General features: G+C 71.1%; 55 protein-coding genes and 1 tRNA gene (2 of these 56 only partly in view). 19 read left to right on the top strand and 37 right to left on the bottom strand.

The genetic code is table 11. The annotated features are described in order from the left end of the window. A protein-coding gene (locus BM342_RS02780) for a DUF6596 domain-containing protein (RefSeq protein WP_143109736.1) crosses the window boundary here: on the bottom strand, window positions 1-1234 show its 5' portion. It extends 101 nt beyond the left edge of the window; 1234 of the gene's 1335 nt are visible here — the first part of the coding sequence; it begins with the start codon at window positions 1232-1234; its stop codon lies off the left edge, out of view. Window positions 1235-1244: 10 nt separating this feature from the next. Then, a complete protein-coding gene (locus BM342_RS02775) occupies window positions 1245-1631 on the bottom strand; it encodes a YciI family protein (RefSeq protein WP_092963989.1) in 387 nt (128 codons plus the stop codon). Between the two features lie 302 nt (window positions 1632-1933). On the opposite strand from BM342_RS02775, the gene BM342_RS19760 reads away from it, so the two are divergent. The 8 genes from BM342_RS19760 (at window position 1934) to BM342_RS02740 (ending at window position 10836) form a co-directional block, all read left to right on the top strand. Next, window positions 1934-2074: a hypothetical protein gene (locus tag BM342_RS19760; RefSeq protein WP_177232034.1), complete on the top strand. Its 141-nt coding sequence runs from the start codon at window positions 1934-1936 to the stop codon at window positions 2072-2074. Next, entirely contained in the window at window positions 2071-2160 is a 90-nt protein-coding gene (locus BM342_RS02770) for a potassium-transporting ATPase subunit F (protein WP_092963988.1), read from the top strand. Before BM342_RS19760 ends, BM342_RS02770 begins: the two co-directional genes overlap by 4 nt. Further along, complete coding sequence (gene kdpA / locus BM342_RS02765; protein WP_092963987.1) at window positions 2160-3833, top strand: potassium-transporting ATPase subunit KdpA; 1674 nt, start codon at window positions 2160-2162, stop codon at window positions 3831-3833. Before BM342_RS02770 ends, kdpA begins: the two co-directional genes overlap by 1 nt. A gap of 2 nt (window positions 3834-3835) precedes the next feature. After that, window positions 3836-6019 (top strand): potassium-transporting ATPase subunit KdpB, encoded by a 2184-nt coding sequence (kdpB, locus tag BM342_RS02760; RefSeq protein WP_177232033.1) that lies wholly within the window; start codon window positions 3836-3838, stop codon window positions 6017-6019. Window positions 6020-6044: 25 nt separating this feature from the next. Further along, window positions 6045-6656, top strand: a complete 612-nt coding sequence (gene kdpC / locus BM342_RS02755; RefSeq protein WP_092963985.1) for a potassium-transporting ATPase subunit KdpC — start codon at window positions 6045-6047, stop codon at window positions 6654-6656. A 4-nt stretch (window positions 6657-6660) separates the two neighbouring features. Beyond that, window positions 6661-9216, top strand: coding sequence for a DUF4118 domain-containing protein (locus tag BM342_RS02750; RefSeq protein WP_092963984.1), 2556 nt, complete (start codon window positions 6661-6663; stop codon window positions 9214-9216). Further along, window positions 9213-9896, top strand: a complete 684-nt coding sequence (locus BM342_RS02745) for a response regulator (protein ID WP_092963983.1) — start codon at window positions 9213-9215, stop codon at window positions 9894-9896. The genes BM342_RS02750 and BM342_RS02745 overlap by 4 nt, the downstream gene beginning before the upstream one ends. A gap of 130 nt (window positions 9897-10026) precedes the next feature. Beyond that, a complete protein-coding gene (locus tag BM342_RS02740) occupies window positions 10027-10836 on the top strand; it encodes an LLM class flavin-dependent oxidoreductase (protein ID WP_092963982.1) in 810 nt (269 codons plus the stop codon). Here BM342_RS02740 and BM342_RS02735 read toward each other — a convergent pair. The 11 genes from BM342_RS02735 to proC all read right to left on the bottom strand — a co-directional run bounded on the left by BM342_RS02735 (window position 10823) and on the right by proC (window position 23466). Further along, entirely contained in the window at window positions 10823-12490 is a 1668-nt protein-coding gene (locus tag BM342_RS02735; RefSeq protein WP_218154887.1) for a DHA2 family efflux MFS transporter permease subunit, read from the bottom strand. The two genes, BM342_RS02740 and BM342_RS02735, sit on opposite strands and share 14 nt — an antisense overlap. Before the next feature lie 128 nt (window positions 12491-12618). Continuing rightward, a complete protein-coding gene (locus BM342_RS02730; protein ID WP_218154886.1) occupies window positions 12619-13686 on the bottom strand; it encodes an agmatine deiminase family protein in 1068 nt (355 codons plus the stop codon). A 236-nt stretch (window positions 13687-13922) separates the two neighbouring features. Continuing rightward, on the bottom strand, window positions 13923-14528 hold the full coding sequence (locus BM342_RS02725) for a TetR/AcrR family transcriptional regulator (RefSeq protein ID WP_177232032.1): 606 nt from the start codon (window positions 14526-14528) through the stop codon (window positions 13923-13925). Window positions 14529-14549: 21 nt separating this feature from the next. Then, on the bottom strand, window positions 14550-15365 hold the full coding sequence (locus tag BM342_RS02720; protein WP_092963978.1) for an ATP-binding cassette domain-containing protein: 816 nt from the start codon (window positions 15363-15365) through the stop codon (window positions 14550-14552). Beyond that, a complete protein-coding gene (locus BM342_RS02715; protein WP_255368474.1) occupies window positions 15362-16348 on the bottom strand; it encodes an ABC transporter ATP-binding protein in 987 nt (328 codons plus the stop codon). Before BM342_RS02715 ends, BM342_RS02720 begins: the two co-directional genes overlap by 4 nt. Then, window positions 16333-17211, bottom strand: a complete 879-nt coding sequence (locus BM342_RS02710) for an ABC transporter permease (protein ID WP_092963977.1) — start codon at window positions 17209-17211, stop codon at window positions 16333-16335. The genes BM342_RS02715 and BM342_RS02710 overlap by 16 nt, the downstream gene beginning before the upstream one ends. Continuing rightward, window positions 17208-18152, bottom strand: a complete 945-nt coding sequence (locus BM342_RS02705) for an ABC transporter permease (protein WP_092963976.1) — start codon at window positions 18150-18152, stop codon at window positions 17208-17210. The genes BM342_RS02710 and BM342_RS02705 overlap by 4 nt, the downstream gene beginning before the upstream one ends. Continuing rightward, entirely contained in the window at window positions 18149-19678 is a 1530-nt protein-coding gene (locus BM342_RS02700; RefSeq protein WP_177232031.1) for an ABC transporter substrate-binding protein, read from the bottom strand. Before BM342_RS02700 ends, BM342_RS02705 begins: the two co-directional genes overlap by 4 nt. Window positions 19679-19875: 197 nt before the next feature. After that, window positions 19876-21015, bottom strand: a complete 1140-nt coding sequence (locus tag BM342_RS02695) for an agmatine deiminase family protein (RefSeq protein ID WP_255368473.1) — start codon at window positions 21013-21015, stop codon at window positions 19876-19878. 205 nt (window positions 21016-21220) lie between these two features. Next, window positions 21221-22615 carry a beta-N-acetylhexosaminidase gene (locus BM342_RS02690; RefSeq protein WP_092963973.1) on the bottom strand — a complete coding sequence of 465 codons (1395 nt, stop codon included), beginning with the start codon at window positions 22613-22615 and terminating at the stop codon, window positions 21221-21223. Continuing rightward, a complete protein-coding gene (gene proC / locus BM342_RS02685; RefSeq protein ID WP_092963972.1) occupies window positions 22612-23466 on the bottom strand; it encodes a pyrroline-5-carboxylate reductase in 855 nt (284 codons plus the stop codon). The genes BM342_RS02690 and proC overlap by 4 nt, the downstream gene beginning before the upstream one ends. Before the next feature lie 22 nt (window positions 23467-23488). Between proC and BM342_RS02680 the strand changes: the two genes are divergently transcribed. Both BM342_RS02680 and BM342_RS02675 read left to right on the top strand, forming a co-directional pair. Beyond that, on the top strand, window positions 23489-24451 hold the full coding sequence (locus BM342_RS02680) for a cation diffusion facilitator family transporter (RefSeq protein WP_092963971.1): 963 nt from the start codon (window positions 23489-23491) through the stop codon (window positions 24449-24451). Then, a complete protein-coding gene (locus BM342_RS02675; protein WP_092963970.1) occupies window positions 24448-25188 on the top strand; it encodes a glutamine amidotransferase-related protein in 741 nt (246 codons plus the stop codon). The genes BM342_RS02680 and BM342_RS02675 overlap by 4 nt, the downstream gene beginning before the upstream one ends. On the opposite strand, the gene tadA is transcribed toward BM342_RS02675, so the two are convergent. Continuing rightward, the gene (gene tadA / locus BM342_RS02670) at window positions 25189-25659 is read right to left on the bottom strand and encodes a tRNA adenosine(34) deaminase TadA (protein ID WP_218154885.1); all 471 of its coding nucleotides are present in this window, start codon (window positions 25657-25659) and stop codon (window positions 25189-25191) included. Window positions 25660-25711: 52 nt separating this feature from the next. Here tadA and upp point away from each other — a divergent pair, with 52 nt between their 5' ends. Then, complete coding sequence (gene upp, locus BM342_RS02665; RefSeq protein WP_092963969.1) at window positions 25712-26344, top strand: uracil phosphoribosyltransferase; 633 nt, start codon at window positions 25712-25714, stop codon at window positions 26342-26344. Between the two features lie 545 nt (window positions 26345-26889). Next, on the top strand, window positions 26890-27663 hold the full coding sequence (locus BM342_RS02660; protein ID WP_177232029.1) for a winged helix-turn-helix domain-containing protein: 774 nt from the start codon (window positions 26890-26892) through the stop codon (window positions 27661-27663). A 48-nt stretch (window positions 27664-27711) separates the two neighbouring features. Here BM342_RS02660 and BM342_RS02655 read toward each other — a convergent pair whose 3' ends face one another. Continuing rightward, the gene (locus BM342_RS02655; protein ID WP_092963968.1) at window positions 27712-28275 is read right to left on the bottom strand and encodes a dihydrofolate reductase family protein; all 564 of its coding nucleotides are present in this window, start codon (window positions 28273-28275) and stop codon (window positions 27712-27714) included. A 415-nt stretch (window positions 28276-28690) separates the two neighbouring features. On the opposite strand from BM342_RS02655, the gene BM342_RS02650 reads away from it, so the two are divergent. Beyond that, on the top strand, window positions 28691-29164 hold the full coding sequence (locus BM342_RS02650; RefSeq protein WP_255368472.1) for a MarR family winged helix-turn-helix transcriptional regulator: 474 nt from the start codon (window positions 28691-28693) through the stop codon (window positions 29162-29164). A 252-nt stretch (window positions 29165-29416) separates the two neighbouring features. On the opposite strand, the gene BM342_RS02645 is transcribed toward BM342_RS02650, so the two are convergent. The 3 genes from BM342_RS02645 to hpaD form a co-directional block, all read right to left on the bottom strand. Continuing rightward, window positions 29417-29725: a GNAT family N-acetyltransferase gene (locus BM342_RS02645; protein WP_092963967.1), complete on the bottom strand. Its 309-nt coding sequence runs from the start codon at window positions 29723-29725 to the stop codon at window positions 29417-29419. Next, entirely contained in the window at window positions 29722-31074 is a 1353-nt protein-coding gene (locus tag BM342_RS02640; protein ID WP_143109735.1) for a hypothetical protein, read from the bottom strand. The genes BM342_RS02645 and BM342_RS02640 overlap by 4 nt, the downstream gene beginning before the upstream one ends. Window positions 31075-31327: 253 nt before the next feature. Then, a complete protein-coding gene (gene hpaD / locus BM342_RS02635) occupies window positions 31328-32323 on the bottom strand; it encodes a 3,4-dihydroxyphenylacetate 2,3-dioxygenase (protein ID WP_092963965.1) in 996 nt (331 codons plus the stop codon). Between the two features lie 127 nt (window positions 32324-32450). Between hpaD and BM342_RS02630 the strand changes: the two genes are divergently transcribed. Continuing rightward, window positions 32451-33425, top strand: coding sequence for a LysR family transcriptional regulator (locus BM342_RS02630; RefSeq protein WP_092963964.1), 975 nt, complete (start codon window positions 32451-32453; stop codon window positions 33423-33425). After that, entirely contained in the window at window positions 33425-34105 is a 681-nt protein-coding gene (locus tag BM342_RS02625; protein ID WP_255368471.1) for a GntR family transcriptional regulator, read from the top strand. The genes BM342_RS02630 and BM342_RS02625 overlap by 1 nt, the downstream gene beginning before the upstream one ends. 30 nt (window positions 34106-34135) lie before the next feature. On the opposite strand, the gene BM342_RS02620 is transcribed toward BM342_RS02625, so the two are convergent. The 10 genes from BM342_RS02620 to BM342_RS02575 all read right to left on the bottom strand — a co-directional run bounded on the left by BM342_RS02620 (window position 34136) and on the right by BM342_RS02575 (window position 43885). Beyond that, window positions 34136-34528, bottom strand: a complete 393-nt coding sequence (locus BM342_RS02620; RefSeq protein WP_143109734.1) for a hypothetical protein — start codon at window positions 34526-34528, stop codon at window positions 34136-34138. A 172-nt stretch (window positions 34529-34700) separates the two neighbouring features. Then, entirely contained in the window at window positions 34701-36005 is a 1305-nt protein-coding gene (locus BM342_RS02615; RefSeq protein ID WP_092963961.1) for a DUF3500 domain-containing protein, read from the bottom strand. Continuing rightward, on the bottom strand, window positions 35998-37647 hold the full coding sequence (locus BM342_RS02610; RefSeq protein ID WP_092963960.1) for a sugar ABC transporter ATP-binding protein: 1650 nt from the start codon (window positions 37645-37647) through the stop codon (window positions 35998-36000). Before BM342_RS02610 ends, BM342_RS02615 begins: the two co-directional genes overlap by 8 nt. After that, window positions 37644-38813 carry a sugar ABC transporter substrate-binding protein gene (locus tag BM342_RS02605; RefSeq protein WP_092963959.1) on the bottom strand — a complete coding sequence of 390 codons (1170 nt, stop codon included), beginning with the start codon at window positions 38811-38813 and terminating at the stop codon, window positions 37644-37646. The genes BM342_RS02610 and BM342_RS02605 overlap by 4 nt, the downstream gene beginning before the upstream one ends. 62 nt (window positions 38814-38875) lie before the next feature. Then, window positions 38876-39889, bottom strand: a complete 1014-nt coding sequence (locus BM342_RS02600) for an ABC transporter permease (RefSeq protein ID WP_092963958.1) — start codon at window positions 39887-39889, stop codon at window positions 38876-38878. 125 nt (window positions 39890-40014) lie between these two features. Continuing rightward, on the bottom strand, window positions 40015-40419 hold the full coding sequence (locus tag BM342_RS02595) for a RidA family protein (RefSeq protein ID WP_092963957.1): 405 nt from the start codon (window positions 40417-40419) through the stop codon (window positions 40015-40017). After that, window positions 40416-41288: a fumarylacetoacetate hydrolase family protein gene (locus BM342_RS02590; RefSeq protein WP_092963956.1), complete on the bottom strand. Its 873-nt coding sequence runs from the start codon at window positions 41286-41288 to the stop codon at window positions 40416-40418. Before BM342_RS02590 ends, BM342_RS02595 begins: the two co-directional genes overlap by 4 nt. Then, entirely contained in the window at window positions 41285-41800 is a 516-nt protein-coding gene (locus BM342_RS02585) for a nuclear transport factor 2 family protein (protein ID WP_092963955.1), read from the bottom strand. Before BM342_RS02585 ends, BM342_RS02590 begins: the two co-directional genes overlap by 4 nt. Next, window positions 41793-43085, bottom strand: a complete 1293-nt coding sequence (locus BM342_RS02580; RefSeq protein WP_092963954.1) for an FAD-dependent monooxygenase — start codon at window positions 43083-43085, stop codon at window positions 41793-41795. Before BM342_RS02580 ends, BM342_RS02585 begins: the two co-directional genes overlap by 8 nt. 20 nt (window positions 43086-43105) lie before the next feature. After that, complete coding sequence (locus BM342_RS02575) at window positions 43106-43885, bottom strand: dienelactone hydrolase family protein (RefSeq protein WP_177232028.1); 780 nt, start codon at window positions 43883-43885, stop codon at window positions 43106-43108. 148 nt (window positions 43886-44033) lie between these two features. On the opposite strand from BM342_RS02575, the gene BM342_RS02570 reads away from it, so the two are divergent. Next, window positions 44034-45089 (top strand): amidohydrolase family protein, encoded by a 1056-nt coding sequence (locus tag BM342_RS02570; RefSeq protein WP_092963952.1) that lies wholly within the window; start codon window positions 44034-44036, stop codon window positions 45087-45089. A 197-nt stretch (window positions 45090-45286) separates the two neighbouring features. Here the strand turns inward: BM342_RS02570 and BM342_RS02565 are convergent. The 7 genes from BM342_RS02565 to BM342_RS02535 form a co-directional block, all read right to left on the bottom strand. Next, a tRNA-Arg gene (locus BM342_RS02565) sits at window positions 45287-45359 on the bottom strand. Between the two features lie 119 nt (window positions 45360-45478). Next, a complete protein-coding gene (locus BM342_RS02560) occupies window positions 45479-45868 on the bottom strand; it encodes an MmcQ/YjbR family DNA-binding protein (RefSeq protein ID WP_177232027.1) in 390 nt (129 codons plus the stop codon). Between the two features lie 89 nt (window positions 45869-45957). Continuing rightward, on the bottom strand, window positions 45958-46944 hold the full coding sequence (locus BM342_RS02555; protein WP_369823095.1) for a carbohydrate ABC transporter permease: 987 nt from the start codon (window positions 46942-46944) through the stop codon (window positions 45958-45960). Next, a complete protein-coding gene (locus BM342_RS02550) occupies window positions 46941-47924 on the bottom strand; it encodes a carbohydrate ABC transporter permease (RefSeq protein ID WP_177232026.1) in 984 nt (327 codons plus the stop codon). The genes BM342_RS02555 and BM342_RS02550 overlap by 4 nt, the downstream gene beginning before the upstream one ends. Window positions 47925-48106: 182 nt before the next feature. After that, the gene (locus BM342_RS02545) at window positions 48107-49468 is read right to left on the bottom strand and encodes an ABC transporter substrate-binding protein (RefSeq protein WP_092963950.1); all 1362 of its coding nucleotides are present in this window, start codon (window positions 49466-49468) and stop codon (window positions 48107-48109) included. An 85-nt stretch (window positions 49469-49553) separates the two neighbouring features. Continuing rightward, on the bottom strand, window positions 49554-51194 hold the full coding sequence (locus tag BM342_RS02540) for a glycoside hydrolase family 13 protein (RefSeq protein ID WP_369823147.1): 1641 nt from the start codon (window positions 51192-51194) through the stop codon (window positions 49554-49556). Between the two features lie 273 nt (window positions 51195-51467). Continuing rightward, window positions 51468-52475, bottom strand: coding sequence for a LacI family DNA-binding transcriptional regulator (locus BM342_RS02535; RefSeq protein WP_092966407.1), 1008 nt, complete (start codon window positions 52473-52475; stop codon window positions 51468-51470). Window positions 52476-52616: 141 nt separating this feature from the next. On the opposite strand from BM342_RS02535, the gene BM342_RS02530 reads away from it, so the two are divergent. Next, on the top strand, window positions 52617-52940 hold the full coding sequence (locus BM342_RS02530) for a DUF7882 family protein (protein ID WP_092963948.1): 324 nt from the start codon (window positions 52617-52619) through the stop codon (window positions 52938-52940). Window positions 52941-53003: 63 nt separating this feature from the next. Here the strand turns inward: BM342_RS02530 and BM342_RS02525 are convergent, their stop codons facing one another. Continuing rightward, window positions 53004-53381, bottom strand: a complete 378-nt coding sequence (locus BM342_RS02525) for a DUF7882 family protein (protein WP_092963947.1) — start codon at window positions 53379-53381, stop codon at window positions 53004-53006. A 133-nt stretch (window positions 53382-53514) separates the two neighbouring features. After that, window positions 53515-53679 (bottom strand): hypothetical protein, encoded by a 165-nt coding sequence (locus BM342_RS19755; protein ID WP_177232025.1) that lies wholly within the window; start codon window positions 53677-53679, stop codon window positions 53515-53517. 310 nt (window positions 53680-53989) lie between these two features. Between BM342_RS19755 and BM342_RS02520 the strand changes: the two genes are divergently transcribed. Then, window positions 53990-54874: an SDR family oxidoreductase gene (locus tag BM342_RS02520; RefSeq protein ID WP_092963946.1), complete on the top strand. Its 885-nt coding sequence runs from the start codon at window positions 53990-53992 to the stop codon at window positions 54872-54874. 142 nt (window positions 54875-55016) lie between these two features. After that, on the top strand, window positions 55017-55440 hold the beginning of the coding sequence (locus BM342_RS02515; protein ID WP_092963945.1) for a DNA topoisomerase IB. 542 nt of this gene lie beyond the right edge of the window; 424 of the gene's 966 nt are visible here — the first part of the coding sequence; it begins with the start codon at window positions 55017-55019; its stop codon lies off the right edge, out of view.

Here is a 55440-nt window from a genome sequence, read left to right as displayed (position 1 = left end):
GCTCGCGGCGCCCCGTGCGCCACGCCAGGTCGGCGAGCGCGAACCGCGCGTCGAGCGCGGCGTACGGCGCCGGGCCGGCGGCGAGCCCGTGCAGCTCGGCCTCGATCGCCCGGAGCGTGGCGGTGCGCTCGCCCGAGGCCGGCGCGAGCAGGCTCCGATGCAGCTCGGCGGCGAGGCGGCCCGCCGTCACCGACGGCGACCCCCACACGCGCTCGAGCGCGCGGTAGAACCCGACGACGCGGGCCCAGTCGGTGCGCTCGAAGCTCGGCGCGGAGGTGTGCAGGCCCGCGATCGCGGCTTCGAGCACGAACCGTCCGTCTCCCCGGTCGGCGGCGGCCGCGGCATCCGCGAGTCCCGCCTCGATCAGGCGGCGGTCCCACCGGCTGCGGTCGGCCTCGTCGAGCGGCACCGCGACGCCGTCGGCATCGAGCCGACCGGGCCGCCGTGCGAGGCCCAGTCGGATCACGGCCCTGAGCCCGCGCACCTCGGCGTCGTCGGGGTACTCGGCGACGAGCGCGTCGGCGATCGACAGCGCCTGCCTGCCCAGGTCGTCGAGCGGGTCGTGCGGGTCGAGCACGTCGCGGTGCGCGACCGTGAACATGCCCGCGACGCTCGCCAGCACCACGGGCAGCCGTACCCGGCGTTCGGGCGCATCGGGCACGCGGAAGCGTCCGCGCGCCTTCGCGAGCGCGTGCTTGGCCCGCGTGAGCCGCGCCGCCGCGGCCGACTGCTGGATGCCGAGGTGCGCCGCGATGCGCGCCACGTCGAGGCCGCAGACCACGCGCAACGCGAGCACGAGCCTCGCCTGCTCGGTGAGCGCCGGGTCGCAGGCGACGAACAGCAGGGCGAGGCGGTCGTCGAGGGCGTCGGCGAGCGGCGCCTCGATGACGGATGCCCCGGCGTCGGCGTCCGAACCGGCGAGTGCGCTGCGCAGCTCGCCGGCCTCGCGCTGCGCGTGGCGCTGCTCGACGGCGGCTCGACGGCGGTCGTCGATCCATGCCCGTTTGCCGACGGCCGTGCACCAGGCCGCGAGCGACCCGAGCGCGGGAGGGCCGGACCCGTCGGCGCCGCCGCGGCCGTCCCGGTGCCCGACCTGGGCCACGGCTCGCGCGATCGCCTCGGCCGCGTACTCCTGCGCCTCGTCGAGGCTGCCCGTGTAGGCGGCGAGCGCACGCACGATCCGCGGCCAGGCTTCGACGAAGTCCTCGCCCAGGTCGGCGATCGGGTCGGTCACGAGCGGTCGGTCACGCGATCGGGAAGACCTTGCGCCACTCGATGTGGCCGCCGGTCGGCACGAGGGCCGCGATGCGACGGGCGAGCGCCTCGTCATCCGTCTCGACCATGTAGAAGCCCGAGACGACCTCGGTCGTGTCGGGGTACGGGCCGTCGGAGTAGACCGCGTCGGCCTCGAGCCGATCGCCGGCGCCCGGAGTGACGCGACCGCCGTGCCGCGCGTTCTGCAGTGCGGACGCGCCGACGATGCGCGCACCGAGGCGCTCGACCGCCTCCTGGAAGACCCGGTGCTCGGCGAAGTTCGATCCGTGCGTGTCGTCCTCCGCACCGCCGCCCTCGAGCACCGCGTCTGAATCCCAGTCGGGTTCGTGGATCAGGTAGAGGTAGGTGTCCGTCATGGTTCTCTCCTTGCGTCGGAGCCCGTTCGGGCCGTGACGAGCCTCGTCACACCATGGTGACGAGGTCGACCCCGAGAAATCGACACCTTCCGCCAATTCGGTCGGCCCCTCGTCGGTCGCGGGCAGCGCTGCGATCGTACGCGGCGACCGTAAGCACGGCGTTCGGATGCCGCATCCGCGCCGTTAGGGATCCGTGAGGATCGGCCGGGGGCCTCCGGCCGAGGTGTTGCATCGCAGGTGCAGCGAACCGCTGCCCGCTCGCCGCCCCTGCGGCCCGCGGCATCCCCGAACTTGGAGTCCTCGTGCTCGACGTCGTCTACATCCTCGGCATCCTCGCCGTGTTCGCACTCGTCGGCCTCATCGCCAGGGGGGTCGAGAAGCTGGGCCCACCCGCCCCGGTCTCGGCCCACCGCGAGGCGATGACCCGAGAGGAGCGGGGATGATCATCTTCGAACTCCTCGCCGCCGCGTTGGGCGTCGCCGCCGTGGTGTACCTCGTGGTCGCCCTCGTCAGACCTGAGCGGTTCTGATGGAGGTGTTGTTCGCCGTCATGCAGGCGGCCACCCTCGCCCTGATCCTCGCGCTCGTCTACCGCCCCCTCGGCGACTACATGGCGAACCTCTACTCGACCGACCGCGACTGGAAGGTCGAGCGGGGACTCTACCGGCTGATCGGCATCGACCCGCGCGCCGAGCAGTCATGGCCGGCATACCTGCGCGGCGTGCTCGCCTTCTCGGTCATCGGCGTGCTGTTCGTCTACGTGCTGCAGCGCGCCCAGGCGGTACTGCCGTACTCGCTGGGCCTGCCGGCGGTGCCCGAGGGCCTGTCGTTCAACACGGCCGCGTCGTTCGTGGCCAACACGAACTGGCAGTCCTACTCGCCCGAGCTCACGATGGGCTACACCGTGCAGCTCGCGGGCCTCGCGGTGCAGAACTTCGTGTCGGCGGCCGTCGGCATCGCCGTCGCGATCGCCCTCGTGCGCGGATTCGCACGTCGCGGGTCGGGCACGATCGGCAACTTCTGGGTCGACCTCTTCCGCGGGTCGTTCCGGCTGCTGCTGCCGCTCTCGGTGGTCGGCGCGATCGTGCTCGTCATCGGCGGCGTCGTGCAGAACTTCAACGGCTTCACCGAGATCACGTCGCTCGCCGGCAACACGCAGTCGATCCCGGGCGGCCCGGTCGCCTCACAGGAGGTCATTAAGCTGCTCGGCACCAACGGCGGCGGCTTCTTCAACGCCAACTCGGCGCATCCGTTCGAGAACCCGACCGCGTGGACGAGCCTGTTCCAGAACGTGCTCATGCTCGCGATCCCGTTCGCACTGCCGCGCACGTTCGGCAGGATGGTCGGCTCGAACAAGCAGGGCTACGCGATCCTCGCCGTCATGGCGACGCTCTTCGTGATCTCGCTCTTCGCGCTCAGCGCACTCGAGGCGGCCGGCAACGGCACGGCACCCGAGCTCGCCGGCGGAGCGATGGAAGGCAAGGAGGCGCGCTTCGGCATCTTCGGGTCCACGTTGTTCGGCACCACGTCGACCCTGACCTCGACCGGTGCGGTCAACGCGATGCACGACTCGTTCACCGCGCTCGGCGGCATGCTGCCGATGCTGAACATGATGCTCGGCGAGGTCGCCCCCGGCGGCGTCGGTTCAGGCCTCTACGGCATGCTCGTGCTCGCGGTCATCGCCGTGTTCATCGCAGGGCTCCTGGTGGGCCGCACGCCCGAATACCTCGGCAAGAAGATCGGGCCGCGCGAGATCAAGCTCGCGAGCCTCTACATCCTCGTCACGCCGACCCTCGTGCTCGCGGGCACCGCACTCTCGTTCGCCATCCCCGGCATCCGCGAGGACGTCGAGTCGACGTCGATCTGGAACCCCGGCATCCACGGTATGAGCGAGGTGCTCTACGCCTTCACGAGCGCGTCGAACAACAACGGCTCGGCGTTCGCCGGACTCACGGCCAATACGCCGTGGTTCAACACCGCGCTCGGCGTGGCGATGCTGCTCGGCCGGTTCATCCCGATCGTGCTCGTGCTCGCACTCGCCGGCTCGCTCGCCGCGCAGGACAAGGTCCCCGCGACCGCGGGCACCCTGCCCACTCACCGGCCGCAGTTCGTCGGCCTGCTCATCGGGGTGACGGTCATCGTGACCGCGCTCACCTACTTCCCCGTGCTCACGCTGGGTCCCCTGGCTGAAGGGCTGAACTGACCATGTCCACCATCACCTCCACTTCCAAGCCGTCGCCCGAGCCGGCCGAGGGGCACTCCCCGCGGTCCATGGGCTCGTCGTCGAAGCGCTCGGCGAGCGCGTTCGGCCCGTCGCAGATCGTGCAGGCCCTGCCCGGCGCGTTCCGCAAGCTCGATCCGCGTTTCATGTGGCGAAACCCGGTCATGTTCATCGTCGAGATCGGCGCGGTGTTCACGACGGTGCTCGCGATCGCCGAGCCGTTCCTCGGCGGGCCGGGCTCCTCAGGGGGCACCGCGGTGCCCGTCACCTTCACCTGGGGCATCGCCGTGTGGCTCTGGCTCACCGTGGTCTTCGCGAACCTCGCCGAGTCGATCGCCGAGGGCCGCGGCAAGGCGCAGGCCGACAGCCTCCGCCAGACCCGCACGTCGACGGCCGCATTCGTCGTCACGGACTACGACGAGGGGTCGGATGCCGCGGCTGAGCGCACGCCCTTGCGCGAGGTCTCCTCGTCCGACCTGAGGCTCGGCGACCTCGTCGTCGTGACGGCCGGCCAGCTCATCCCGGGCGACGGCGACATCGTGCAGGGCATCGCCTCGGTCGACGAGTCGGCGATCACGGGCGAGTCGGCCCCGGTCGTGCGCGAGTCGGGCGGCGACCGCTCGGCGGTCACGGGCGGCACCCGCGTGCTGTCGGACCGCATCGTGGTGCGCATCACCTCGAAGCCGGGCGAGACCTTCGTCGACCGCATGATCGCGCTCGTCGAGGGCGCCTCGCGGCAGAAGACGCCGAACGAGATCGCGCTGAACATCCTGCTCGCGAGCCTCTCGATCGTCTTCGTCGTCGTGGCGCTCACGCTGAACCCGATCGCCTCGTACGCCGCGACGCCCGCGAGCATCCCCGTGCTCATCGCCCTCCTGGTCTGCCTCATCCCGACGACGATCGGGGCCCTGCTCTCGGCCATCGGCATCGCCGGAATGGACCGCCTGGTGCAGCGCAACGTGCTCGCGATGTCGGGTCGGGCGGTCGAAGCGGCGGGCGACGTCACGACGCTGCTGCTCGACAAGACCGGCACGATCACCTACGGCAACCGGCGCGCCAGCGAGTTCGTGCCGATGCCCGGCGTGCCGTCGTTCGAGCTCGTGCGGGCGGCCGCGCTCTCGTCGCTCGCCGACCCGACGCCCGAGGGCGCCTCGATCGTCGACCTCGCGGCCGAGCACGGCATCCGTTTCGACTCCGCCCCCGCCGGCGAGGTCGTGCCGTTCACGGCGCAGACCCGCATGTCGGGCCTCGACCTCGCCGACGGCACGGTCGTGCGCAAGGGGGCCGGGTCGGCGGTCATCGCCTGGGTCGAGACATCCGGTCGCATCGCGTCGAGCGATCTCGACGAGCTCGAGCAGCGCATCGAGGCCATCTCGACCGGCGGCGGCACGCCCCTCGTGGTCGCCAGGCGCTCGGCCGATGGCGCCGCGACCGTGCTCGGCGTCGTGCACCTCAAGGACGTCGTCAAGGACGGCCTCACCGAGCGGTTCGCCGAGCTGCGCGCCATGGGCATCCGCACCGTCATGATCACGGGCGACAACCCGCTCACGGCGAAGGCCATCGCGGCCGAGGCCGGCGTCGACGACTACCTCGCCGAGGCCACCCCCGAAGACAAGATGGCGCTCATCAAGCGCGAGCAGGCGGGCGGCAACCTCGTCGCGATGACCGGCGACGGCACGAACGACGCCCCGGCGCTCGCGCAGGCCGACGTCGGCGTGGCGATGAACACGGGCACGTCGGCCGCGAAGGAGGCCGGCAACATGGTCGACCTCGACTCCGACCCGACGAAGCTCATCGAGATCGTGCGCATCGGCAAGCAACTGCTCATCACGCGCGGAGCGCTCACGACGTTCTCGATCGCGAACGACATCGCGAAGTACTTCGCGATCATCCCGGCCATGTTCGCCGGCATCTTCCCGGGGCTCGCGGTGCTGAACGTCATGCAGCTGCATTCGCCCGCCTCGGCGATCCTGTCGGCGATCATCTTCAACGCGATCATCATCGTGATCCTGATCCCGCTCGCGCTGCGCGGCGTCAAGTACCAGGCAGGCGGTGCGTCGGCGATCCTCAGCCGCAACCTGCTGGTCTACGGCCTCGGCGGCATCATCGCCCCCTTCATCGGCATCAAGCTGATCGACCTCGTCGTCAGCCTCATCCCCGGGTTCTAGGCCCGGACTCGAAAGGAATCGAACCATGAGCTCCACTCGCACCACTGTGCGCACCCACTGGGTCGCCGTCCGCGCGATGCTCATCTTCACCGCGGTGCTCGGCGTCGCGTACACGCTCGTCATCACCGGCATCGGCCAGCTCGTGCTGCCGGCGCAGGCGAACGGGTCGATGCTCCGCGACGGCTCCGGCACGGTCGTCGGCTCGTCGCTCATCGGCCAGTCCTTCACGGATGCCGAGGGCGCGCCCCTGCCCGAGTGGTTCCAGCCCAGGCCGAGCGCCGCGGGCGACGGCTACGACGGCGGCGCGTCGAGCGGCAGCAACTACGGACCCGAGAACGCCGACCTAATCGCCGCCATCGGGGAGCGTCGCGCACAGGTCGCCGCGTTCGAGGGCGTCGCGCCCGACGAGGTGCCGGTCGACGCGCTGACCGCCTCGGCATCCGGGCTCGACCCGCACATCAGCCCCGAGTACGCGCGGCTCCAGGTGGCGCGCGTGGCCGCCGCGCGCGGCCTGCCCGAAGCCGAGGTCGCCGAGCTCGTGGAGTCTAGGATTCAGGCACGGGATCTCGGATACCTGGGCGATCCGACCGTGAACGTGCTCGAGCTGAACCTCGCCCTCGCAGCACTCGGGGAGTAGGCGCATGAAGAAGGGGCGGCTTCGGGTCCTGCTCGGCGCCGCCCCAGGCGTCGGCAAGACCTACTCGATGCTCGAGGAGGGCAGGCGACTCGCCGCCGAGGGCGACGACGTCGTCGTGGCGTTCGTCGAGACCCACGGGCGACGTGCGACCGCGGCGATGGTCGACGGGCTCGAGGTCGTGCCCCGCCACGAGGTGACGCACCGCGGCATGGGCCTCGCCGAGATGGACCTCGACGCCGTGCTCGCGCGCCGGCCGGCCATCGCCCTCGTCGACGAGCTCGCCCACACGAACGCCCCCGGCTCCCGCAACGCCAAGCGATGGCAGGACGTCGGCGAACTGCTCGACGCGGGCATCGACGTGATCTCGACCGTGAACGCCCAGCACATCGAGTCGCTCGGCGACGTCGTGCTCCAGATCACGGGGGTGCCGCAGCGCGAGACGATCCCCGACCGGGTGCTGCGCGACGCCGACCAGATCGAGGTCGTCGACCTCGCCCCGCAGGCGCTGCGCGATCGCCTGGCCGGCGGCCTGGTCTACCCCGCCGAGCGCATCGACGCCGCGCTCTCGAACTACTTCCGCCTCGGCAACCTCACGGCCCTGCGCGAGCTCGCCCTGCTCTGGCTCGCCGACGAGGTCGACTCCGCGCTGAAGGCCTACCGCGCTGAGCACGGCATCGACCGCAAGTGGGAGGCGCGCGAGCGCGTCGTCGTCGCCCTTACCGGCGGACCGGAAGGCGAGACGCTGCTGCGACGCGGTGCGCGCATCGCGTCGCGCTCGTCGGGCGGGGTGCTGCTCGCGGTGCACGTGACGAATCCCGACGGCATGCGCCCGCGGCATCCGGGAGCCCTCGATGCGCAGCGCACGCTCGTCGAACAGCTGGGCGGCAGCTTCCACCAGGTCGTCGGCGAAGACGTGCCGCGCGCGCTCGTCGAGTTCGCCAAGGCGTCGGATGCCACGCAGCTCGTCATCGGCGTGAGCCGCCGTTCGCGCCTGGCCGCCGCCCTGTCGGGCCCGGGCATCGGCGCCACCGTCATCCGCGAGTCGGGCGACATCGACGTGCACATCGTCACGCATGCGTCGGCCGGATCGCGGTTCTCCCTGCCGAAGCTCGGGGGGTCGCTCGGCCGACGTCGGCTCATCGGGGGCGCCGCGATCGCGCTCGTCGCCGGCCCGCTGCTGAGCTGGCTGCTCGTGACCCAGCACACCGAGGCGTCGATCACGAGCGACGTGCTCGCCTACCAGCTGCTCGTCATCGTCGTCGCGCTCGTGGGCGGCATCTGGCCCGCGCTCTTCGCCGCCGTGCTGTCGGGCCTGACCCTGAACTACCTCTTCGTCGCGCCCGTGCATACCCTCACGATCGCCGACCCGCGGCAGTTCCTCGCGCTCGTGTTCTACGTCGCGAACGCGCTGCTCGTGAGCTACGTCGTCGACCAGGCGGCCAGGCGCACGCGCGAGGCCCGCCGCGCGGCGGCCGAGTCGCAGCTGCTCGCGGGCATGGCCGGCAGCGTGCTGCGAGGCGAAGACGCCCTGCAGGCCATGGTCACCCGCACGCGCGAGGCGTTCGGCCTCAGCGGCGTGCGGCTCGTCATCGACGGCACCGCGCGCGTCGCCGACGGCGAACCCACCCCGGACGACCGGGTCACGAACGTCGCGCTCGAGGGCGGCGCGGTGCTCGAGCTGCACGGGCGCGACCTCGAGGCGGGCGAACGACGCCTGCTGCAGGTCATCTCGACGCAGATCGAGCAGGCGCTCGAGCACGGCGCGCTCGCGTCGGCCGCCTCCACCGCGGGCGTGCTCGCCGAGACCGACCGCGTGCGCTCGGCGCTGCTCGCGGCGGTCGGCCACGACCTGCGGCGCCCGCTCACCTCGGCGTCGGCCGCCGTGAGCGCGCTGCGCACCCCCGACCTCGGGCTCGAGGCATCCGACCGCGCCGAACTGCTCGACACGGCGGCCGAGAGCCTCGACGCGCTCGCGTCGCTCGTCACGGACCTGCTCGACGTCAGCCGGGTCCAGGCCGGCGCCCTCGGCGTCTCGCTCGCGCCGACGCACCTCGCCGACGTCGTGTTCGCCGCACTCGACGAGCTCGCGCTCGGCCCCGGCGACGTCGAGCTCGACCTCGCCGACGACACCGAGCCGGTGCTGGCCGACGGCGTGCTGCTCCAGCGCGTCGTCGTGAACCTGCTCGCCAACGCGGTGCGCCACAGCCCGGCCGGCGAGCGCGTGCGCGTGGCCACGAGCTCGTTCCGCGAGGAGTCCGAACTGCGCGTGGTCGACCGCGGGCCCGGCGTGCCGCCAGAGCGTCGCGATGAGATCTTCACGCCCTTCCAGCGCCTCGGCGACACCGACAACGACACCGGCCTCGGCCTCGGCCTCGCGCTCTCGAAGGGGTTCGTCGAGGGCATGCGGGGCCGCCTCGAGGTCGAGGACACCCCCGGCGGCGGGCTCACGATGGTCGTGACGCTGCCCGTGCCCGGCTCGGGCGACGGCCCGGCCGGATCCGGGCCGGTCGGCTCGCCCGAGGCATCCGATTCCGACCCGACCCCGAAGGAGGCGCCGTGAGGATCCTCCTCGCCGACGACGACGACCAGCTGCAGCGGGCCCTGCGCATCACGCTCGCCGCCCGCGGCTACGAGGTCGTCGCCGCCCACGACGGAGCCGAGGCGCTCGACCTCGCCGCGAACGCCCACCCCGACCTCATCCTGCTCGACCTCGGCATGCCCCGGGTCGACGGCCTCGACGTGATCCGCGCGGTGCGTGCGTGGTCCAAGGTGCCGATCCTCGTGCTCTCCGGCCGCACCGACTCCGCCGAGAAGGTCGACGCGCTCGACGCGGGCGCCGACGACTACGTCACGAAGCCGTTCGCCATGGACGAGCTGCTCGCCCGCATCCGCGCCCGCGCCCGCTCGGTCTCCGAAGAGGGGTCGGATGCCGCGACGGTCCGCATCGGCGACCTCACCGTGGATCTCGCGGCGAAGACGATCCGCGACGACGCCGACCCCGCGGCATCCGTGCGCCTGACCCCGACCGAGTGGCGCCTGCTCGAGCTGTTCCTGCGCAACCCGGGCAAGCTGCTCACGCGGCAGATGCTGCTCGGCGAGGTGTGGGGGCCGTACCACGCCAACGACGCGGGCTACCTGCGGCTGTACGTGGCGCAGTTGCGCCGCAAGCTCGAGCCGGTGCCGTCGGAGCCGCGCCACTTCCTGAACGAGCCGGGCATGGGCTACCGCTTCGAACCGTAGGAACTCGCACGACCGCTCCACGCGCCTCGCCCCGCCTGGTCCTGCGAGCCGCCGCGTACACCCGGCGGAGTACGCGCGATGCCGCCCACGAGCGGATGCGGCGCCGCATCTCCCGGCGCAGGATCGAGCCATGACGAGACATCCCTTCAGGTTCGGCGCGGTCGTCGGACGACGCGCGTCGGCGGCCTCGTGGGCGGCCACGGCCCGGGAGCTCGAGCAGCTCGGCTTCTCGACGCTGCTCGTGCCGGACACGTTGCAGACGGCGTCGCCGCTGCTCGCGCTCTCCGCCGCGGCGACGGCGACCGAGCGCCTGCACCTCGGCACCTGGGTGCTGGCCGCTCCGCTCCGCTCGCCCGCCGAGACGGTGCGGGACGCCACCACCCTGCACGAGCTGTCGGGCGGCCGGTTCGAACTCGGCCTGGGCGCCGGGCGGCCGGGCGGCGAGCACGATGCGGCTCGACTCGGCGTCGAGTGGGGCGCACCGGCCAGACGCGTCGACGCGGTCGAGGCGACCGCCGCCGCTGCCCGTGCCGAGCTGCCCGACGTCCCCGTCGTCATCGCCGGAAGCGGCGACCGGATGCTGCGACTCGCCGGCGCCTTCGCCACGACGCTGGCCCTCGCCGTGCCGCCGACCGCCTCGGTCGACGAGGTCGCCGCCCTGACCGCCCGGGCACGCGCGCGAGCCGGGGCGGACCTCGAGATCGCGCTCCAGATCGCCGGGGTCGGCGACGACCTGCCCGAGTGGCTGCGTCTCCGGCTGGGACTGACCCCGGACGGGCTGCGCGACGCAGGAGCCGCCGCCCTGCTCTCGGGCGACGACGAGCGAGACGCGGAGCACCTCGAGCAGCTGCGCGAGACGGCAGGGGTCTCCTACTTCACGATGTCGCACGAGCACGCCGCGCGGCTCGGGCCGCTCGTCGGGCAGCTCAGCGGTCGCTGACCGCCGACGACTCGGCGGCGGTCGGACGACGTCGAGACCGGGCGCGAAGCTGCAGCGCGAAGCCCGCGCCGAACAGCAGGAACACGGATGCCGCGAGCAGCGCCCAGCGCGACGCATCCGCCATGCCGGCCGAGAGCGCGTCGGCGACCGCCGGCCCGGCCTCACCCAGCTGTCCGTCGGTGCCCTGTTCGCGCAGCGCGGGGATGTTCGCGCCCGCCGACAGCTCGGTCGCGTCGATGACCTGCTGCTCGGCCGAGGCCGGCAGCCCGGACTGCCCGTCGAGCTGCGCGGGCAACGCGAATGCGAGCCCTGCGGCGAGCACCGCGCCGATGACCGCGGTGCCCAGCGCGGAGCCGACCTGGCGCACCGTGCTCTGGGTCGCGGAGCCCTGACCCGACTGCTCTGGCGGGATGTCGGCGAGCACCGTGCCGGTGAGCTGCGCCGAGGCGAGCCCGAGCCCGAGCCCGTAGAGGGCGAGCACGGCGGCGAGCCACCACCCCGACAGGTCGGGTCCGAGCAGCAGCGCGGCCGCGACGGCGCCGACGAACTCGATGCCGAGGCCCATCAGCACGACGTTCGGCGCTCCGAACCGCTCCGAGAGGTGCCTGGCCGAGGCGCCCGACGCGAACGCGCCGAGTCCCATCGCGGCGAGCACCAGCCCGGCGGTGAGCGTCGACAGTCCGAGCGCGTTGACGATGAAGAGGGGCAGCACGAAGAGGATGCCGAACTCGCCGACAGCGACGCAGAGCGCGACGAGGTTGCCCCAGGTGAAGGTCGGCACCGAGAAGAGCCGAACGTCGAGGATCGCCGAGCGGCCGTTGCGCGCCCGGTGGCGCTCCCACAGCACGAAGAGCACGAGCGACACGACGCCGACGGCGAGCGCGATCGGCACGGGCGAGAGGGGCCAGTCGGCGGGCCAGGTCCAGCCGAACAGCACGAACGGCTGCTCTGGCGCCCACCAGCCGAGCGACCCGCCCTCGATCAGGCCGAACACGAGGGCGCCGAAGCCGATCGCCGAGAGCAGCAGGCCGTCGACGTCGAGCCCCGGGCTCGTGACGTGGGCTCGGGTGTCGTCGACCGTGAAGAGCGCGGCGATCACGATCGCGATGCCGAAGGGCAGGTTCACGAGGAAGATCCACTGCCACCCGAACGACTCGGTGAGCCAGCCGCCGAGCAGCGGGCCGAGCGCGGCGACGCCCGAGATGACCGCGCCCCACACGCCGAACGCGACGGCGCGATCCCGCCCGCGGAAGGTCGCGTTGACGGTCGACAGGGTCGCCGGGAGGATGAACGCGCCGCCGATGCCCTGCACGAACCGCGCGAAGATGAGCGAGTCGCCACCCGTGGCGAGCGACGCGAGCAGGCTGCCCAGCAGGAACAGCGCGATGCCCGCGAACATCGCGCTCCGCCGTCCGAGGCGGTCGCCGAGGCGCCCGGCGGTCAGCAGCAGCGCGGCGAACACGACCGAGTAGATGCCGTTGACCCACTGCGCCTCGCTGAAGTCGAGGTCGAGGTCGGTGATGAGCGTCGGCAGCGCGACGCCCACGATCGTGCCGTCGAGCACGATCATCGACAGTGCCGACGCGAGCACCCAGAGCCCGATCCACCGTCGGGTGCCCGTGCGCCCCTGCTGTTCGTGCTCGCCTGCGGTCATCGCCATCCCCTCCGTGCCCCCACCCTGCCCACGATAGGGCTGGGGGCCGCCCACCCCCGTCAACCGAATGGCGGAGGTCGAGCGGATGCCGTGGGCGGGCCGCGCACGGCCCGCCCACGATCTCGCCGCTATCCCCTGGCCGGACCTGCGGCAGGCACCTGCTGGGTGATGCAGTGGGGGCCGCCGCCGCCGAAGGCGATCGTCTCGCCCGGCACGCCGACGATCTCGCGGTCGGGGTGCATCCGCGCGAGGAACTCGAGCACGGGCGCGTCGCGCTCGTCGCCCTCGGGGCCGTCCCCGCCGACCGGCACGATGACCGCGCCGTTCGCGAGGTAGTGGTTCGCGTAGGAGACCTCGGCGGCGAGATCGGGGTCGAGGTGCTCGATCTCGAGCGGACGGCCGGCAGCGTCGTGGGATGCCTGCAGGCGCGCGAGGTTCGCGCGGGCGCGGTCGTACTCGCCCGAGCGCGGATCCGACGGGACCTCGAGCAGCACCCTTCCCGGGGCGAGGTACTGGGCGACGCCGTCGACGTGTCCGTCGGTGCCGGCCGGGCCGACGTCGAGGCTGTGGCCGAAGGGCAGCCAGATCACGGTCGAGACGCCGAGGTAGTCGCGCAGGCCCTGCTCGATCTCGGCCTTCGAGAGATGCGGGTTGCGGTTGGGGTTCAGCAGGCACTGCTCGGTCGTGATGAGCGTTCCCTCGCCGTCGACGAAGAACGCGCCGCCCTCGAGCACGAAGGGCGCCTCGAAGAGCGGCACACCCAAGTGCGCGGCGAGCCGGTCGGGCACGAGGGCGTCCTGGTCGTGCGGATGCCAGCGATTGCCCCACGCGTTGAAGCCGAACTTGACCGCGGCGAGCTCGCCCGCCGCGTTCGTGACGAACGCGGGTCCGCTGTCGCGCGCCCACGAGTCGTCGACCGGCACCTCGAGGGCCTCGACGCCGCCGCCGCAGAGGCTGCGCACCTCGGCGGAGAGCCCGGGGTTGCAGAGCATCACCACGGGCTCGAACGCGGCGATCGCGCGGGCCACGGCGGCGTAGTCGCGCTTCGCGTCCTCGAATCGCTCGCGCCAGAGCTCGCGGCGGGTCGGCCAGATCATGACGCAGGCCGAGTGGGGCGCCCATTCGGCCGGCATCGAGTAGCCGGCCTCGGCCGGGGTCGGCCCGGTTCGGGTCGGGGTGGGAGTCGTCTGAGTCACGGCGGACCTCCAGTGATCACGCGTCGGTGCGGATGGGGTTGTGTTCGACTATTTTGGATGAAAACCAAGAAAGTGGCAAGTGGTGCTCAGGGCGGATCACGGGTGCCGAACACCGCGCCCGAGTGCGCGTGGGAGCGCGCGCGAATGCATGGCGCACCGCGTGCGCGGCCGAGGTTCGCGAGGCGAGCGGCGCCTCGCTCGGCGCCTTGCGCTCGGCGAGCACCGAACAGCGCCGGTCAGCGGTGCGCGGGCTCCCCCAGGAACGCCGCCGCGCTCCGCACGCAGAGGGCGAGCAGCCGCGCGTGATCGACGCCCGCGGCGCCGACCGTCAACTGGATCGACAGCCCGTCGATCGTGGCCGAGAGGATCTGCGCGACCTCGCCGAGGTCGTCGAAGGCGAAGGCGCCGCGCTCGCGTCCGTATTCGAGCACGTCTCGCAGGATCTGCCGCCAGCCCTCGTCGAGCTCGTTGTGCACCTCCGAGACGACGTCGTCGGTCGCGGCATCCGACCACACCTGGAACCAGAGGATCCAGCCGGGATCGCCGCGGCCGTTCGACGCCGACAGCTCGATCAACCGCTCGAGCCGGGCCCACGGATCGTCGATGCCGCCGAGCTCGGCCTCGGCCTGCTCGACCAGCGATTCCTCGCTCTGGCGGATCGCGAGCATGAGCAGCTCGGTCTTCGACGGGAAGTAGTAGGTGACGTGCCCGGGGCGCATGCCCGCCCGCTCGGCGATGTCGGTGACACGCACGTTCGCGAGCCCCAGCTCGGCGATGGCCTTCGCGGCCGCCTCGACGACGAGCTCTTCGCGCGCCTTGCCCTTGGCACGCCGGTCGGTCACCACGTCACGCCGCCCTCTCGCTCATCGCGTCCCCATCCTAGCCAGCGCCCCCAGGTGCGGCGCAGCGGCGAGCAGGGCCGCGGTGTAGGGATGGTGCGGGTCGCGGAAGAGCTCCTCGGTGGGCCGATCCTCCACGATCCGACCCGCCGTCATCACGACGACCCGCTCGGTGAGGTGCCGAACCACGGCGAGGTCGTGCGAGATGAAGAGCAGGGTGAGCCCGAGCTCGGCGCGCAGCCGTTCGAGCAGGTTGAGGATGGCCGCCTGCACCGAGACGTCCAGCGCGGCGACCGACTCGTCGGCGATGAGGATCTCGGGCTCGAGGGCGAGTGCCCTGGCGATGCCCACCCGCTGCCGCTGCCCGCCGGAGAGCCGACGCGGGTATGCGGCGAGGAGCGAGGTCGGCAGCTCGACGAGTTCGAGCAGCTCGGCCGAACGGCGCGTCACGTCTGCGGCGGGCACCATGCGGTGCACCCGCAGCAGCTCGCCGAGCGTCTGCCCGATCGTCATCGACGGGTTGAGCGAGGCGCTGGGGTCCTGGAACACCATCTGGATGCGCCGGGTCTGCGCTCGGCTGCGTTTCAGCGGCAGTGGCTCGCCGTCGAGGGCCAAGGCGCCGCCGTCGAGCTCGACGAGCCCGACGATCGCCCGAGCGAGGGTGGACTTGCCGCACCCCGACTCCCCGACGATGCCGACCGCCGACCCGCGCTCCACGACGAGGTCGACCCCGTCGAGCGCGTGCAGCACGGGCACGGGCCTTCCCCGCAGCCTGGCGGCGAGCGCCGAACCGGTTCGGTAGCTCACGCGCAGTCCGCGGGCTTCGAGATGCGCACTCATCGGGCGACCTCCATGAGGGCTTCGGGATGGATGCAGGCGGTCGCCCGCCGTTCGTCGACGCCGACGAGTTCGTGCTCGGCGATCAGGCAGTCCTCGCGCGCGAAGGCGCACCGGGCGGCGAAACGACACCCGTCGGGAAAGCTGCGCGGGTCGGGCGGCGAGCCGGGGATCGTCGCAAGCCGTTCGCCGCCGCCGGCGAACGACGGCGCAGAGGCGAGCAGGGCCGCTGTGTACGGATGCCTCGGCGAACGCAGCACCTCGTCGACCGGGCCGACCTCCACGATCCGGCCCGCGTACATCACGGCGACCCGGTCGCACACCTCGGCGACGACCGCCAGGTCGTGCGAGACGAACACCATGGCGAGGCCGCGCTCCTCGCGGAGGCGTCGCAGCAGGTCGAGGATCTGCGCCTGGACCGTCACGTCGAGCGCGGTGGTCGGCTCGTCGCAGAGCAGCAGCTCGGGCTCGGTGGCGAGGGCCGCGGCGATCATGACGCGCTGCCGCAACCCTCCCGAGAGCTCGTGCGGCCACATGCGCGCGCGCCGCTCGGGTTCGGGGATGCCGACGCCCGCCATGAGCTCGAGCACGCGTGCCCGTGACGCCCGGCGCGACATCCTCCCCCTCGCCCGCACCGCCTCGGCGATGAGGTCGCCGACCCGCATCGTCGGATTGAGCGCCGTCATCGGTTCCTGGAACACCATCGCGACCCCGTACCCGCGCACCCGCTCGGCATCGCGGACCACGCCGCCGTCGAACGCGAAGCGAAGGTCCCCCTCGGCGGTCGCCCCCGGCGGCAGCAGTCCGAGCACGGCCTTCAGCGAGAGGCTCTTGCCCGAGCCCGACTCGCCGACGATGCCGAGCGATTCGCCCGCCGCGACCTCGAACGAGACGCCGTCGACGGGGTGCATCGTGCCGCCGCCGACCGCGAGGTCGACGCGCAGCCCGTCGACGGCGAGCACCGTGCGGCTCACTTCCTGGTCCATGCTTCGATCCCCTCTCCGATCAGGCTGAGCCCGAGTCCGAACCCGACGACGACCAGGCCCGGCACGGTCGACAGCCACCACTGCTCGCGGATGTACGGCTGCCCGGCGGCGATCATGGCGCCCCACTCGGGCGTCGGCGCCTGGATGCCGAGGCCGAGGAACGAGAGCGCCGCGAGCCCGAGCGTCGCGCCGACGATGTCGCTCGGCAGGTAGACGAGCGTCTGCCCCACCGAGTTCGGGAACACGTGCCGCCAGAGCACCCGGCGCGGCGAGAGGCCAGAGGCACGCGCCGCCGACACGTACTCGAGGCCGCGCGTGCGCAGCACCTCGGTGCGGATGAGGCGCGCGTATGCGACCCACGCGATGAGCGTGAATGCGACGAGGATCGACGGCACCCCCGGCCCGAGCACGAACACCAGCGCGATGATGAGGATGTACGTGGGGAACGCCTGCACCACGTCGGAGACGCGCATGATGACGCCATCGACCCAGCCGCCGCGGAACCCGGCGATCGCGCCGAGCACCGTGCCGAGCACTGCGGGCAGCGCGGCCCCGAGGAATCCGACGAGCAGGTCGATGCGCGAGGCGTACACGAGTCGGGACACGACGTCGCGGCCGAGCTCGTCGGTTCCGAGCCAGTGCTCGGGGCTCGGCGAGGCGAGGGCGTTCACGATGTCCTGCTCGAGCGGGTCGTACGGGGCGATGACCGGTGCGAGCACCGCCACGAGCACGTAGATCGCGACGATGCCGGTGCCGACCCAGACGCGGCGCGGCAGGCGCACGCGTTCGGCGCCCGGCACGGCGCGGGCGGGCAGCACGCCCACGGCTGCGGCCGTGACGGTCGTGACGGTTCCGGCGCTCATGACTCGACCTCCAGTCGAGGGTCGGCGATCGAGGTGATGACGTCGGCGATGAGGAACACGAGCACCACGGCCACCGCGAAGAGCAGCGTGTAGCCCTGGATCGAGGGGATGTCGCGCTGCCGGGCGGCGAGCACGATGCCCTGGCCGATGCCGGGCAGCGCGAAGGTCGTCTCGACCACGACGGCGCCGAACAGCAGGTAGCCGAGGTTCAGCGCGAGGATCGACACGGTCGGCGGCGCGGCGTTGCGCAGCACGAACTTCGACATGACCCGCGAGGGTCCGACCCCGAGCGAGCGAGCGGTCGTGACGTGCTCGGCGCCGAGCACGGTGATCATGCTCGCCCTGAGGCTGCGCACCTGCAGCGGCGCGATCGAGAGGGCCAGGGTGAGGGCGGGCAGCACGATCGATCGCAGGTGCTCGGCCGGGGTGTCGCCGAATCCGCCGACCGGGAACCACCCCGTCGGCAGCGCCACCGTGAGGATGAGGATGATCCCCACCCAGAACGACGGCATGGCGAGCGCGACGAGCCCGAACGCACGGGTCGCGTGGTCGAACGCACGGTCGGGTCGGCGCGCCGAGAACATCGCGAGCGGCACCGAGATGACGAGCGAGAGCAGCGTGCCGACGCCGAGCAGCCACACGGTGACCGGCAGGCGCTCGGCGATGAGGCTCGTGACCGGCTCGTTCGACTTGAACGAGTAGCCGAGGTTGCCGGTGAGCACCTCGCCGACGTAGCGGAAGTACTGCACGATCGCGGGGTCGTCGAGCCCGAGCTGCGCCCGCACGACCGCCAGCTCGGCGTCGGAGGCGCGAAGCCCGACGATGAGCCTGGCCGGGTCGCCCGGTGTCACCTTGAGGATCAGGAAGACGAGCAGCACGATCGCGAACAGCAGCGGGATCGCGAACGCGAGCCGCTTCGCGATGAAGAGGTACCGGCTCACGATCCGTCGCCGACCTCGATCGTGTCCCACGCGTACATGCCCCACGGCGCGGGCTCGAAGCCCGAGACCCGGTCGGCCACCCCGTGCAGCACCTGGAACTCGGCGAGGCTGATGGCCTGCGCGTTCTCGATCGCGTCGTCCTGCACGGCCTGGACGATCGCCTGCTTCTCGTCGGGGGCCTCGGTCGCCGTGTAGGCGAAGAACTGCTGCTGCACGGTCTCGCCCTCGAAGCCCGAGAACAGCCACGAGGTGCCGTGGATCCAGCCCAGGGGGTCGACCACGTCGGGCGAGACGGCCCCGTACGACCACAGCACCAGGTCGGCGTCGAGGCCGTAGGCGCGGCTCAGGAACGCGCCGGTCTCGAGCGCGGTGAGCGTGACCTCGACGTCGATCTCGGCGAGGTTCGCCGCGACGACCTGTGCGACGAGGTGGTCGGTCGGGTTGCCGGCGTCGTAGATGAGCTCGAGCGGTCCGGGCTTCGGGGTGGCCGAGGCGGCGAGCAGGTCGCGCGCCTCGTCGAGGTCGAGCGAGTAGGGCTCGACGCTGGGCGGCGCCCAGTTGGCGAGGTTCGGCGGGATGATTCCGCGGGGCGCCGAACCGTAGCCGCGGAACGCGCCCTCAACGATCGAGTCGTAGTCGATCGCATGCGCGACGGCGCGTCGCAGCTGCGGATCGTCGAGCGGAGCGCGGGTCGTGTTGAAGCTCAGGTGTTCGACCTGCCCGACCGGCAGGGCGACGAGACCTTCGCCGTACTGCTTCGCGTCGATCGCCGAGACGTACTCGGCGATGTCGATCTGACCGGCCTGGAACTGCGCGCCCCGCTCCGTCGCGTCGGCGATGACCTCGATCTCGACGCGGTCGACGTGCGGCCGCCCCTCGAGGTAGTAGTGGGGGTTCTTCTCGAGCACGATGCGTCCGCCGGGCGACCAGTCGGCGACGACGAACGCGCCCGCGCCCGTCGGCTTCGCGAAGTACTCGTCCTTCGAGAGTCCGCCGAAGTCGACCGGGAAGATCGCCGACGACGACCAGGTCATGAGCACCGGCAGCGTCGAATCGGGCGTGGCGAGCGAGAACACCGCGGTGCGCTCGTCGGGCGTGGCGACGCCCGTGATGTTCGCGTACAGGGTGCCGTAGTTCGGGCCCTCGGCCCAGACGCCGGCCGAGAAGGCCACGTCGGCCGAGGTGAGCGGAGTGCCGTCGCTGAAGCTCGTGCCCTCGCGGAGCACGAAGGTCCAGGTCAGGGCGGCGGGGTCGTAGGTCCACGACTCGGCGAGGCCCGCCTCGATTCCGTCGCCTTCGGGGGCGACCCGGAGCAGTGGTTCGAGCACGCCCTGCAGCGTCTGGTAGGTCGAGTAGGCCGCCGCCTTGTCGGGGTCCCACCCGTCGAACGACTCGGCGCGGGCGACGTGCAGCGTGTTCGCGTCGGCCGGGTCTGCGCTGACTCCGGCCGGGCTGCATGCGGCGAGCGCGGCGACCGCGAACGCCCCGGCGAGCGCGGCGAGCGCCTTCGTCATGGAGGGGGCCATGAGGACTCCTGTCCCCGGCGACGACGACGTCACCGGTCGAATTTGGATGTCATCCGAATTTGGATGATATCCAAATATCATCGGCGGCAGCCGCCCGGATGTCAACAGCTCCTCGGGACGGATGATCGGGCCCGCCCGACCGCGCCTGAATCGCGCCCGCTCGCACGATCACGACCGGACGCCCTCGGGCTCCGGAGTCACTCGCCGGGTCGGGCCGGCAGGTCGTGCGTCGCGCAGTGGATGCCGCCGCCACCGGAGGCGACCGTGTCGATCGCGAGAGGCAGGATGTCGCGGTCGGGGAACTGCTCCTGCAGGACGTCCTGCGCGCGCCGGTCGGCCCTGCGATCGCCGAACTCCGGCACGAATACCGCGCCGTTGGCGATGAAGAAGTTGACGTACGACGCGAGAAAGTCGTCACCGTCGCCCCGGATCTTCGCGAAGTCGGGCTGGGGCAGTTCGACGACCTCGATCGGCCGCCCCGCGGCATCCGTCGCCGAGGCCAGCACCGACCGCGCCTGCTCGCTCGAGCGCGACCAGACGTCGTCGGGTGCGCCCGGCCCCGGCACGTCGAGCAGCACGACGCCGGGCGCGACGAAGCGCACGAGCGAGTCGATGTGCGCGTCGGTGATGTCCTGGTCGTAGACGCCGTCGAACCAGATCACCTTGCGCATGCCGAGCAGGTCCATGAGGCGCTGCTCGATCTCGTCGCGCCAGAGCCCCGGGTTGCGGTTGTCGTTGACGATCGAGCTCTCGGTGACGAGCAGGGTGCCCTGGCCGTCGGTCTCCAATGACCCGCCCTCGGCGACGAGCGAGGCCACGACGCGCGGAATCCCGAACTCGGCCAGCACGGCCGCGCCGACCCCCGCGTCGTGCTCGTGGAACTGCTTGCCGCCCCAGCCGTTGAAGTTGAGGTCGACGCCCTCGATCCCGGCCGGGCCCTCGACGAACACCGGCACGGTGTCCCGCGCCCACAGGTCGTCGACCGGAACGGTCAGGATCTCGACGTCGTCGCCGACCGCGTACGCGGCATCCTCCTCGTCGCCGGGCGAGGCGAGCAGCACGACCGGCTCGTAGGCGGCGATGGCCGCCGCGACCGAGGCGAGGTCGTCGCGCACGTCCTGCAGGTCCTCGCCCCAGATGGCCTCGGTCGGCCACGACATGACGGTGAGCTCGTGCGGCTCCCACTCGGCACCGAGCCGGCGGTCCATCGCGGCGTGCCCATCGGTCGTCGCCGACGACCGGCCGCCGGAGTTCGTCGCAGGCGCGCAACCTGCCGTGCCGATGCCCAGCAGGCCGAGGCCGGCCGCAGTGAGCACTCCGCGTCGGGAGATCCGCATTCCGGACACACCCCACCTCCCCATGAATTGGATTTCATCCAAATATAGGTCGATGCCACGGCCGGGCCCGCATCGAACGACCCGCTCCATGGCGCATTCACAGCGTGGCACGGACGCGCCCGATCGGCGAGGAGTCTGCGATCTCGCAACGGCGAAGGGCGGATGCCTCGGAGCCGCGCCCGAACCCTCGAACCCGTGTCGCCGGCTACGCGCCCGAGACCCGAGCGAGCGACGCGGTCAGCCGCTCGAGCTCCGCGATGCGCGCCGCCCGCTCGCGCGGCACCCCCGGAACGCCCGGGCGTTGCTGGTCGGGCCGGGGCCCCTCGAGCGGACGGAAGCCGACCCCCTGCTCGGCGAGCCAGGCGAGGTACGCGGGCAGGCGCGACGAGAACGCCGCCCAGTCGAGCGGCCCGCCGTTCCACGCGACCTCGGCGAACGCGCCGAGCCGCGGGAACACCGCGTAATCGAGCCGGTCCCGGGTGTCGAGCTGTTCGGTCCAGACGTTCGCCTGCACGCCGACGACCCGCTCGGCGAACCACTCGGGAGCCCCGTCGGGCACCGGATCGAACGACGCGACGTCTTCGAGCGAGAGCACGGTGCCGACCGGGATCGGCTCGTCTGCGGCATCCGACTGCCGATAGTCGAAGTAGGTCCAGAGGTCGGGGCAGAGCACGACGTCGTGGCCGAGGCGCGCGCCGAGCTCGGCGCCGACGGGCCCGCGCCACGAGGCGACGACCGCGTCGGCGGGCAGCGTCGGCACGGTCGGACCGCCGACCGCTGCGCCCTCCGCACCGGGCCCGCCCGCGGCATCCGCACCCTCGAGCATCTCGTCCCAGCCGATGACGCGACGCCCGCGCTCGGCGACGTGCCCGGCCACGCGCCCGAGGAACCACGCCTGCAGCTCGTCCTCGGAGACGAGCCCGCGCTCGGCCATGAGCTCCTGGGTGCGCGGGTCCTCATGCCAGCGCCGCTTCTGCGCCTCGTCACCGCCGAATCCCACGACGTCGGAGTCGAACACGTCGCAGAGCTCGTCGAACACCGTGCACACGAACGCGAGCGTGGCGTCCTCGACGTTCAGCACCTCGTCGCTGATGCCGAAGCGGGTCCACGGCTCGCCGATGCGCGCGCGCACGGCCTCGGCCCCGCCGACGCCGAACTCGGGGTACGCGGCGAGGATCGACTGCGCATGACCCGGAACGTCGATCTCGGGCACCACGCGGATGCCGCGGGCGGCCGCGTACGCGACGAGCCCGCGCAGCTCGTGCTGCGTGTACGAGCCCTCGTGGGGCACGCCGTCGAGCGTCGACTGCGGGCCATGCCCGAGCTGGGATTCCGAGCGGCGACCGCCGACCTCAGTGAGCCGCGGATACGCCCGCACCTCGAACCGCCAGCCCTGGTCGTCGGTCAGGTGCAGCTGCAGCACGTTGAGGCCGTGCGCCGCGAGCAGGTCGACGAAGCGCAGCAGGTCGGGCAGCGGGCGGAACCGGCGCGCGACGTCGAGCATGACGCCGCGCCACGCGAACCGCGGTTCGCCGCGGAGGTCGAGCGGCGCGAGCGGTGCAGACGACTCATCTGCCGGGCCGGCCTCGGGCGCGCTCACGCGCCGGCCGCCAGCTCGCGGGCGCGCGCGAGCGCGGCATCCGTCGCCTCGACGAAGATCGCCTCGAGCCCGGCCCCCTCGAGCACGGCGACGGCCCGCTCGGTGGTGCCCTTCGGGCTCGTCACTCGTCGGCGCAGCTCGGTCGGGTCGACATCGGATGCCGCGAGCAGCTCGCTCGCGCCCCGGAACGTGCCCTGCACCATGAGCGCGGCCTGCTCGGGCGTGAAGCCCTTGGCGACGGCCGCGGCCGTGAGCTGCTCGATGAGGTAGAAGACGTAGGCCGGACCCGATCCGGAGACGGTCGAGAGCGCGTCGATCTGCGACTCGGGCACGACGATGACGTCGCCCACGCTCCGGAAGAGCGTCACGGCGAGCGCGAGGTCGTCGTCGGTCGAGCGCGTGCCGGGCGCGACGCCCGTGACGGCGTGGCCGACGAGGGCGGGCGTGTTCGGCATCGAGCGGATCACGGCGACCGATGCCGGCAGGAGCGACTCGAAGGTCGCGACGGTCACGCCGGCCGCGACCGACACGACGACGGCATCGGGCTCGATCGCGTCGCCGATCTCGCGCAGCAGGTCGGGCACCATGGCGGGCTTCACGGCGACGATCACGATCTTGGCGCCTGCGACCGCCATGCGGTTGGCCGCGGCATCCGTCTCGGTGGCGTACGCAGTGACGCCGGCGAGGGCCGACAGCTCGGCCGCGTTGGCCGCGGATCGGTTGGTCGCGCGGATGCCCCCGGCCACCTCGATGCCGGGCTGCAGCAGGCCGTTCAGGATGGCGCGGGCCATGGAACCCGCCCCCAGGAAGGCGATCGTCGGGAGGGTCACGGGCTCGTCTGCGGCACTCATTCGACCATCCTAGGATTGGCGCATGAGCGCATCAGGCGGCAGCAAGGCGATCGTCGCGGCATTCCTCGCGAACCTCGGCATCGCCATCACCAAGTTCATCGCATGGTTCTTCTCGGGGTCGGCCTCGATGCTCGCCGAGGGCATCCACTCGGTCGCCGATTCCGGCAACCAGCTGCTGCTCATGCTCGGCGGGCGCCAGGCGAAGAAGGCGGCCGACAAGGAGCACCCCTTCGGCTTCGGCCGCGAGCGATACGTGTACGCCTTCGTCGTCTCGATCATCCTGTTCTCGGTCGGCGGCGTGTTCTCGATCTACGAGGGCGTCGAGAAGCTCACGCACCCGCACGAGCTCACCAATGCCTGGCTGCCGCTGCTCGTGCTGGCCATCGCCATCGTGCTCGAGTCGTTCTCGCTGCGCACGGCCGTGAAGGAGTCGAACCCGCTGCGCGGCAAGCAGAGCTGGGTGCAGTTCGTGCGGCGCGCGAAGGCCCCCGAGCTGCCCGTCGTGCTCCTCGAAGACGTCGCGGCCCTGCTCGGCCTCGTGTTCGCCCTGCTCGGCGTCGGTCTCACGGTCATCACCGGCAACCCGGCGTTCGACGCGATCGGCACGCTCATGATCGGCACGCTGCTGGTGGTCGTCGCGATCATCCTCGGCATCGAGACGAAGTCCCTGCTGGTCGGCGAGGGCGCAGGCGACGACGACATCGAGAAGATCGAGCAGGCGATCGCCGCCGGCCCCGAGATCGAGCGCATCATCCACATGAAGACGCTGTACCTCGGCCCCGACGAGCTGCTCGTGGCCGCCAAGCTCGGCTTCGCGGCCGACCAGTCGCTGCTCGAGGTCGCTGCTGCGACGAACGTCGTCGAGCAGCGCATCCGCACGGCGGTGCCCGCAGCCCGGGTCATCTACATCGAGCCCGACGTCTACGTCGACCCGAACCTCGTCGCGCCGCCCACCGACGCGATCGTCATCAAGGGCCTCGAATGACGGATGCCGCGGCGGCCGCCCGTCGCACGGCCCTCGTGCTGCGCCACGACTCGGCCATCGGCCTCGGCAACCTCGGCCCGACGCTCGAGGCGCACGGCTACGACGTCATCACGGTCGACGCCCCGGTGACGGATGTCGCCGAGCTCGACCCGCTGGCCGCCGACCTGGTCGTCGTGCTCGGCGGCGACGAGGGCGCGTACGAGACCGACCGATACCCCTACCTCTCCGACGAGCTCGGACTGCTCCGGCGTCGCATCGAGGCCGAGGCGCCGATCTTCGGCGTGTGCCTCGGCGCGCAGCTGCTCGCCTCGGCACTCGGCGCCCGCGTGTACCGCGGCGAGCGCAAGGAGGTGGGATGGCTCGAGGTCGACCCGACCGAGGCCGGGGCCGACTCCCCCGTGCGCCACTTCGCCGGGGTGCCGACCGTGCAGTGGCACGGCGACACGTTCGACCTGCCCGTCGGCGTCGAGCGCCTCGCCGGGTCGGCCCAGTACGAGAACCAGGCGTTCCGCCGCGGCGACTGGCTGCTGGCCGTGCAGTTCCACCCCGAGGTCACGACCGAGATCCACGAGGACTGGCTGGCCGCCTGGGGCGACGAGCTGCCCGAGTACGGGCTCAGCCGCGAACGCCTGCGCGAGCAGCGCGAGTCGTTCGGCGTGCCGGCCGAGGCGGCCTCGGCCGCCTTGCTCGGCGAATACCTCGACGGGCTCGAACGACGCGCGACGGTCGCCGCCTAGCTACGACCGGCGGTGCTCGGAGCCGCCGAAGAATGCCAGCAGCTGCGACGCCGCGGCATCCGCCTCGACGCCGGCGTAGACCTCGACCCGGTGGTTGAGGCGCCGGTCGCGCAGCACGTCGTAGAGCGAACCCGCGGCTCCCGCCTTGTCGTCCCACGCGCCGAACACGACGGTGGGCACGCGTGCGGCGAGGATCGCCCCGGCGCACATGACGCACGGTTCGAGCGTGACGACGAGCGTGCAGCCCTCGAGGCGCCACTCGCCGTGGGCGGCCGCGGCATCGCGCAGGGCCAGCACCTCGGCGTGCGCCGTCGGGTCTCCGGTGAGCTCGCGCTCGTTGTGCCGTGCAGCGATCACGCGACCGTCGGCATCGACGACGACGGCTCCCACGGGCACGTCGCCGGTCTGCGGCGCGAGCGCGGCCTCGGCGAGCGCGGCCCGCATCCACTCGCGATGCGTCGACTGCTCCATCGCCCCTCCTCGGCCTCCCGTGCGGCGACCCCCGCGAACTAGACTCGAGCCTATGCGAGTCCACGTTGCAGACCACCCGCTCATCACCCACAAGCTGACGGTGCTCCGCGACGTGAAGACGCCGTCGCCCGTGTTCCGCGCACTCGTCGAGGAGCTCATGACGCTGCTCGCCTACGAGGGCACCCGTGGGGTGCGGGTCGAGCCCATCGAGATCCAGACTCCGGTGTCACCCACGACCGGTGTGCGCATCGCCGAGCCGCGACCGCTCATCGTGCCGATCCTGCGAGCCGGTCTCGGCATGCTCGAGGGCATGACGAAGCTCGTGCCGACCGCCGAGGTCGGCTTCCTCGGCATGGCCCGCAACGAAGAGACCCTCGAGCCCACGACCTACGCCGAGCGCCTGCCCGACGACCTCTCCGGCCGCCAGTGCTTCGTGCTCGACCCGATGCTCGCGACGGGCGGTTCGCTCGCAGCGGCCATCGAGTTCCTGTTGAAGCGCGGCGCGACCGATGTCACGGCGATCTGCATCCTCGCGGCCCCCGAGGGCCTGGCGTTCCTCGAGCGGGAGCTCGAGGGGCACGACGTGACCATCGTGCTCGGCGCCCTCGACGAGCGCCTGAACGAGCACGGCTACATCGTGCCCGGGCTGGGCGACGCCGGCGACCGCCTCTACGGCACGGTCTGATCCGCCGAGACATCCGATCGGCCGGGCGGGGCGTTCGCACCACTATGCTGCGCGGCATCCGTCCGCTTCCCCGAAGGATCTTCGGCGGAACCCGCTCATGCCCAGAATCCGACGCAGATCATTTTTTTCGAGGCTTGATTTTCGCAGCTTCTTTCTCGGTTTGAAGCGTCTCGGCTGATCCTGCCGGATGCCGCACCCCGGCCTGCACCGTCTGCGCCGTCACGGTGCGTCATGCGACCGTCACGGATTGACACATCCGGAGACGTCGGATTGACTATCGCTCATGACTGACACCGCACGCACCCTGACCGCCCCCGAGGCTCTCAGGTCGACCGACATGATGATGTCGGCGCGTGCATCCATGTGTTGTCGAATGTGCCGCTGACCGCGACCTGACCGCCGAGCCGCCTGAGCCGATCACATCCTCGATCGGCTGCGACTCCCCGAACCCCTTCACCGCGGGTTCGCACACCGGCCGATCCGGCCTTCGCTCCACCCCGTCGTCCGGGGTGTTCGCTGCACCTTCTTCGCGCAAGGAATCCATCATGTCTCTCGCTCTCGCACCCGTTCGCACCGCTCCCGCCGTCCGCACCGAGGCCCCCCGCATCAGCGGCTCGGCCATCCGCAGCGCGGCTCCGCTGCAGGCCGCCGCCCAGTCGGCCGCCCCCACCGCCCCGCTCGCCGATCGCGCACCTCGGGTCCGCGCCGTGCCCGAGGGCACCGAGGCCCGCGGCTTCGTGCTCTACGTCGGCATCGACGAGTCCAAGGCCGACGCCGACGGCACCACGCTGCACCGCATCGTCGAGGCGCTCCGAGCGCTGACCGGCGAGATCGCCCCCTCGGCCGAGACCTACGCGGCGGTCGCCCTGGCTCCGGCCGGCGCCGGCGGTCGCGACGTCGACGTCGTGCGCCTCGCCCTGCAGGACCCGGCCGCGCTCGCGAAGCAGCGCGATGCGGGCGAGACCCGTGCCGACGCCGACCGTCACCCCAACGGCGTCATCATCGACATCTCGCGCAAGCGCGTGCTCCTCGACGGCGAGCCCGCGGGCCTCACCTACAAGGAGTTCGAGCTGCTCCAGTTCCTCGTGCTCCGCGAGGGCCGCACCATCGACCGCCACGAGCTCATCGACAACCTCTGGGCGGGCGAAGAAGAGGTCCCGAGCGAGCGCACCATCGACGTGCACGTGCGTCGCCTGCGCTCCAAGCTCGCGCACTACCAGGACATCGTGCGCACCGTGCGCGGCGTCGGCTACCGTTTCGACCGTCACGCCGACGTGTCGATCCGTCAGGCCTCCACGCCCTCGCCCGACCTGTACTGAGCGGCTCCGTCCGTCACGCCGTCCGATGAGGGCGTCCCGCCCAGCGGGCTACCCCGGTCGGCGCGTGCGATAGCCCGCGTACACGACGCCGTTCGAGAACCGCCGCTGGTCGACGAGTTCGAGATCCAGGCGGATGCCGACGGGCAGCGCCGGGTTCCCGCCGCCGACCACGACCGGCGAGACGTAGTGCCGGTACTCGTCGACGAGCCCGGCTCGCAGCGCGTGCGCCGCGAGCGTCGGACCCCCGATCGAGACATCCGTCGCCGACGTCTCGACCAGCTCGCGCACCGCGTCGGCATCGAACGAACGCACGAGGCGGGTCTTCGCGGTCCGCACGCGCTCGAGCGTCGACGAGTAGACAACCTTGTCGGTGGCCCGCCAGATCTCGGCGTACTCGCGGATGACCTCTGGCGCGCCGTCGACCGGCATGTCCTCCCAGGCGGCGAGCACCTGGTACATGCGCCGACCGATGAGCATGGTGCCGATCGCGCGCTCCTGCGCGTTGACGGCCGCGTGCACCTGCTCGCTGGGCATCGCCCAGTCGAACCCGCCCTCGGCGTCGGCCATGTACCCGTCGAGCGACGTGATCGCCGTGTAGACGAGCCTGCCCATGAGCACCTCCTCCGACCTCGATCCTCGCCCGATCGCGTGCGCGCGGCAACCCGCTTCGACGGGCTCCGGTCCGGGTGATCCGAGCGCTCTCGGGCAGGTCATGGGAACCTCGCCAGAAAATCACAGATTGATAACTAGCGCCCGTTACCTATCCGTTATATATTCGGTTGTGCACCGACTGTTTGCTGTGGCGGTCGGTGTGGAATGTGATTGCAGGACACTCTTGGTGCAAGGGTGAGGGTCGGACGTCAGCCTCTACGTCCGGCCCTCATCCATTTCCGGCGCCGTCGGCATTCGGCCGCGAGGTTGCCTATTGCGGATGCTGAGTCTCCGGATCCGTGGCACCACTCACTCGCATCGTCGCGACGCGTGAAACGCTCGGAGCTCCATCCGAACACCGAGCCGAAGGAGTCGCGTGACCGATCGAGCGATCGCCGTCGCCGCCTGGGAGTCCCTCTTCCGTGCACAGGTCACGGTCATGCGCGCCCTGGCCGACACGTTCCCGTCCGAGCTCATCTCGCTCAACGAATACGACGTGCTGTTCAACATCTCCCGATCGCCGGGGCGGCGCCTCCGATTGAAGGACCTGAACCGGTCGGTGCTCATCAGCCAGCCGAGCGTGAGCCGGATGCTCGATCGGCTCGCGGCTCGCGGACTGGTCACCAAGACCCCCGATCCCGACGACGGTCGCGGCACCATCGTCGCGATGACCGAGGAGGGCTTCTCGCTCTACCGCGGCGTCGCACTCCAGCACATCGTCGCGATCGAACGCAACGTCGGCGCCGAGCTCGACGACGACGAACTCGTGGAGCTCACCGACCTCTGCAAGCGCATGCGCCTCGCGATCGCCGACCCGCTCGTCGGCGAACCCTCCGACACCGCGAGCTGATGCTCCGGACATGACAGTGGGGCGGGAACCCTACCTCCCGCCCCACTGCGGCCTCTCTGGAGGCCTCCCCCTGCCGAGCGACCCGAACTGAGCTCGGCGAGGCATTCCAGAGGGAAACGGGTCATGTCCTGTCATCCCCCGGCCCGCGAGGCGGGCTGGTCGGTTCGGGCCGACTCTGGTCTGCTGGAATGGTATCCCCGCGGACCGCCGTGCACAGTGCCCCGTAAGAGGGCCAACCTCCGCGACCGCGGGTCAGGGCCAGTCGACGGATGCCTCGTAGCCGGGGTGCAGGCGCACGAACTCGGCGATGAACGGGCAGCGCGGCACGATCCGGAGCCCCCGGGCGATCGTGTCGTCGAGCGCGAAACGCGCCAGGCGGCTTCCGATGCCGCGGCCGCCGAACGCCGGATCCACGACGGTGTGAGTGAACGTGAGCGCCGTGGGCGACGCCACGAAGACGGCGATGCCCGCCTGCACCCCGTCGACGGTGATCACGTACCGGCGGGCGGCATCTTGACGCTCGATCTCGATGAGCTCGTCACGCGTGTCGGCATCGGTCATATCGGGGTCCTCCTCGCAATGGGCCTGCGTTCCAGTCCGGTGGCTTCCGGCGGCCGCTCCCCGGCAAGTATCGCCGGAAGCTCCACGCGCAGCACCTTCGCCCCGCGGGAGACGCGGTGCTGTGCGGCGTGCAGTGCCGCGAGGGTCGCGCCCGCGGCATCCGTCGCGCCGGCCCTGATCGAACCCGGCTCGCGCGACATGACCGTGATCGCGATGAGCCAGATGAAGATGAGCGAGAACGCGACGATCTCGAACACCGTGAGGCTGAAGAGGTGCAAGCCGTCGTAGAGCACCATCGCGACGACCTCGACGGCCACGAATGCGATCGAGAGCACCACGAGCCGACGCGGCGCACCGCGCACGAGCAGCCGGAGGCACAGCGCCGGCAACGCGAAGCACACGGCAGCGCCGAGCGCGAAGGCGTTGTGCACGTCGGTCGCGGTGTCGATCGGCACGAGACCGACACCAGCGAGGCAGAGGCCGAGCATCACGATGCAGACCCGCAGCACGCGGATGCCGACGTCGGACGCCCCGAATCGCGGTGCGGCGAGCCCGTTCGTCAGCGTGCGGGCCAGCATCACCATCGCGAGCCCCGAGAGCACGGCACCCGCGTTGAACGAGAAGGCGGCCGCGTCATCGGTCGTGCCGAGCGTGCTGAAGTTCAGGGCCCACCAGGAACCGGTGCCGGTGAGGCTCATGCTCGCGATCGAGCCGGCCGCGAGCGTCATCGCCGCGAGGTTGAAGGTGCGGTACGCGTGGTCGTGCACGGCGACCCGGTGCAGGCAGAAGACGGCGAGCGCGAGACCGCCGCCGAGCACGACGGCGACCACCCACTGGCCCCCGGGCACCGGCGAGAACGCGGCGGCGGAGAAGTGCACGCCGAGCGCGGCCGCCGCGAACCAGGAGCCCGCGGCGAGCAGCGCGCGGTTCTCAGGGGTCGAGTGCACGCCGAACCGATGCAGGAGCTCGATGCCCGACTGGGAGGCCGACGCGATCGTCAGTGCCACGAACACCCCCACCGCCGCGCAGGCCCCGATGAGGATCGCCCAGGCGTGACGGTCGTGCCACAGGGCGTCGACGGGCTGGTCGAGTCTCGGAGCGAAGAGCTGGAACACGGCGACGCCGAGGAACAGCGAGATGAGCGTCGTGAGCACCCGACGCATCACGGCGGCCGTGGCGTGATCGCGCAGTTCGGCGAGGCGCCGTCGCGCCTCTCGGCGCCTGACGGCGGCGTGCCGCCCGGCGCCGCGTGCGCGCCCGGCTGCTGCACCCCGGTTTCCGGGCAGCACGAAGTCGGTGGTCGTCGCATCGGACGCCACCCGAAGTCCCCCCGGGAGCCGTGTGGTCATGATCGAGCCTTCGCGGTCGGCGCCATCACAAGTTGCCCCTGAGCGTAACCGGGCAGACCGGCGCGACCAACATTCCTCAGCTCGATCAGGGCGACGCACAGTCGATGCACAGCATCCGGAGGCTCGTCTCCGCCTGGTCGGGAACGCCCCTCGCCGACACGAGCGAAGGCCCCTGCGTCGTGCGGATCGCACGATGCAGGGGCCTTCGCTCGCGGTTCTCGGCGCGCTCGCGGCCCGCCCTCGACGGAGCCGCTCAGTGCACCCCGAGGAAGTCCTCGAGCGTGGCCGGGTTCGCCCGCACGCTCGGCTCGAGCACCGGCTGACCGGGGAACTCGCTGGCTTCGAAGAACCAGCGACGCGACGCCGGCATGCCCCAGAGCTGCGCGCGCTTCGGGTTCGAGGTGTCCCAGCGGATCGGCTCGGCCTCGAGGTCGATGAACTGGTAGTGCGTCGTGAACAGCTCGATGCGGTGCTGGTCGGGGTCGCGCAGGTAGAGGAAGAGGGCGTTACTGATGCCGTGGCGGCCAGGGCCGCGATCGATCTCCTGCCCGAATCCACGCGCGCCCGCGACATCCGCCGCATGGATCAGGGCGGCCGCATCCGGCACGGTGAAGGCGAAGTGGTGCAGCCGAGGGCCGCGACCGTTGGTGAAGACGAGGTCGTGGGTGTTGCCCTTGACCTCCATCCACGTGCCCCAGAGCTCGTCGGTGCCGTCGGTCGCGGTGTACTCGCTCATGCGCATGCCGAGGCCGGTCCAGAAGTCGGTCGCGGCCTGCACGTCGTATGTGACGACCTGGTAGTGGTCGAGGCGCTGCGGGGCTCCCGCGACGAACTCGTCGAACTGCTGCATCCTGCGCTCGACGACGTCCATCGACGAGGTGAGCTCCAGGTGCGTGCCGACCGGATCGCGGAAGCGGATCGTCGGCCCCTGGTGGTCGACCTCGACGCGCTCGGACTCGATGCCCGCGGCCTTGAAGTGCCGCTCCGCGGCCACGATGTCGTCGTCGGTGCGCACGCGAAGGCCGATCGCGAGCGCCTTCGGCTCGGCGGCGAGCTCGAGGCGCAGGCTGTGATGCGAGGCCTCCTCGAGACCGCGCAGGTAGACCACGTCGTCGGTCTCCTCGGTGACGACGAGGCCGATGGTGTCGCGGTAGAAGTCGCGGCTCGCGGCGAGGTCGGTCACGGCGAGCGCGACGTGGCTCGCGCGGGTGATGGCGAACGGCGGGGTCTGGTTCCAGGTGGGCAGCATGGCGAGGGTCCTTCCGGGGTGTCGAACATCTCAAGGCTCGCAACGCACGGCCGCCTGCGGAACTACCGATGCGCTCTGCCTGCCATAGTTCAGAACTATCGAACGCTTCTCCCGATAGGCTCAACCCATGGAGCTTCGCCACCTGCGGTACTTCCATGCCGTCGTCGAGGCGGGTTCGCTCACAGCCGCCGCGAGGGCGCTGCGCATGTCGCAGCCGCCGCTCAGCGTCGCCATCGCCCAGCTCGAGACCGAGCTCGGCACGCCGCTCCTGGTGCGCACGTCGCGCGGCGTCGAACCGACGAGCGCCGGGAGGTCGCTGCTCGAGTCGTCGGGCCGCGTGCTCGGCGAGGTCGACGAGATCGTCGCGACCGTGCGCCGGTCGGCCGGGCGCGGCAGCGGCGTGCTCACGGTCGCCGCCGTGCCCGCGCTCATCTGGCATCGCATCCCGCGCCTGCTCCGCGAGGTCGCGGCAGGCTCCCCCGACCTCGAGATCCGGCTCGTCGACCCGCCGCCGTGGACCGCGCTCGACCTCGTCGCGAACGGACGGGCGGATGTCGCAGCCGTCCTCGTCGCCGACCCGAAGCGGTTCGTCGCCAGGCACGGCGACGCGTTCGAGATCCGCGACTGGGGCGCGGTGCCCCTCGTGGCGGCGCTGCCGCCCGGCACGGAGGCACCCGACCCGCTGCCCCTGCACTGGTTCGACGACCGGCTCGTGCTGCTCCCCCACCGCACGGCCGCGGTGCCGAGTCTGCCCGAGCTCGTCGAGGCCGAGTTCCTGCGGCTCGGCGTCGTGCCGCGCGAGGTGCGTACGGTGGCCACCATCCAGAACATGGTGCCGCTCGTCGAGGCGGGCCTCGGGGCCGCACTGCTGCCCGACGCCGACGGGGCGAGCCTCGGGCGGTTCGACATCGCCGTGCGGTCGACGCATCCCTCCACCGCTCCCTTGCGCGCGCTCGTGCTGGCGCGCCGAGGCGCCTCCGCCGACCCGGTCGTGGGCCGGCTGCTCGAACTCGTCGACTCGACATCCGACCATTCCGATGCCGTCAGCACAGATCGTGTGCGATTTCCCATACAATCGCAGGACGCGCGAGAGGACCGATGATGGCAGCGAGCAAGGCAGAGCAGGCGTACGCCGTCCTCAAGGCGCGCATCACCGATGGCACCTACGGGCCCGGGTACCGGCTCGTCATCGACCAGCTCGCGCGCGAGCACGGCATCAGCTCGGTGCCGTGGCGCGAGTCGCTGCGCCGTCTCGAAGCCGAGGGCTGGGTCGAGATCGTGCCGAACGTCGGCGCCCTCGTGCGCACGTTCGACGCGCACGCGTTCGAGCGCACCATCCGCCTGCTCGCCCGCCTCGAGGGGCTCGCGACCGCCGTCTCGGCGCCGCACCTGACCCCGGCCGACCTCGCCGAGGCTCGCGCGTTCAACGCCCAGATGGCCGAGGCGCTCGCGAGCTTCGACACCAACCTCTTCGGGCGGCTCAACCGGCGCTTCCACGAGGTCCTCTGCTCGAAGAGCGACGACACCCGCCTCAACGAGCTGCTCGCGAACGAGTGGGCGCGACTCGACTTCATCCGCCGCTCGGCCTACTGGCACGCCCCCGGCCGCGCGCAGGCCTCGGTCGCCGAGCACGAGGAGCTCGTCGCGCTCATCGAGCGCGGCGCCGACCCCGACGAGATCGAGACCGCCGCCCGCCAGCACGAGGTCAACACCCTCGTCGCGGTCACGACCTACGACGCCGCCCTCGCGGGCCACACGCCGAGCGAGTCGCTGCTGGCGTAGGGCGGCACGCCCGCGGCAATGCGGCAGGCGTCACATTCGTGCGATCGAGTACCCGATCGCCGCTCGGGATCCTCCCCCGGGAACGAGCGTGGCCGTGAACCCGGTCGACGTCTCGGGCACCTCGATCTCAACGTGATCGACGGTCCCGGAGGCCGTGCAGGCCGTGAGCGCGGAGACCTCCGCATGCGATCCCACGGCGAACGTCCCGGCGACGGTGCCTTCGCCGGCGCACACGGCGGTGATCCGGTAGCGGCCGGCCGCCCACTCCGATTCGTCGCCATCGCGAATGACCTGGGTGACGGTGCTTCCGGCCTCATCGCCGGGCACGATCGTCGGTCGCGCGTGCGCGGCGGCCAGGCTCGACGCTGCCTGCGCATCGAGCAATGCGTCGGCCGCGTCGATCTCGTGAGAGAGATCGATCACCTCTGCCTGCGATGAGGACACGTCGGGTGCCGCTGCTTCGGTGCACCCGGCGAGCAGTACTGCAGCCGACACGGCCACGCCCAGCATCCGAACGGCACGAGCGACGGTGTTCTGAGAGATCACGGGTACAGCTAAGCGGAAGTACCGAGCCCGGCACCAGACCGACGGCGCCTCAGCTGATGCCGCTTCGCCACTGCGCGATCCACGCGCGCCCGTAGTCGTTGCCGTTCGGCAGGCGCAGCGTGGTGTGCACGTGGAAGCGCGCCGGCAGGCGGTTCGCCAGCCAGACGCCCGCGTGGTTGTCGAGCTCGGCGATCACGACCGGGCTCTGGATGCGGAAGTACACGGGCTCGCTGCCGTCGGTCGCGCCGTACCAGGAGAACCAGGTCTCATCGAGGTGCGCGTCGTAGCGGGCGAGCATCGCCTCGCGCTGGGGCTCGCGCAGCAGCGCGAGGAAGTCGGCCACGATGCGGCGCACAAGCGCCTGCTGCGCGGCATCCAAATGCGACACCGCGATGCCCTCGGAGGGCACCACGCGGTTGTCGCGGAACGCGCCCGCGACGTGGCGCTCGTCGGCCGGGTGCAGCCGGCCCTCGGGCATGGCCGGGTCGAGCACCGACGCGAACACCACGGCCTCGGCGCGCTGCTCGGGCGTGAGCGAGCCGGCCAGTTCGAGCGCGAGACGCTCGCGGTCGTCGAACAGCGGCGGGCGGGCTCCGTCGGAGAGCGCGGGCTCGGCGCCGATGAAGACCGGCGCGATCACGTCGCGGCCGCCGACGGTCGCGAAGTTGATCGCGACGTGGTGGCCGAACAGCTGCCAGCCCCACGGTTCGTCGGCGGAAGGCGTGCCGAAGAGTGAGAACCAGTAGCTGCGCTCGTTCATGATCGTCGGCAGCCCGGTGAGTTCGCCGAGGTAGCCGTTGAGGGCCATCGCCTCGCGCACCTGCGCGAATCCTTCGGAGCTGAGGGATGCCTCGACGAGGCCCAGGATCGCCGCGACCTGCCGGTCGGAGAGATCCTCGAGCCGCAGCCCGTTGCGGTGGAAGACGAACTCGGGGTTGCTCCAGCCGCGCCAGTCTGGGGCGTCGACGTCGTACCGCACGCGCTCGCGCAGGTCGTCGGGCAGCGTCGCGAGGACGTGCTCGGCGGCGGCCACGACGGCGGGGTCGCCGGACGCGGAACGCGCGGATGCGGCATCCGCCCACACCTCGCTCCGTACGATGCCGTCGGAGGTGATGCCGACGAACGGCTCGTCGTAGAGCGCGTCCCAGTCGCGCAGCAGCGCCTGCAGGAACTCGTTGCCCTGCCTGGCGGCCGTGAACTCCTCGTACGACATGCCCCGCCACGGGGCGAGCTCGTCGCCGTCGAGCGGGTACAGGTGGTCGCGGAAACTGCGGTCGTCGAGCGACACGGCCTCGTCGCGGGCGCTCACGCGCGCCTCCGAGAAGAAGCCGTCGAGGTCGCGGTCCTCACTCATCGGCGGGGCTCTCCGGTGCCGGGGCGCCTTCGGCGGAGCCGCCGGCATCCGCCCCTCCACGCTGTCGCAGTCGCGCACGCGCGCCGTTCGTGTAGATCGCGGCGACGATGTCGTCTGGCGTCATGGGCGACGTGAGCTCGCGCTGGATCACGCCGTCGGCGAAGACGAGCACGCGGTCGCACACGAGGGCGAGCTCGTTCTCGTCGGAGCCGGCCACGACGACGTAGGTGCCGGTCTCGGCGGCATCCCGGATGGCGGCGCCGATGATGTGGCGGGCGCCGATGTCGACCGCCTGCGTGGGCTCGTGCAGCAGCAGGAGCTTCGGGTCGGTCGCGAGCCACTTGGCGACGAACACCTTCTGCTGGTTGCCGCCGCTCAGGGTGCCGACCATGGCGTCGGGGCGCGGCGGGCGCACGTCGAGGCGTTCGATCCACTCGTCGGCGAGCGAGCGCTCACCGCGCGACGAGAACGGCAGCAGGCCCCGCTTCGCGCGCGAGGTCTGCGGGAACGCGATGTTCTCGGCGACCGACATGCCCGCGGCGATGCCGCTGTGCTCGCGCCCCTCGGGCACGAGCGAGATGCCGCCCGCGATCGCCGTGCTCGGCGTGAGCCCGGCGAGGCCGATGGTCGAGCCCGCGAGCGCGACCTCGCCCGAGGTCGCCTTCGAGACGCCCGCGAGCAGGTACGGCACATCGTCGTAGCCCGAGCCGGCGAGCCCGGTGAGGCCCAGCACCTCGCCCGGGCGCACCTCGAACGCGACGTCGTGCACGCCGAGCCCGGTGACGCCCGCGACCGCGACGGGGTCGCCCGTCAGCCCGGGCAGCGGGGCGCGGTCGCCGAGGTCGATGAGCTCGCGCCCGAGGATGAGGCCCGTGAGGGTCGCCTCGGTCATGCCCGCCACCTCGCGGCCCGACTCGACCACGGCGCCGTCGCGCAGCACGGTCACGCGGTCGGCCGCATCGACGACCTCCTCGAGGCGGTGCGTGATGAGCAGCACAGCGGTGCCGGTCGCGACGATCTCGTCGAGCAGCGTGAAGAAGCCCTCGAGGGCGCGACGGCCGAGGGCACGCGTCGACTCGTCGAAGATGATGAGGCCCTTGCCGGGCGTGGCGTCCTGCAGCGCGCGGGCGATCGCGACGATCGCGCGGTCTTCCTCGCTGAGGTCGCCGACGAGCGCGTCGAGCGGCACCGAGCGCTGGATGCGGTCGAAGACCGCCTGGGAGGCCGCGCGCTCGCGCTTCCAGTCGATGCGACGGAACGGGCCGGTGGGCGTGAGACGCCCGACGCGGAGGTTCTCGAGCACCGTGAACGAGTCGACGAGGCCGAGGCTCTGGTGCACGATCGCCATGCCGCGGGCGCGCGCGTCGTGCGGGGTGACGGGCAGGTCGAAGGGGCTGCCCTCGAACGAGACGATGCCGCCCTCGTCAGGCGTGTAGAGGCCCGAGAGGATCTTCGCGACGGTCGACTTGCCCGAGCCGTTCTGCCCGACGAGCGCGTGCACCTCGCCCGGACGCACGTCGAACGAGATGTCCTTCAGCACCCGGGTGCGGCCGAACGTCTTCGAGAGCGATTCGACCGCGAGGCGGGCGCCCCGGGGAGCGGGCGATGCCGCCCGCTCCCCGATGGTGGTGCCGAGGGTCATGCAACACCCCACAGCGCTTCGAAGTCCTCGCGGAACGTCGTCGGGCCGAACCACTCGCCCGAGGCCTCGGCCTCTTCGGTGAGGCTCACGTCGCCGATGTTCTCGCGCGTGAAGAGGCGCACCGGGATGGTGTACTCGGGCACCGTCGAGCCGGTCATGAGCCGCAGCGCGAGGTCGGCCTCGACCCAGCCCTGGTAGGCGTTGGCCTGTCCGGTCGCGGCGTAGAGGTAGGTGTTCGACGCGAGCGCCTGGAGGGCGCCGATGCCGGCCGAGCCGGTCACGCCCTTGACGGACTCCATCATGCCGGCGGCCTGCACGCCGCCCTGGGTCGGCTGCAGGAACTGCGCGAAGTCGTTCACGACGTAGCCGATGGTCGGGTCGTTCAGCAGCGCGGCGCTCACCGACGGGGTGACCTGCGGGAAGTTCGACGACGACACGTCGTTGATCGTGTAGGTGCAGTCGGGGCAGATCTCGTCGAGCTCGTCGGTGCCGGCCTGCACGTACGCCTTCTGCGAGGGGCCGTCGGCCGTGCGGTTGATGAGGATGTTCGCGGTGCCGCCCGAGTCCTTCGTGATCCACTGCGCGATCGCGATCTCCTGGTCGGAGCCGCCCGCGGGCACGTAGCCGAGGGTCTCGGACGCGGGGTGGCTGTCGTCGGGGATCTGGTTCGAGATGACGACCGGGATGCCGGCCGCTTGGGCCGCGTCGAGCGCATTGGCGGCGAGGCCGTACGGCACCGCGTCGGTGACGATCGCGGCGGCGCCGGCTTGGGTGCCCTGGCCGATGCACGAGCCGATGTCGCTCGGGTTGCCCTTGCCGTCGCACACCTGCACCGAGATGCCGACGGACTCGAGGGCCTCGGTGAGCTGGGCGCTGACGATGCTGAACTGCGGCGACTGCAGCGTGACGGGCACGTAATAGACGGTCTCGCCCTTCAGGGCGTCCACGCCGTCGACCGCCTCGGTCGGCACGGGGTACGCGTCGAGCGGTTCGGAGACGGCCGCGAGCGCGGCGTCGAGGTCGGCGTCGCCCGCGGAGGCCGAGGAGGAGGCCGCGGGCGAGGTGTCGGCGGCGGCATCGCTGCAGCCGACGAGGGCGAGGGCGCCGACGGCGACGGCTCCCGCAGCCACGAGGCTGCGGATGCGGCGGGTGGAGGATGCGTTCATGCTGTGTGTTCCTTACGTGACGACGTTGACAGTTCGGACGGGTGGTGCGGATGGGGCTTCGCCTAGCGGGTTCGGCGATGGAGCACGGTGGAGATGCTGACCGCGATGATCAGCACGCCGCCGTAGAAGATGTTCGAGATCGCGGGGCTCGCGCCGAGGAACTTGAGGCCGAGCACGCCGGTCGCGAGGAAGTACACGGCCACGAGCGTGCCGAGCGGGTTGAAGCGGCCGGGCTGGAAGATCGCGGTGCCGAGGAACGTCGCGGCGAACATGGGCAGCATGTACGTCTGCGAGGTCATGGCCTCGGCGCCGCCGAAGTAGGCGGCCGAGAGCACCCCGCCGAGGCCGGCGATGACGCCCGCCGAGACGAACGCGCCGATGCGGATGCGGTTGACGCGCACGCCCGCGAGACGGCTGACCTCGCGGTTCTCGCCGACGAAGCGCATGTTGCGGCCGAGGGGCGTGAACTGCAGCAGGTAGGCGAAGCCGAGCATGAGCACGAGCGCGAGGTAGAACGTCGTGGGCAGACCGCCGAACGTGGTGGTCGCGACCTTCGAGAACTCGGCGGGCAGGCCGCTGACGGGCTGCAGGTTGCTCGCCCAGCTCGCGCAGCCGAGCAGCACCGTGCCCATGCCGAGCGTGACCACGATCGTGTTGACCCCGAGCCTGACCACGAGCAGTCCGTTGATGAAGCCCGCGAGCGTCGCGATCGCGATGGCGAAGAGGGCGGCGAGCCAGACGTTCCACCCGTGGTTCACGTTGAGCACGACCGTCAGGATCGACGCGAGGCCGAAGTTCGACGCCACCGACATGTCGACGAACTCGCCGACGATGATCGTGCAGAGCAGCGCAGCCGAGAGGAACACGAGGTCGGACTGCCCGCCGAAGATCGACGCCCAGGTGCCCGCGTGGAACATGTTCTGGGGTCGCAGCACGGCGAAGACCGCGATCAGCAGGATCCACACGGCGATCACAGAGAAGCGCGACGACGCCCAGCCGATCCACGATCGGGGCTGCGTCTCGCGTGCGGTCGCGATGGCGACGGTCTCGTTGGGGCTGGTCTTCGTGTTCGTCATGGGGGTTCCTGCTCCCGTCCTCGCACCATTGCGTCGCACGGTCGTCGTGCGGTCGGTCGAGCCGGGCTCCTGCCCGGACTGAGTTTCGTGTGTGAGATCATATGCGATCTCCTGCTTGATGGGCGTCATCGGATGCCGCCTCCCGGCCGCTGCTCGATCACCGCGGTCAGCTCGGCCTGCACGAGCGAGCCCCCGTCGAGCGGGGCAGCCATCACCATGCGCGCTGGCCGGTCCGCGGCATCCGGGAACATCGCGACCCACTCGCGGTTGATCCCCTCGCGGTCGCGGTGGTCGGCCACCCAGAGCGTGAGCTTCAGGATGTCGCCGACGTCGCCGCCCGCGGCCGCCATGACCTCGCGCACCCGGGCGAACACGAGCACCACCTGGGTGTCGAGGTCCTCGGGCATCTCGCCCGTCCGCCGGTCGCGGGCCGTGAGCACGCCCGACTGCACGAACGGGCCGATGCGGCACGCGGCGGGCACCGGGTTCACGTGCGCGAACCCGTCGATCTCGATGGTCGCGCGAGTCATGGTCGCTCCCCCGCACTACGCTCGCGGACGACCCGGTTCTCGATCGCGCCGAGGCCCTCGATCTCGGCCCGCACGACATCGCCGACCTTGAGGAAGTTGCGCGTGGGCGCGCCGATTCCCGCCGGTGTGCCGGTCGCGAGGATGTCGCCGGGCTTCAGCGTGAACACCTGCGTCAGGTACGCGATCTGCTCGGAGATGTCGGAGATCATGTCGTCGGTGCGCCAGTCCTGACGCACCTCGCCGTTGACCGTGAGCGTCATGCGCAGGTCGAGCGGGTCGACGATCTCGTCGTCGGTCGTGAGCCACGGTCCGATCGGCCCGTGCGTGTCGAACGACTTCCCGAGCGTGAACGTCGGCGAGCGCTTCTGCAGCCAGTCGCGCACCGACACGTCGTTGACCACGAGGTACCCCGCGATCACCGACCGGGCATCCTCGACCGAGACGTTCCTGCACTCGCGGCCGATCACGACGCCCAGCTCGATCTCGTAGTCGAGCTCGTCGGAGACGTCGGGCTTGACGATGTCGCCGAACGGGCCGTTGAGGCACGAGACCTGCTTGTTGAACCACAGCTGGCTCGTCGGGATCGGGATGCCGGCGGCGCGCGCCTCCTCGGCGTGCTCCCGGTAGTTCATGCCGATGCCGAGGTACTTCTGCGGGTCGTCGATGGGCGGCAGGAGCTCCACGTCTGCGAGCGCGCGGGTCGGGCCGTCGGCCGCCTGGATGGCGGGGGCGAGCGCGTCGAGCTCGGGCAGGATCGCCCGGAGCGAAGTGCCGACGCCGGGCACGTCGGAGACGTCGACGAGCACTTCGCCGTCGACCCGGCCGATACGCGGCGCGGAGCCGTCGACGGTGAACCTGGCGAGCTTCATCGTGCGGCCTCCCCGGCGGAATCGACGGCCGCGGCGGGCTCGGCGGGCTCGGCGGTGGTGCGCTGCTCGGAGGGGACCTTGCCCCAGACCTCGTCACCGCGCGGCGTGAGCTGGAAGTTGAGGAACCGCCACGCGGCATCCGCCCCGGCTCCGGCCTCGTCGGATGCCCCGCGCACGACGACCTGCGTGACGACGCCCTGCTGCGTGCGCATCGAGCCGTCGGGGTTCGCGAGTTCGTTCACGATCGGGCCCGTGACGATCGCGACGTCGCCGACCACCCGGATGTCGAGGCCGCCGCGCTCGATCGAGCGGTAGGCGCGGCGGGTGCCGACGTGCTCGAGCAGCATGGCCTTGTCGTGCACGACGCCGGGCGCGTGGATGTGCACGAGCCGGTCGTCGAAGATGCGCGCGAGCGTGTCGAGGTCGCCGTCGACGAGCGCCTGCTGTCGGGTGGCCTCGAGGGCGAGGATCGCGGCGCGCTCCGCGGCATCCGCCGTTCTGATCTCAGTCATGCGCGACACCGGCCTCGACCTGCGCGGCCTCCCAGGTGCGGAAGCCCGTCGCCTCGCCGGCCTCGTGCCCCGGGCGGGGTGCCCCGACGAGCGCGTGGTACCTCGAGAAGATCTCGTCGGCCTCGGCCAACGGCAGCACCTGCTCGATGTCGTCGAACGGCTGCCCGTCGGTGCGCTCGGCCACGATGCGGCGGATGACCTCGTAGCCCTCGCCGCGCATGTTGTCGGCGATGCGGTTCACGATCTCGCGGCGCGCGCGGTCGTACGCGGCGAACGCCTCGCGCGGGTCGCCCAGCTCGACGAGCTGCTCGGTGAGCACCCGGGCGTCGAGCATCGCCTGCGTGATGCCGTTGCCGCCGCGCGGGTACATCGCGTGGGCGGCGTCGCCGAGCAGCACGACCCGGCCGTCGACCCAGGTGTCGAGCGGGAAGTGCCGGATGAGCGGGAAGAGGTAGACCTCGCGCGCGTCGCGGATGAGCTGCTGCACGTCGAGGAACGGCAGCTGCAACGAGTCGAACGCGGGGATGATCTGCTCGGGGTCGGCGACCTGGTTCCAGTCTTCGACGGTCTCCTCGCCGTTGGTCTCGACGACCCAGTTGATGAGGTCGAGGCCCGAGCCCTCGAAGTCCTCGGCGATCGGGTACACGATCATCGTCGAGATGCGGGGGTCGCCGAGGTGCAGGATGGTGTGCCCGCCGCGGATCGGCTCGCGCAGCGTCGTGCCGCGCCACATGGTGATGCCCGAGAACTCGGGTTCGGCGAGACCCGGATGCATCTGGCGGCGCACGGCCGACTTGATGCCGTCGGCGGCGATCACCGCCTCGTGGCGCACCTGCTCGGTTCGACCGTCGCGGTGCTCGAGGTCGAGCGTGACGCCGTCGGCGTCCTGGTCGTAGCGCACGACGCGCGCGCCGAGCACGACCGCGTCGTCGCCGAGGCGCTCGAGCACCGTGCGGAACAGCAGCATCTGCAGGATGCCGCGGTGCACGAACCGCTGTTCGTGCACGTAGCCCATGTGCACACCGCACTTCTCGGCGTAGATCTCCTGGCCGAAGTGGTTGCAGAAGATGGAGTCCTCGGCGTCGACCGAGATCGCGCGGAACTCCTCGAGCAGCCCGAGGTCGTCGAGCTCGCGGGTGCCCACGGTCTTGATGTCGACGCCGACGCCGAGCGGCTTCAGCTCCGGCACGGTCTCGTAGATCTTCGGGCTGAACCCGGCCCGTTGCAGCCGCAGGGCGGCGACGAGCCCGCCGGGGCCTGCGCCGATGATGGCGATGTCGGTCATGTGTTCCTCTGTTCTCTGACTCAACGGACGCTCGAGCGGATGCCGGCGGCTGCGCCGGTCACCTCGCCGAGGAAGTCGACGGTGCGCGACCACGCCCTGGCGGCGTTGCGCGGATGGAAGGCGGCTCCCGGCATGCCGAGCGCGTCGGTCCTCGGGTTGGTGAAGGCGTGCTGCGTGCCGCTGTAGAGGTCGAACTCCCAGTCGATGCCCGCGCCCGTGAGGCCGGCCTTGATCGGCTGCCAGTGCTCGGGGCCGGCCATGGGGTCGTCGGCGCCCGTGCAGAGCAGCACGGTCGCCGTATCAGTCGAGGCCGACCAGTCGTGGGCGACGTGGTCGAGGCCGCCGTGGATGCTCACGGCAGCGATCACCCGCCCGCCCGTGCGCACGTACTCGAGGGCCGACGATCCGCCGAAGCAGGCGCCGACGACCACCGTGCGGTCGGCGTCGAACTCGGGCTGGGCGGCTGCGGCCTCGTGCGCGGCGGCGAGGCGCGACATCCATTCGTCTCGGTTGCCGGCCATCGATCCGATGAGGCGGCCGATGTCGGCGCCGCTCTGCGGCTCGGCGCGCTCGCCCCACACGTCGGCGGCGAAGACGGCGTAGCCGAGCTCTGCATAGCGGGCGGCGAGGTCGATCGTGTCGGCGCCGAGGCCGAAGGCGTCGTGCACGAGGAGGATGCCGGGGCTGGGCTCGTCCGCTGCATCGGTCGGCGCCACGAGGCATCCGATCATGCGCGTGCCGTTCGCCTCGTAGGCGACGTCGCGCTGCACCAGGTCGATCAGCTCGATCTGCTCGGCCATGTCGGCCCCCTCTCTGCGCCCGGAGGTCGACGAGGTTCGTTCGACGTCGAGCGTGATCATGATCCTACACAGGATCACACACGATTTCCAACACGATCATCTATGCTGAATCGACATCACGCGAAGAAGCGAGAAGGAGCACCAGACCATGACGGTCGTCGACATCAACATCCACCACCTGCCGGAAGACCTCTTCACCAACGAGAAGATCCTGAACGGCTTCCTCGACTCGGCCCCCCGCGGGTTCGGCGAGATCGCCCGCGTCATCGAGATGGACAGCGGCAAGAAGCAGCTCATCCTCGAGAAGCCCGCCGGCCACCAGAACCTCAACTACGTCGAGGGCGACTACTCGGCCGAGGCGAAGCTCGCGGCCATGGACGAGGCGGGCGTCGACTACGGCATCATGCGCGTGCCCGTCTGGCAGGAGTGGCTCGGCCTCGAGACCTGCAGGGCCGTGAACGACAACGCCGCCGAGATCGTCTCGCGCTCGGGCGGGCGCCTGTTCGCCACCGCGTGCGTGCCGCCGTGGGGCGGCAAGGAGAACATCCACGAGCTCGAGCGAGCGGTCGGCGACCTCGGCGCGGTCGGCGTGCAGCTCGCCTGCCACTACGGCCAGCTCTACCTCGACGACCCGGTGTTCGAGCCCTACCTGAAGGTCATCGAGAAGCTCGACATCCCGGTCATCGTGCACCACACGCCGCTGCCCGTCGAGTGGAAGTCGGTCATCGACTACACGAACCTGCGTCGCGAGTACGGCCGCATCATCGACCAGGGCATCGCCGTAGGCCGCGAGCTCTTCAGCGGCATGTTCGACCGCATGCCCGGACTGCGCTTCATCCACACCATGATGGGCGGCAACTGGTTCGCGAACACCGCCCTGCTCACGCCCCACGCGACCAACAAGGCCGAGGCCATGCAGCGCCTCGACCCGACGGGCGGCGAGAAGATCAAGCAGTACCTGAACGAGAACATCTTCTTCGACATGACCCACCCGCACTCGTGGGGCAAGACCCAGGTCGAGGCCGCGCTCGAGATCAACGGCGCCGACCACTACCTCTTCGGCTCGTCGTTCCCCGTGTTCTACAGCTGGATGGGCCAGGGGGTCGAGTTCGTGAAGCACGAGCTCGAGATCAGCGACGCCGACCGCGACCTCGTGCTCGCCGGCAACGCCAAGCGCCTGTTCAACCTGCCGATCGACCTGTAGGTCGAGGGCGGCGGATGTCGCGGGGCCGGTCGGATCCGATCCGGTCGGGCCCTGCGCGTCTCGCCGAGCGGTCCCGGTCCGGCGCGGCTTCGCTTCCGCCGGAACGTCGTCGCGATTCGCAGGGGAAACGAGAAACGGCCCGCCGAAGCGGGCCGTTCTCGTACTGTCTCAACACAGATCCTGCGGCCAAAGCCGAGTGCGCCCGGAGGGATTCGAACCCCCAACCTTCTGATCCGTAGTCAGATGCTCTATCCGTTGAGCTACGGGCGCATGTTCAGTTTTTCTGTCTTCTGCGCTGTGTCCAGCAGCAGGCAACCCCGTTACTCTATCCCAGACTTCGCGCGGGCGCCAATCGAGCGGAACGCACCTCACCGGTTCACAGCGAGCGCTCAGGAGCGCGGCCGCAGCGCGTCGAGCGCGACCAGTTGCCGCTTGAGCGCGACCTGCCGATACGACGTCTCGATGAGTTCCGAGATCAGCTGCCAGTCGGTCGTCGGTGCGTCGAGGTCGGTGCCGACCCAGTGGTTGCGATCGAAGTACGGCACGCCGTAGAAGCGGTCGTCCTGCACGAGCGCGCGGTGCTCTTCGGGATCGGTCTTCACGACGATCGAGAAGGGGCGTTCCATGTGCGCGCTCACGTACGTGAAGATCGGCTTGGCCGCGCGGAACGTCGGCCGCCCCCAGGCCTCGACCTCGACCGCTTCGGGGAAGTCGAGGCAGAGCGCCCGCACGCGTTCGACGAGCGGATGCCGAGGGTCGACCACCTGGGGATGCTCCACGCGGGGCAGCCTACGCCCGCCCCGCGACATCCGTCACGGGGCCGACGCGGCCGCCCGCGGCATCCGCTCGCCCGACCCCATGAGGGGAGTCAGCCCTTGACCGCTCCCCCGAGGCCGGCGCCCCGAAGGAACAGCCGCTGGAACACGAGGAACAGCACGACCGGGATCAGCGTCGAGATCGCGAGCGCCGCGAGGAAGACGTCGAGCTCGGTCTGGGACTGCACGGCGGGCAGGCGCACCGACAGGGGCTGCACCGCGGGGTCGGGCAGCACGAGCAGCGGCCAGAGGAAGTCCTTCCAGGCGGCGATGACCGCGAACACCGAGACGACGCCGATGATGGGCTTCGACATGGGCAGCACGATCGACCAGAACACGCGGAAGGGCCCCGCCCCGTCGGTGCGGGCCGCCTCGAACACCTCGCGGGGCAGTCCGTCGAAGAAGCGCTTCACGAGCAGGATGTTGAAGGCGTTCGCCGCGGCCGGCAGCCACACGGCCCAGTACGTGTTCAGCATCGAGACGCCGATGACGGGCGGGTGCAGGATCGTGAGGTAGAGCGGCACGAGCAGCACGACCGCCGGAATGAAGAGGGTCGCGAGCACGAGCGCGTTCAGGATCGGCGCGTACTTCGGGCGCAGCACGCTGAGCGCGTATCCGGCCGTCGTCGCGATGAGCACCTGGAAGAACCACGACCCCGCGGCGACGACGAGCGTGTTGACGAAGTACTGGTCGATGTGGATGTCGTTCCACGCCTGCTCGAGGTTGGCCCAGTCGATGCCGTTGGGCCACAGGGCGAACGGCTGGGTGAGCGTGTCCTGCGTCGGCGTGACGGCCGCCTTCGCGAGCCAGAGCAGCGGACCGAGCCCGGCGACGACGAGCCCGACGAAGAGGATCACGTGCACGGCCGACATCGAGAGGCGGACGCCGCCGCGCTTGCGGTCGTGATCGCTCAGGATGCCGCGGTCGACGCCGTCGTCGGCGGCGTCCTTCTCACGTCGTCGCACGAGCCCCGAGAGCCGTGAGCGCAGCTGGCCCGACGCGGGTGTCGTGGCGGGGGCGGTCGTTGCCGGGGTGGTCAATTCGTGCTCCAACGGTCGGTCAGCTTGAAGTAGAGCCAGCTCAGCAGCCCGAGGAAGATCGCGAGCATGAGGCTCAGCGCGGTGGCCTCGCCGTAGGCGCCGCCGAGGCTGTTCTGGAAGGCGTAGCGATAGATGAGCAGCAGCACCGTGAGGGTCGCGTTGTTCGGCCCGCCGCCGGTGAAGAGGTACGGCTCGAGGAAGACCTGCGCGGTGCCGATGATCTGCAGGATCAGCATGATGAAGAGGATGCCGCGCAGCTGCGGCAGGGTGACGTGCCAGATCTTGCGCCAGATGCCGGCGCCGTCGACCTCGGCGGCGTCGTAGAGCTCCGGCGGCACGGCGATCAGCGCGGCGAGGTAGATGATGATCGAGCCGCCGGCCGCGGCCCAGGTGGCCTCGATCACGAGCGAGGGCATCGCGGTCGCCGAGGACTGCAGCCACGGCTGCGGCGGGATGCCGAAGAATCCGAGGATCGTGTTGAACACGCCGTCGGGGCTCGCGTTGTAGAAGACCTTCCACAGCAGCACGGCCACGACGGGCGGCACGACGACGGGCAGGTAGGCGAGGGCGCTGTAGAGGCCCTTGCCGCGCTTCACCTCGCTCATGAGCACGGCCATGATGATCGGCAGCGGAAAGCCGAGCACGAGCGCGAGGCCCGCGAAGTACAGGGTGTTGAGCACCGCCGTGCCGAGGTTCGGGTCGCTCAGCACGCGGGCGAAGTTGTCGAGGCCGACCCAGAGGGGCGGGCTGACGAGGTTCGTCTTCTGGAAGCTCATGATGACCGACTGCACGATCGGCCCCCAGCTGAAGACGCCGAAGACGATGAGCATCGGGGCGAGGAACGCGAGGTTCCAGGCGCCGCCGCCACTGATCCAGGTCATGGGGGTGCGACGCGCGCGCTTCGGGAGAGCGGATGCCGCGGGCGGCCCGGGTTCGTCTGCCGGCGGGGTCGTCGCCGCGGGCTTCGCGGTGAGGGTCATCGGTGATCCTTCTCGTGGGCACATTCGCCGAATGTCGGAAAGGGCGTCTGACACGCCGGGCCGGGCCCTGGCGCGCCCGGCGGGTCGCCTTCCGCATCCGACATTCGGCGAATGCAGGAGGTGGAGACGGGTCCGGATGCCGCGGCCGCATGGGGAGGGTGCGGCCGCGGCATCCGCTGGTCCTACTGGTCGAGCAGGGCCTGCGCGTCGACGTCGACCTGCTTGAGCAGCGCGTCGATGTCGGCGTTCTGGTCGGTCAGGACGGCCTGCACGAGGTTGTCCATCAGGGCGTAGATCGGCTGGGTCTGGCCCTTGAACTCGCCGACGGGCGTCTGGTCGAAGATGCCGTCGAAGAAGCCGGTCATCTGGTCCTGCGGCACGTTGACGTAGGGTGCGATCCACTCCTGCTGCTGGTCCCAGGTGTCCTTGTCGAGCACCGGCAGCACGGGGGTTCCGACGGCCTGGTCGGAGGCGGCGAGCGCCTCCGCGTCGGCGACGGCGGCGTCCTCGTTGAGGAGCTTCTGCATGTAGTACCAGTCGATCCACTTGACCGCGGCGGCCTTGGTGTCGTCGTCGAGCGTGGGCGGCATGACGGCGATGTCGCCGCCGCCGAGCACGCCGCCGCCGTTCTCCGTCGGGATGACGGTGAGGCCGTAGTTGTCGGGCGCCATGCCGAAGTCGCGCACGAGCGCCGTGTAGACGTCGGAGCCCGACGTGTACATGCCGATGTTGCCGGCCGCGAACTCCTGGTTGATCGCTCCCCAGTCGAGGTCGAAGGTCGAGCCCATCGCGTTGTCCTCCCAGCGGAGGTCGTGCAGGTACTCGAGGGTCGCCTTCGTGGCGTCGTTGTCGATGGTCGACGTGTAGGTGCCGTCGCCGTTGTCGGTCTGCAGCGATGCGCCGCGCGAGTCGGCCTGCACCGAGAGCTGCCAGCCACCGGTGTTGCCGGCGGCCATGGTCGCGTAGCCGGCCTTGCCGGTCTTCTCGGCGATGGTCTTCGCGGCCGCCCGCACCTCGTCCCACGTGGTCGGCGGGTTGTCGGGGTCGAGGCCCGCCTGCTCGAACAGGGCGCGGTTGTAGTGCAGGCCGTTGGCGTACGCCTGGCGCGGGAAGCCGTAGAGCTTGCCGTCGCTGCCCGTGACCTCGTTCAGGATGATCGGGTTGAACTTGTCGGAGTAGCCGAGGTCGTCGATCTCCTTCGTGACGTCCATGAGCTGGCCGTTCTCGAGGAGGGTCTTCGAGTCGGTGAACGGCACGGTGAAGACGTCGGGCAGGCTGCCGCCGGCGAGCTGCGCGGCGAACGTCGGCGCGGTCCACTCGTACTCGAGCCCGACGACGTCGATGTCGGGGTTCGCCTTCTCGAACTGCTTCTCCTGCTCGGCGAACGCGTCGTACGCGGCCTGGTCGGCCCCGGGCGGGAACGTCGCGACGCGGAGCTCGAGCTTGCCGTCGTCGCTTCCGCCTCCGTCGCTGCAGGCTGCGAGGGCGCCAACCATCGCGATTGCGGCCAGGCCGGCGATCGCGACCGATCTGCGTGACTTCATTGTCCAGTCCTTTCGGTGCTGTGTGATGCGGTGTGGTGAGGGATGCCGCGGGGTGGTGCAGGGTGGTGCGATGCGGCCTCGACGGTCAGGCGGGTCGGTGCAGCCATGCCGTGGAGTCTGGGGGCAGCAGTCCGCCGACGAGCGGGGCGCTGCTGAGGAGGATGCGGTCGTGCTCGGGAAGGGCGATGGGCCGGTCGCCGAGGTTCGTGACGCTCACGACGTCGTCGCCGCGGCTGAACGCGAGCACGCCCGGCTCGCTCGGCAGCCACGTCATGGGGCCGTCGCCGAGCGAGTGCTCGCGCTTGCGGATGCGCAGGGCCTGGCGGTAGAGCCAGAGCATCGAGCCCGGGTCGGCCTCCTGCGCCTGCACGGTGAGCGCGGCCCAGTCCGCGGGCTGCGGCAGCCACGCGGCGGTCGGCGTCGTGGCACCGGATGCCGCGGTGCGGCCGGCATCGGGCGAGAAGCCGAACGGCGCCTCGGTGCCGCGCCAGGGCAGCGGCACGCGGCATCCGTCACGCCCCGGATCGACGCCGCCCGAGCGGAAGTGCATCGGATCCTCGAGCACCTCGCGCGGCAGCTCGACCTCGGGGAGGCCCAGCTCGTCGCCCTGGTAGAGGTAGAGCGAGCCGGGCAATGCGGCGGTGAGCAGGGCCGCCGCACGGGCACGACGCGTGCCCGTCTCGAGGTCGGTCGGCGTGCCGAACCGCTTCTTCGCGAACGCGAAGCTCGAGTCCTCGCGGCCGTAGCGGGTCACGGGACGGGTCACGTCGTGGTTCGAGAGCACCCACGTGCTCGGGGCGCCGACGGGTGCGTGCGCCGCGAGCATGAGGTCGATCGAGGCGCGCAGCTCGTCGGCCTGCCACGGGCGCGTCATGAAGTCGAAGTTGAAGGCGGTGTGCATCTCGTCCGGCCGCAGGTACGCCGCGAAGCGGGCGGCATCCGGAACCCAGACCTCGCCGACGAGCACGCGCGTGCCCTCGTAGGAGTCGGCGATGCGCCGCCACGCGCGGTAGACGTCGTGCACCTCGTCGCGGTCCTCGGTGGGGTGCTGTCCGGGCTGCACCTCGGCGGGCACCTCGGGCAGCGCCGGGTCCTTGATGAGCAGGCCCGCGGAGTCGATGCGCACGCCCGCGACGCCGCGGTCGAACCAGAACCGGAGCACGTCCTCGTGCTCGGCGCGCACGTCGGGGTGGTTCCAGTTGAGGTCGGGCTGTTCGGGGGTGAACAGGTGCAGGTACCACTCCCCCGGCGTGCCGTCGGGGTTCACGGTGCGGGTCCACGTGTCGCCCTGGAAGTTCGAGATCCAGCTCGTGGGCATCTCGTCGCCGTGCTCGCCCTTGCCGGGGTGGAACCAGAACCGCTCGCGCTCGGGGCTGCCGGGGCCGGCCGCGAGCGCGGCCTGGAACCAAGCATGCTCGCTCGAGATGTGGTTGGGGACGATGTCGATGATCGTTCGGATGCCGAGGGCGAGCGCCTCGCTGATGAGCAGTTCGGCGTCTTCGAGCGTGCCGAAGGTCGGGTGGATGTCGCGGTAGTCGCTCACGTCGTATCCGCCGTCGGCGAGCGGCGACGGGTACCACGGGTTGAACCAGAGCGCGTCGACGCCGAGTTCCTTGAGGTAGCCGAGCCGGCTGCGCACGCCGCGGAGGTCGCCCGTGCCGTCGCCGTCGGAGTCGGCGAAGCTGCGCACGTAGACCTGGTAGATCACGGCGCTACGCCACCACAGGGCGTCATCCGACGGCAGAGCCGGTGCTGCTGCCGGGCCGGATGCGGTGAGTGACGTGGTCACGCGGCGGTCTCCTCTTCGAACGGGCGCGCCGTGTCGGTGGAGACGACGGCGTCGATGTCCGTCAAGGTATTGAAGGCAACAGGATGATGCAACTATTCAACAATGCGACAGAAATTTGCGACGACTTACGTCAAATTGCGGATGTCGCTTGCAGATTCCGCGCAAGCGGCACGTCGTCGACGTTGCCGTCGAGTCGCAGCGAACTCGGCGTCAGCGCGGAGCGGGCGCCGTCGAGGCGCGCACGACGAGCTCGGGCGCGAAGAAGACCTCGTCGCCGATGCTGCGCTCGCTCGACATCTGGCGCATGAGCAGCTCGATGATCATCTTGCCCATGGCCTCGATCGGCTGGCGCACGGTGGTGAGCGGCGGCTCGGTGCAGTTCATGAGCGCCGAGTCGTCGTAGCCGATGACCGACACGTCCTCGGGCACGCGCAGCCCCGCGCGACGCACGGCCCGCACGGCGCCGAGGGCCATCGGATCGCTCGCGCAGACGATGCCCGTGACGCCCGCCGCGATGAGCTTGGTCGCCGCGGTCTGCCCGGACTCGAGCGAGAAGAGGGAGTGCACGACGCGGTCCTCGCCGAGCTCGACGCCGTGCCGCTCGGCCATGCGCACGGCCGCCGCGTGCTTGCGCTGCGACGGGATGTGGTCGCGAGGCCCCAGCAGGATGCCGATGCGCTCGTGCCCGAGCTGGAGCAGGTGTCCGAACGCCTGCTCCATCGAGGTGACGTCGTCGCACGAGACGGTCGCGAAGCCGATGCCGTCGACGGGTGCGTTCACGAGCACGGTCGGCAGCTTGAGCTCCCGCAGGCGCTCGTAGTGCTCGTGGTTCGCGTCGGCCTGGGCGTAGGCGCCGCCCGCGAAGATCACGCCGGAGACCTGCTGGTGCAGCAGCAACTCGACGTAGTCGGTCTCTGAGATGCCTCCGGCGGTCTGGATGCAGAGCACGGGCGTGTAGCCGTTCTGCGCGAGCCCACCGCCGATCGACTCCGCGAGCGCGGGGAAGATGGGGTTCTGCAGCTCGGGCATCACGAGACCGACGAGCCTGGCCCGCTCGCCCCGGAGCTTGGTCGGCCGCTCGTAGCCGAGCACGTCGAGCGCGGTGAGCACCGCGTCGCGGGTCGACGCCGAGACGCCCGGCTTGCCGTTCAGCACCCGACTGACGGTCGCCTCGCTGACTCCGACCTTGCGCGCGACATCCGCCAGCCTCCTCGACATGAGCGCCATGCTACGGCAGGGCGCGCAAGAACTCGACAATTCGATGCAGGGGATGGCGCGGACCGTGCCCTGCCGATTCCGACCGCAAACCGAGCCGGTCGGCGCGGATCCAAGCCGACCCGGGCGGACTAGAGTCGCCTCATGGGTCGGCTCATCTACAACTCCTCACCTCGCGAGATCGAGATCGACGACCGCACGCTCGCCCACCTGCGCGTGGCGATCATCAACAAGCTGCGCCGCTCCGAGAGCTTCTCGATGACGTGGGAGCACGGCGTGGCGAACGGCAGCGGGCGCACCACGATCTGGATCCACGAGTCCATCCCGCTGCAGTTCGTGTTCAGCGGCAACCGCCCGCCCAAGCTCAATCGGCTGTGGATCGAGCAACTGCTCCTGACCGCGAACAGCACCTCGGGCCTGCAGTACGTTCCCGAGCCCGACGAGGACGACCCGATCGACGTGGACTGACCCGGCACGATCTCGACGCGTTCGGCCGAGCAGGCCGGAGCGGCGCCCGTACCGGCCGAGAGATCAGGCCTCGGGCGTGACCGGCTGCACGTCGACGCCGACCTGCACGGGCTGATCGGGCATCGTCGGGATGGGGTCGGTGTCGAGGTGCTCGGGAACGAGGCGGATGCCCCCCGTGCTGTTCGCCGACCGCATGAGATCCTCGATCCACTCGCGGCTGAGCTCGGGCGTCTCGGGCTCGTCGAAGACGAATCGGAGCGGGATCGACGGATGCAGCCACAGCGTGCTGCGGCCGCGCGGCTGGTCGTCGGCGTGCTGCCACGACAGCGTGAAGCTCTCGCCTCGCCGCAGCTTGGTCGTGATCGCCACCTTGACGTGCGCCAGCGCGCGATCCTCGATGCCGATCGGGGTTCCGGAGTCACCGTAGTAGAGCGTTCCCACCCGCCAAATATACGTCCGAGCGGCCCGCGGCGTGCATTCGATCGCGACGCCGGCCGCGGCGAGCCGTCGTCGGCCGGGCACACGACGACGCGGGCGGTCCGAAGACCGCCCGCGTCGTGAAGAAGCCCGTCGATCAGACGGTGCGCTTGCCCCCGAGGAAGCGCACCAGCCACACGATGACCGCGAGGATCAGGAGCACGAGTCCTACCCAGAGCAGGAAGTTCAGCGACTGCACGAATCCGCCGGTGAACAGCAGGATGATGGCGACGATGGCGATGATGGCGACGAGGATGTTCATGATCTCTCCTTCTCAGGATCCGCGCGACCCTGGTCGGGGCGACGGACGTTCGGCCTCCGCAGATCTGCGATCGGCGGAACCTCGGGGCGGATGCGCTCCGTGTCCTCCACGTTATGGCGCCCCGGAGATCCGCGCTGGGGGTTGACCGCCTCACGACGGGCCTGCTAGTCGCGCGTCCGCGGGCGCCGCCGGACGTCGGAGAGGCCGCTCCGCGATGGAGGTGCGCCGCGACATCCGCCGATGTCAACCCCCGGCGGCGGATGCCCGCGCTGCATAGCGTGGAGGCGTCCGCGGACGGGAGGAGGAACGCATGTTGAACCACTCGCTCATCGACCCGACCACGAAGCACACCACCGATCCGTTCCCGAAGCAGGAACAGCAGCCACCGGGCCTCACCGAGCGCATGGCGCCGCTGCCCGACCACGGCGAGCAGAGCTATCGCGGGGGCGGGCGGCTGCGGGGCAGGCGAGCGCTCATCACGGGCGGCGACTCGGGCATCGGTCGCGCGGTCGCGATCGCGTTCGCCCGCGAGGGCGCGCAGGTCGCGATCTCGTACCTGCCGAGCGAGCAGGCCGATGCCGACGAGACGGCCGCCTGGATCGCCGACGCGGGCCGCGACCCGCTGCTGCTGCCGGGCGACCTGAGCAGCGAGGCGCACTGCAACGACCTCGTGCACGACACGGAGGCCGCGTTCGGCGGTCTCGACCTGCTGGTGCTGAACGCCGCGCACCAGCGCGACCGCGGCAGCATCGAGCAGATCCCGACCGACGACTTCGAACGCGTGATGCGAGTGAACCTGTTCGCGCCCGTCTTCCTCGCTCGGGCCGCCGTCCCGCATATGCAGGCCGGCTCGTCGATCATCTCGACCTCGTCGATCCAGGCGTTCGACCCGTCGTCGTCGCTCGTCGACTACGCCATGACGAAGGCCGCCCTCGTCGCGTTCACGAAGGCCCTCGCCGAGGAGCTCGGGCCCCGCGGCATCCGCGTCAATGCGGTCGCACCCGGACCGATCTGGACGCCGCTGATCCCCGCGACGGGCTGGCCGGATCACGTGCCGGAGTTCGGGCACGACACCCCGCTCGGGCGGGCGGGCCAGCCGGCCGAACTCGCGGGCGCGTACGTCTACCTGGCATCCGACGAGGCGTCGTACGTCTCGGGCGCGGTGCTTCCCGTGACCGGCGGGCGGGGACTGTGACCCCGCCCGCCCCGCCATCGGCTTTCGAGAAGGGAACACGACCGTGCCACGACGCAGGAACGCATCGCTGAAGGATCCCGAGCTCTACGAGACGCTGCGCGACCACTGAGCGAGCGACGACGGCACCCGACGAACTGCACCGATGCCACGCCTCAGGCACGTCGAGCCGTACACCGCACCCGGATACACGCGGGTGCGACGCGGTCGCGGCTTCGGGTTCGTGCACTCCGACGGCACGGCTCCTGGCCGCGCCGAGCGCACGCGAATCGTGGACCTCGCCGTCCCGCCCGCGTGGGAACAGGTCTGGATCGCGGATGCCGCGAACGCGCACATCCTCGCGGTCGGCGTCGATGCCGCAGGCCGTCGCCAGTACGTCTACCACCCCGCCTGGCGCGAGCGGCAGGACCTCGAGAAGTTCGACCGCATGCTCGACCTCGCGCGTCGGCTGCCCGATGCGCGAGGCGCGACCGAGCGAGACCTGGCACTGCCCGACCTGCCGCGCGAACGGGTGCTCGCGGCGGCGTTCCGCACGCTCGAGCTCGGGGCGATCCGCGTCGGCAGCGAGG

The sequence above is a fragment of the Agromyces sp. CF514 genome, from assembly GCF_900113185.1.
Classification (GTDB): domain Bacteria; phylum Actinomycetota; class Actinomycetes; order Actinomycetales; family Microbacteriaceae; genus Agromyces.
This window is presented reverse-complemented; position numbering and strand designations above follow the sequence as displayed.

Bases quoted from the DNA above. Each gene is read 5' to 3' on its own strand.
- BM342_RS19755 (WP_177232025.1), bottom strand. From the start codon at position 53,679: ATGAACATCCTCGTCGCCATCATCGCCATCGTCGCCATCATCCTGCTG.
- kdpA (WP_092963987.1), top strand. From the start codon at position 2,160: ATGGAGGTGTTGTTCGCCGTCATGCAGGCGGCCACCCTCGCCCTGATC.
- BM342_RS02700 (WP_177232031.1), bottom strand. From the start codon at position 19,678: ATGGCCCCCTCCATGACGAAGGCGCTCGCCGCGCTCGCCGGGGCGTTC.
- BM342_RS02600 (WP_092963958.1), bottom strand. From the start codon at position 39,889: ATGACGAACACGAAGACCAGCCCCAACGAGACCGTCGCCATCGCGACC.
- BM342_RS02660 (WP_177232029.1), top strand. From the start codon at position 26,890: ATGTCTCTCGCTCTCGCACCCGTTCGCACCGCTCCCGCCGTCCGCACC.
- BM342_RS02775 (WP_092963989.1), bottom strand. From the start codon at position 1,631: ATGACGGACACCTACCTCTACCTGATCCACGAACCCGACTGGGATTCA.
- BM342_RS02655 (WP_092963968.1), bottom strand. From the start codon at position 28,275: ATGGGCAGGCTCGTCTACACGGCGATCACGTCGCTCGACGGGTACATG.
- BM342_RS02695 (WP_255368473.1), bottom strand. From the start codon at position 21,015: ATGCGGATCTCCCGACGCGGAGTGCTCACTGCGGCCGGCCTCGGCCTG.
- BM342_RS02750 (WP_092963984.1), top strand. From the start codon at position 6,661: ATGAAGAAGGGGCGGCTTCGGGTCCTGCTCGGCGCCGCCCCAGGCGTC.
- BM342_RS02530 (WP_092963948.1), top strand. From the start codon at position 52,617: ATGGGTCGGCTCATCTACAACTCCTCACCTCGCGAGATCGAGATCGAC.
- BM342_RS02680 (WP_092963971.1), top strand. From the start codon at position 23,489: ATGAGCGCATCAGGCGGCAGCAAGGCGATCGTCGCGGCATTCCTCGCG.
- BM342_RS02605 (WP_092963959.1), bottom strand. From the start codon at position 38,813: ATGAACGCATCCTCCACCCGCCGCATCCGCAGCCTCGTGGCTGCGGGA.
- BM342_RS02740 (WP_092963982.1), top strand. From the start codon at position 10,027: ATGACGAGACATCCCTTCAGGTTCGGCGCGGTCGTCGGACGACGCGCG.
- BM342_RS02645 (WP_092963967.1), bottom strand. From the start codon at position 29,725: ATGACCGATGCCGACACGCGTGACGAGCTCATCGAGATCGAGCGTCAA.
- BM342_RS02585 (WP_092963955.1), bottom strand. From the start codon at position 41,800: ATGACTGAGATCAGAACGGCGGATGCCGCGGAGCGCGCCGCGATCCTC.
- BM342_RS02715 (WP_255368474.1), bottom strand. From the start codon at position 16,348: ATGGACCAGGAAGTGAGCCGCACGGTGCTCGCCGTCGACGGGCTGCGC.
- upp (WP_092963969.1), top strand. From the start codon at position 25,712: ATGCGAGTCCACGTTGCAGACCACCCGCTCATCACCCACAAGCTGACG.
- BM342_RS02720 (WP_092963978.1), bottom strand. From the start codon at position 15,365: ATGAGTGCGCATCTCGAAGCCCGCGGACTGCGCGTGAGCTACCGAACC.
- tadA (WP_218154885.1), bottom strand. From the start codon at position 25,659: ATGGAGCAGTCGACGCATCGCGAGTGGATGCGGGCCGCGCTCGCCGAG.
- BM342_RS02580 (WP_092963954.1), bottom strand. From the start codon at position 43,085: ATGACCGACATCGCCATCATCGGCGCAGGCCCCGGCGGGCTCGTCGCC.
- kdpC (WP_092963985.1), top strand. From the start codon at position 6,045: ATGAGCTCCACTCGCACCACTGTGCGCACCCACTGGGTCGCCGTCCGC.
- BM342_RS02710 (WP_092963977.1), bottom strand. From the start codon at position 17,211: ATGAGCGCCGGAACCGTCACGACCGTCACGGCCGCAGCCGTGGGCGTG.
- BM342_RS02535 (WP_092966407.1), bottom strand. From the start codon at position 52,475: ATGTCGAGGAGGCTGGCGGATGTCGCGCGCAAGGTCGGAGTCAGCGAG.
- BM342_RS02610 (WP_092963960.1), bottom strand. From the start codon at position 37,647: ATGACCCTCGGCACCACCATCGGGGAGCGGGCGGCATCGCCCGCTCCC.
- hpaD (WP_092963965.1), bottom strand. From the start codon at position 32,323: ATGCTGCCCACCTGGAACCAGACCCCGCCGTTCGCCATCACCCGCGCG.
- kdpB (WP_177232033.1), top strand. From the start codon at position 3,836: ATGTCCACCATCACCTCCACTTCCAAGCCGTCGCCCGAGCCGGCCGAG.
- BM342_RS02595 (WP_092963957.1), bottom strand. From the start codon at position 40,419: ATGACTCGCGCGACCATCGAGATCGACGGGTTCGCGCACGTGAACCCG.
- BM342_RS02590 (WP_092963956.1), bottom strand. From the start codon at position 41,288: ATGAAGCTCGCCAGGTTCACCGTCGACGGCTCCGCGCCGCGTATCGGC.
- proC (WP_092963972.1), bottom strand. From the start codon at position 23,466: ATGAGTGCCGCAGACGAGCCCGTGACCCTCCCGACGATCGCCTTCCTG.
- BM342_RS02675 (WP_092963970.1), top strand. From the start codon at position 24,448: ATGACGGATGCCGCGGCGGCCGCCCGTCGCACGGCCCTCGTGCTGCGC.
- BM342_RS02630 (WP_092963964.1), top strand. From the start codon at position 32,451: ATGGAGCTTCGCCACCTGCGGTACTTCCATGCCGTCGTCGAGGCGGGT.
- BM342_RS02520 (WP_092963946.1), top strand. From the start codon at position 53,990: ATGTTGAACCACTCGCTCATCGACCCGACCACGAAGCACACCACCGAT.
- BM342_RS02570 (WP_092963952.1), top strand. From the start codon at position 44,034: ATGACGGTCGTCGACATCAACATCCACCACCTGCCGGAAGACCTCTTC.
- BM342_RS02615 (WP_092963961.1), bottom strand. From the start codon at position 36,005: ATGAGTGAGGACCGCGACCTCGACGGCTTCTTCTCGGAGGCGCGCGTG.
- BM342_RS02735 (WP_218154887.1), bottom strand. From the start codon at position 12,490: ATGACCGCAGGCGAGCACGAACAGCAGGGGCGCACGGGCACCCGACGG.
- BM342_RS02545 (WP_092963950.1), bottom strand. From the start codon at position 49,468: ATGAAGTCACGCAGATCGGTCGCGATCGCCGGCCTGGCCGCAATCGCG.
- BM342_RS02575 (WP_177232028.1), bottom strand. From the start codon at position 43,885: ATGGCCGAGCAGATCGAGCTGATCGACCTGGTGCAGCGCGACGTCGCC.
- BM342_RS02770 (WP_092963988.1), top strand. From the start codon at position 2,071: ATGATCATCTTCGAACTCCTCGCCGCCGCGTTGGGCGTCGCCGCCGTG.
- BM342_RS02550 (WP_177232026.1), bottom strand. From the start codon at position 47,924: ATGACCCTCACCGCGAAGCCCGCGGCGACGACCCCGCCGGCAGACGAA.
- BM342_RS02625 (WP_255368471.1), top strand. From the start codon at position 33,425: ATGGCAGCGAGCAAGGCAGAGCAGGCGTACGCCGTCCTCAAGGCGCGC.
- BM342_RS02640 (WP_143109735.1), bottom strand. From the start codon at position 31,074: ATGACCACACGGCTCCCGGGGGGACTTCGGGTGGCGTCCGATGCGACG.